This window comes from Actinoplanes auranticolor (assembly GCF_018332655.1).
In the GTDB taxonomy this organism is placed as follows: domain Bacteria; phylum Actinomycetota; class Actinomycetes; order Mycobacteriales; family Micromonosporaceae; genus Actinoplanes; species Actinoplanes auranticolor.
In genome coordinates, this window is record NZ_BOQL01000024.1 from 1 (window position 1) to 53,958 (window position 53,958).

Annotated in this window: 59 protein-coding genes and 4 pseudogenes (1 of these 63 only partly in view); 36 read left to right on the plus strand and 27 right to left on the minus strand. The window is 72.6% G+C overall.

Features of this window, described 5'->3' with window-relative positions; genetic code table 11:
• From Aau02nite_RS14355 to Aau02nite_RS14365, 3 genes are all read right to left on the minus strand, one after another.
• The coding region (locus tag Aau02nite_RS14355) for a hypothetical protein (RefSeq protein WP_212988911.1) at positions 1-414 on the minus strand (414 nt) is incomplete at its 3' end.
• Between the two features lie 206 nt (positions 415-620).
• Positions 621-938: a hypothetical protein gene (locus Aau02nite_RS46420; RefSeq protein WP_246595140.1), complete on the minus strand. Its 318-nt coding sequence runs from the start codon at positions 936-938 to the stop codon at positions 621-623.
• A 429-nt stretch (positions 939-1,367) separates the two neighbouring features.
• A complete protein-coding gene (locus Aau02nite_RS14365) occupies positions 1,368-1,823 on the minus strand; it encodes an anthrone oxygenase family protein (protein ID WP_212988912.1) in 456 nt (151 codons plus the stop codon).
• Positions 1,824-1,830: 7 nt separating this feature from the next.
• On the opposite strand from Aau02nite_RS14365, the gene Aau02nite_RS14370 reads away from it, so the two are divergent.
• Entirely contained in the window at positions 1,831-2,055 is a 225-nt protein-coding gene (locus Aau02nite_RS14370) for a winged helix-turn-helix transcriptional regulator (protein ID WP_212988913.1), read from the plus strand.
• Here the strand turns inward: Aau02nite_RS14370 and Aau02nite_RS14375 are convergent.
• Together Aau02nite_RS14375 and Aau02nite_RS14380 are read right to left on the minus strand one after the other, a co-directional pair.
• Positions 2,052-3,089 (minus strand): hypothetical protein, encoded by a 1,038-nt coding sequence (locus Aau02nite_RS14375; protein ID WP_212988914.1) that lies wholly within the window; start codon positions 3,087-3,089, stop codon positions 2,052-2,054. The two genes, Aau02nite_RS14370 and Aau02nite_RS14375, sit on opposite strands and share 4 nt — an antisense overlap.
• Entirely contained in the window at positions 3,086-3,577 is a 492-nt protein-coding gene (locus Aau02nite_RS14380) for a SigE family RNA polymerase sigma factor (protein WP_212988915.1), read from the minus strand. Before Aau02nite_RS14380 ends, Aau02nite_RS14375 begins: the two co-directional genes overlap by 4 nt.
• Positions 3,578-3,927: 350 nt before the next feature.
• On the opposite strand from Aau02nite_RS14380, the gene Aau02nite_RS14385 reads away from it, so the two are divergent.
• On the plus strand, positions 3,928-5,190 hold the full coding sequence (locus tag Aau02nite_RS14385) for a serine hydrolase domain-containing protein (RefSeq protein ID WP_212988916.1): 1,263 nt from the start codon (positions 3,928-3,930) through the stop codon (positions 5,188-5,190).
• Between the two features lie 209 nt (positions 5,191-5,399).
• Positions 5,400-5,729, plus strand: coding sequence for an ester cyclase (locus Aau02nite_RS14390; RefSeq protein ID WP_212988917.1), 330 nt, complete (start codon positions 5,400-5,402; stop codon positions 5,727-5,729).
• A gap of 48 nt (positions 5,730-5,777) precedes the next feature.
• On the opposite strand, the gene Aau02nite_RS14395 is transcribed toward Aau02nite_RS14390, so the two are convergent.
• Together Aau02nite_RS14395 and Aau02nite_RS14400 are read right to left on the minus strand one after the other, a co-directional pair.
• Positions 5,778-6,317 carry a DUF4232 domain-containing protein gene (locus Aau02nite_RS14395; RefSeq protein ID WP_212988918.1) on the minus strand — a complete coding sequence of 180 codons (540 nt, stop codon included), beginning with the start codon at positions 6,315-6,317 and terminating at the stop codon, positions 5,778-5,780.
• 129 nt (positions 6,318-6,446) lie between these two features.
• Positions 6,447-8,612, minus strand: a complete 2,166-nt coding sequence (locus Aau02nite_RS14400; RefSeq protein ID WP_212988919.1) for an MMPL family transporter — start codon at positions 8,610-8,612, stop codon at positions 6,447-6,449.
• Between the two features lie 182 nt (positions 8,613-8,794).
• Here Aau02nite_RS14400 and Aau02nite_RS14405 point away from each other — a divergent pair, with 182 nt between their 5' ends.
• The 3 genes from Aau02nite_RS14405 (at position 8,795) to Aau02nite_RS14415 (ending at position 12,325) form a co-directional block, all read left to right on the plus strand.
• The gene (locus Aau02nite_RS14405; protein WP_212988920.1) at positions 8,795-10,018 is read left to right on the plus strand and encodes a sensor histidine kinase; all 1,224 of its coding nucleotides are present in this window, start codon (positions 8,795-8,797) and stop codon (positions 10,016-10,018) included.
• A 1-nt stretch (position 10,019) separates the two neighbouring features.
• Entirely contained in the window at positions 10,020-10,700 is a 681-nt protein-coding gene (locus Aau02nite_RS14410; protein ID WP_212988921.1) for a response regulator, read from the plus strand.
• 164 nt (positions 10,701-10,864) lie between these two features.
• Entirely contained in the window at positions 10,865-12,325 is a 1,461-nt protein-coding gene (locus Aau02nite_RS14415; protein WP_246595141.1) for an aldehyde dehydrogenase family protein, read from the plus strand.
• Here Aau02nite_RS14415 and Aau02nite_RS14420 read toward each other — a convergent pair.
• From Aau02nite_RS14420 to Aau02nite_RS14435, 4 genes are read right to left on the minus strand one after another with little or no spacing between them, the layout of a single operon-like run.
• Positions 12,270-13,061 (minus strand): ABC transporter ATP-binding protein, encoded by a 792-nt coding sequence (locus Aau02nite_RS14420; RefSeq protein ID WP_212988923.1) that lies wholly within the window; start codon positions 13,059-13,061, stop codon positions 12,270-12,272. The two genes, Aau02nite_RS14415 and Aau02nite_RS14420, sit on opposite strands and share 56 nt — an antisense overlap.
• Positions 13,062-13,075: 14 nt before the next feature.
• Complete coding sequence (locus Aau02nite_RS14425; protein ID WP_212988924.1) at positions 13,076-13,843, minus strand: ABC transporter permease; 768 nt, start codon at positions 13,841-13,843, stop codon at positions 13,076-13,078.
• A complete protein-coding gene (locus Aau02nite_RS14430) occupies positions 13,840-14,646 on the minus strand; it encodes an ABC transporter permease (protein ID WP_212988925.1) in 807 nt (268 codons plus the stop codon). Before Aau02nite_RS14430 ends, Aau02nite_RS14425 begins: the two co-directional genes overlap by 4 nt.
• On the minus strand, positions 14,643-15,608 hold the full coding sequence (locus Aau02nite_RS14435) for an ABC transporter substrate-binding protein (protein ID WP_212988926.1): 966 nt from the start codon (positions 15,606-15,608) through the stop codon (positions 14,643-14,645). The genes Aau02nite_RS14430 and Aau02nite_RS14435 overlap by 4 nt, the downstream gene beginning before the upstream one ends.
• 115 nt (positions 15,609-15,723) lie before the next feature.
• Here Aau02nite_RS14435 and Aau02nite_RS14440 point away from each other — a divergent pair, with 115 nt between their 5' ends.
• The 9 genes from Aau02nite_RS14440 to Aau02nite_RS14480 are packed head-to-tail and all read left to right on the plus strand — an operon-like array spanning position 15,724 to position 22,942.
• Positions 15,724-16,866 carry a 4-hydroxybenzoate 3-monooxygenase gene (locus Aau02nite_RS14440; RefSeq protein WP_212988927.1) on the plus strand — a complete coding sequence of 381 codons (1,143 nt, stop codon included), beginning with the start codon at positions 15,724-15,726 and terminating at the stop codon, positions 16,864-16,866.
• A complete protein-coding gene (locus Aau02nite_RS14445; RefSeq protein WP_212988928.1) occupies positions 16,863-17,666 on the plus strand; it encodes a CoA transferase subunit A in 804 nt (267 codons plus the stop codon). Before Aau02nite_RS14440 ends, Aau02nite_RS14445 begins: the two co-directional genes overlap by 4 nt.
• Positions 17,663-18,421 (plus strand): CoA-transferase subunit beta, encoded by a 759-nt coding sequence (locus Aau02nite_RS14450; RefSeq protein WP_246595142.1) that lies wholly within the window; start codon positions 17,663-17,665, stop codon positions 18,419-18,421. Before Aau02nite_RS14445 ends, Aau02nite_RS14450 begins: the two co-directional genes overlap by 4 nt.
• On the plus strand, positions 18,418-19,089 hold the full coding sequence (gene pcaH, locus Aau02nite_RS14455) for a protocatechuate 3,4-dioxygenase subunit beta (protein WP_212988929.1): 672 nt from the start codon (positions 18,418-18,420) through the stop codon (positions 19,087-19,089). The genes Aau02nite_RS14450 and pcaH overlap by 4 nt, the downstream gene beginning before the upstream one ends.
• A complete protein-coding gene (gene pcaG / locus Aau02nite_RS14460) occupies positions 19,086-19,601 on the plus strand; it encodes a protocatechuate 3,4-dioxygenase subunit alpha (RefSeq protein ID WP_212988930.1) in 516 nt (171 codons plus the stop codon). The genes pcaH and pcaG overlap by 4 nt, the downstream gene beginning before the upstream one ends.
• Positions 19,576-21,006, plus strand: coding sequence for a lyase family protein (locus tag Aau02nite_RS14465; protein WP_212988931.1), 1,431 nt, complete (start codon positions 19,576-19,578; stop codon positions 21,004-21,006). Before pcaG ends, Aau02nite_RS14465 begins: the two co-directional genes overlap by 26 nt.
• The gene (gene pcaD / locus Aau02nite_RS14470) at positions 21,003-21,767 is read left to right on the plus strand and encodes a 3-oxoadipate enol-lactonase (protein WP_212988932.1); all 765 of its coding nucleotides are present in this window, start codon (positions 21,003-21,005) and stop codon (positions 21,765-21,767) included. The genes Aau02nite_RS14465 and pcaD overlap by 4 nt, the downstream gene beginning before the upstream one ends.
• The gene (gene pcaC / locus Aau02nite_RS14475) at positions 21,760-22,140 is read left to right on the plus strand and encodes a 4-carboxymuconolactone decarboxylase (RefSeq protein WP_212988933.1); all 381 of its coding nucleotides are present in this window, start codon (positions 21,760-21,762) and stop codon (positions 22,138-22,140) included. The genes pcaD and pcaC overlap by 8 nt, the downstream gene beginning before the upstream one ends.
• Positions 22,141-22,156: 16 nt before the next feature.
• Positions 22,157-22,942: an IclR family transcriptional regulator domain-containing protein gene (locus Aau02nite_RS14480; protein WP_212988934.1), complete on the plus strand. Its 786-nt coding sequence runs from the start codon at positions 22,157-22,159 to the stop codon at positions 22,940-22,942.
• On the opposite strand, the gene Aau02nite_RS14485 is transcribed toward Aau02nite_RS14480, so the two are convergent.
• The 3 genes from Aau02nite_RS14485 to Aau02nite_RS14495 all read right to left on the minus strand — a co-directional run bounded on the left by Aau02nite_RS14485 (position 22,923) and on the right by Aau02nite_RS14495 (position 25,131).
• The gene (locus Aau02nite_RS14485) at positions 22,923-23,978 is read right to left on the minus strand and encodes a GGDEF domain-containing protein (RefSeq protein ID WP_212988935.1); all 1,056 of its coding nucleotides are present in this window, start codon (positions 23,976-23,978) and stop codon (positions 22,923-22,925) included. The genes Aau02nite_RS14480 and Aau02nite_RS14485 overlap by 20 nt on opposite strands.
• Positions 23,979-24,024: 46 nt before the next feature.
• Positions 24,025-24,510, minus strand: a complete 486-nt coding sequence (locus Aau02nite_RS14490) for a nucleoside 2-deoxyribosyltransferase domain-containing protein (protein WP_212988936.1) — start codon at positions 24,508-24,510, stop codon at positions 24,025-24,027.
• Between the two features lie 315 nt (positions 24,511-24,825).
• A complete protein-coding gene (locus Aau02nite_RS14495) occupies positions 24,826-25,131 on the minus strand; it encodes an STAS domain-containing protein (RefSeq protein ID WP_212988937.1) in 306 nt (101 codons plus the stop codon).
• 156 nt (positions 25,132-25,287) lie between these two features.
• Between Aau02nite_RS14495 and Aau02nite_RS47350 the strand changes: the two genes are divergently transcribed.
• Both Aau02nite_RS47350 and Aau02nite_RS14500 read left to right on the plus strand, forming a co-directional pair.
• Positions 25,288-25,413 (plus strand): hypothetical protein, encoded by a 126-nt coding sequence (locus Aau02nite_RS47350; protein ID WP_281420986.1) that lies wholly within the window; start codon positions 25,288-25,290, stop codon positions 25,411-25,413.
• 11 nt (positions 25,414-25,424) lie between these two features.
• A complete protein-coding gene (locus Aau02nite_RS14500; protein ID WP_212988938.1) occupies positions 25,425-25,805 on the plus strand; it encodes a hypothetical protein in 381 nt (126 codons plus the stop codon).
• On the opposite strand, the gene pdxR is transcribed toward Aau02nite_RS14500, so the two are convergent.
• The gene (pdxR, locus tag Aau02nite_RS14505) at positions 25,790-27,196 is read right to left on the minus strand and encodes a MocR-like pyridoxine biosynthesis transcription factor PdxR (RefSeq protein WP_246595143.1); all 1,407 of its coding nucleotides are present in this window, start codon (positions 27,194-27,196) and stop codon (positions 25,790-25,792) included. The two genes, Aau02nite_RS14500 and pdxR, sit on opposite strands and share 16 nt — an antisense overlap.
• A gap of 59 nt (positions 27,197-27,255) precedes the next feature.
• Between pdxR and Aau02nite_RS14510 the strand changes: the two genes are divergently transcribed.
• Genes Aau02nite_RS14510 through Aau02nite_RS14520 form a run of 3 tightly spaced genes read left to right on the plus strand, consistent with a single transcriptional unit; the run spans position 27,256 to position 30,198 of the window.
• Positions 27,256-28,206: a DMT family transporter gene (locus Aau02nite_RS14510; RefSeq protein WP_438841132.1), complete on the plus strand. Its 951-nt coding sequence runs from the start codon at positions 27,256-27,258 to the stop codon at positions 28,204-28,206.
• On the plus strand, positions 28,203-28,880 hold the full coding sequence (locus tag Aau02nite_RS14515) for a B3/B4 domain-containing protein (protein ID WP_212988941.1): 678 nt from the start codon (positions 28,203-28,205) through the stop codon (positions 28,878-28,880). The genes Aau02nite_RS14510 and Aau02nite_RS14515 overlap by 4 nt, the downstream gene beginning before the upstream one ends.
• 37 nt (positions 28,881-28,917) lie before the next feature.
• On the plus strand, positions 28,918-30,198 hold the full coding sequence (locus Aau02nite_RS14520; RefSeq protein WP_212988942.1) for a PA0049 family protein: 1,281 nt from the start codon (positions 28,918-28,920) through the stop codon (positions 30,196-30,198).
• Between the two features lie 53 nt (positions 30,199-30,251).
• Here the strand turns inward: Aau02nite_RS14520 and Aau02nite_RS14525 are convergent, their stop codons facing one another.
• Positions 30,252-31,289, minus strand: coding sequence for a flagellar biosynthetic protein FliQ (locus tag Aau02nite_RS14525; protein WP_212988943.1), 1,038 nt, complete (start codon positions 31,287-31,289; stop codon positions 30,252-30,254).
• On the opposite strand from Aau02nite_RS14525, the gene Aau02nite_RS14530 reads away from it, so the two are divergent.
• Complete coding sequence (locus Aau02nite_RS14530) at positions 31,288-32,226, plus strand: SemiSWEET transporter (protein WP_212988944.1); 939 nt, start codon at positions 31,288-31,290, stop codon at positions 32,224-32,226. The genes Aau02nite_RS14525 and Aau02nite_RS14530 overlap by 2 nt on opposite strands.
• Positions 32,227-32,320: 94 nt before the next feature.
• Here Aau02nite_RS14530 and Aau02nite_RS14535 read toward each other — a convergent pair whose 3' ends face one another.
• Positions 32,321-35,065, minus strand: coding sequence for a hypothetical protein (locus tag Aau02nite_RS14535; RefSeq protein WP_212988945.1), 2,745 nt, complete (start codon positions 35,063-35,065; stop codon positions 32,321-32,323).
• Between the two features lie 187 nt (positions 35,066-35,252).
• Here Aau02nite_RS14535 and Aau02nite_RS46425 point away from each other — a divergent pair, with 187 nt between their 5' ends.
• The 5 genes and pseudogenes from Aau02nite_RS46425 to Aau02nite_RS46440 all read left to right on the plus strand — a co-directional run bounded on the left by Aau02nite_RS46425 (position 35,253) and on the right by Aau02nite_RS46440 (position 37,130).
• Positions 35,253-35,411: a hypothetical protein gene (locus tag Aau02nite_RS46425; RefSeq protein ID WP_246595144.1), complete on the plus strand. Its 159-nt coding sequence runs from the start codon at positions 35,253-35,255 to the stop codon at positions 35,409-35,411.
• 203 nt (positions 35,412-35,614) lie between these two features.
• Positions 35,615-35,779: a hypothetical protein gene (locus Aau02nite_RS46430; RefSeq protein ID WP_246595145.1), complete on the plus strand. Its 165-nt coding sequence runs from the start codon at positions 35,615-35,617 to the stop codon at positions 35,777-35,779.
• 14 nt (positions 35,780-35,793) lie between these two features.
• Positions 35,794-36,030, plus strand: a pseudogene (locus Aau02nite_RS47355) (GGDEF domain-containing protein); the annotation flags it as partial.
• Positions 36,031-36,148: 118 nt separating this feature from the next.
• Positions 36,149-36,238, plus strand: a pseudogene (locus Aau02nite_RS47360) (hypothetical protein); the annotation flags it as partial.
• 232 nt (positions 36,239-36,470) lie between these two features.
• Positions 36,471-37,130 carry an EAL domain-containing protein gene (locus tag Aau02nite_RS46440; RefSeq protein WP_246595146.1) on the plus strand — a complete coding sequence of 220 codons (660 nt, stop codon included), beginning with the start codon at positions 36,471-36,473 and terminating at the stop codon, positions 37,128-37,130.
• On the opposite strand, the gene Aau02nite_RS14545 is transcribed toward Aau02nite_RS46440, so the two are convergent.
• On the minus strand, positions 37,111-37,341 hold the full coding sequence (locus Aau02nite_RS14545; protein WP_212989066.1) for a DUF305 domain-containing protein: 231 nt from the start codon (positions 37,339-37,341) through the stop codon (positions 37,111-37,113). The two genes, Aau02nite_RS46440 and Aau02nite_RS14545, sit on opposite strands and share 20 nt — an antisense overlap.
• A 151-nt stretch (positions 37,342-37,492) precedes the next feature.
• A pseudogene (locus Aau02nite_RS46445) lies at positions 37,493-37,633 on the minus strand (IS5/IS1182 family transposase); the annotation flags it as partial.
• Between the two features lie 205 nt (positions 37,634-37,838).
• Between Aau02nite_RS46445 and Aau02nite_RS14550 the strand changes: the two are divergent.
• The 3 genes and pseudogenes from Aau02nite_RS14550 to Aau02nite_RS14560 form a co-directional block, all read left to right on the plus strand.
• A complete protein-coding gene (locus Aau02nite_RS14550) occupies positions 37,839-38,564 on the plus strand; it encodes a DUF4142 domain-containing protein (protein WP_212988946.1) in 726 nt (241 codons plus the stop codon).
• Between the two features lie 19 nt (positions 38,565-38,583).
• Entirely contained in the window at positions 38,584-38,898 is a 315-nt protein-coding gene (locus Aau02nite_RS47850; protein ID WP_369076751.1) for a response regulator, read from the plus strand.
• A pseudogene (locus tag Aau02nite_RS14560) lies at positions 38,886-39,612 on the plus strand (IS5 family transposase); the annotation flags it as partial. The gene Aau02nite_RS47850 and the pseudogene Aau02nite_RS14560, both read left to right, overlap by 13 nt.
• 182 nt (positions 39,613-39,794) lie before the next feature.
• Here the strand turns inward: Aau02nite_RS14560 and Aau02nite_RS14565 are convergent.
• From Aau02nite_RS14565 to Aau02nite_RS14580, 4 genes are all read right to left on the minus strand, one after another.
• A complete protein-coding gene (locus tag Aau02nite_RS14565) occupies positions 39,795-40,076 on the minus strand; it encodes a hypothetical protein (protein ID WP_212989077.1) in 282 nt (93 codons plus the stop codon).
• 577 nt (positions 40,077-40,653) lie between these two features.
• The gene (locus Aau02nite_RS14570; protein ID WP_212988948.1) at positions 40,654-41,184 is read right to left on the minus strand and encodes a hypothetical protein; all 531 of its coding nucleotides are present in this window, start codon (positions 41,182-41,184) and stop codon (positions 40,654-40,656) included.
• 64 nt (positions 41,185-41,248) lie between these two features.
• Positions 41,249-41,812, minus strand: a complete 564-nt coding sequence (locus Aau02nite_RS14575) for a NucA/NucB deoxyribonuclease domain-containing protein (protein ID WP_212988949.1) — start codon at positions 41,810-41,812, stop codon at positions 41,249-41,251.
• 426 nt (positions 41,813-42,238) lie between these two features.
• Complete coding sequence (locus tag Aau02nite_RS14580; RefSeq protein ID WP_212988950.1) at positions 42,239-42,904, minus strand: DUF6518 family protein; 666 nt, start codon at positions 42,902-42,904, stop codon at positions 42,239-42,241.
• A 127-nt stretch (positions 42,905-43,031) separates the two neighbouring features.
• Between Aau02nite_RS14580 and alr the strand changes: the two genes are divergently transcribed.
• Genes alr through Aau02nite_RS14605 form a run of 5 tightly spaced genes read left to right on the plus strand, consistent with a single transcriptional unit; the run spans position 43,032 to position 48,004 of the window.
• Positions 43,032-44,156, plus strand: coding sequence for an alanine racemase (alr, locus tag Aau02nite_RS14585; protein ID WP_212988951.1), 1,125 nt, complete (start codon positions 43,032-43,034; stop codon positions 44,154-44,156).
• Entirely contained in the window at positions 44,150-45,103 is a 954-nt protein-coding gene (locus Aau02nite_RS14590; RefSeq protein WP_212988952.1) for a D-alanine--D-alanine ligase family protein, read from the plus strand. The genes alr and Aau02nite_RS14590 overlap by 7 nt, the downstream gene beginning before the upstream one ends.
• Positions 45,100-46,083 carry an acyltransferase family protein gene (locus Aau02nite_RS14595; protein WP_212988953.1) on the plus strand — a complete coding sequence of 328 codons (984 nt, stop codon included), beginning with the start codon at positions 45,100-45,102 and terminating at the stop codon, positions 46,081-46,083. Before Aau02nite_RS14590 ends, Aau02nite_RS14595 begins: the two co-directional genes overlap by 4 nt.
• Positions 46,080-47,333, plus strand: coding sequence for a sensor histidine kinase (locus Aau02nite_RS14600; protein WP_212988954.1), 1,254 nt, complete (start codon positions 46,080-46,082; stop codon positions 47,331-47,333). The genes Aau02nite_RS14595 and Aau02nite_RS14600 overlap by 4 nt, the downstream gene beginning before the upstream one ends.
• Positions 47,330-48,004: a response regulator gene (locus tag Aau02nite_RS14605; RefSeq protein WP_246595148.1), complete on the plus strand. Its 675-nt coding sequence runs from the start codon at positions 47,330-47,332 to the stop codon at positions 48,002-48,004. The genes Aau02nite_RS14600 and Aau02nite_RS14605 overlap by 4 nt, the downstream gene beginning before the upstream one ends.
• 466 nt (positions 48,005-48,470) lie before the next feature.
• Here the strand turns inward: Aau02nite_RS14605 and Aau02nite_RS14610 are convergent, their stop codons facing one another.
• Positions 48,471-48,941, minus strand: coding sequence for an alpha/beta fold hydrolase (locus Aau02nite_RS14610; protein WP_212988955.1), 471 nt, complete (start codon positions 48,939-48,941; stop codon positions 48,471-48,473).
• Positions 48,942-49,020: 79 nt separating this feature from the next.
• On the opposite strand from Aau02nite_RS14610, the gene Aau02nite_RS14615 reads away from it, so the two are divergent.
• Positions 49,021-49,302, plus strand: a complete 282-nt coding sequence (locus tag Aau02nite_RS14615; protein ID WP_212988956.1) for a hypothetical protein — start codon at positions 49,021-49,023, stop codon at positions 49,300-49,302.
• A gap of 80 nt (positions 49,303-49,382) precedes the next feature.
• On the plus strand, positions 49,383-50,420 hold the full coding sequence (locus Aau02nite_RS14620) for an LLM class flavin-dependent oxidoreductase (RefSeq protein ID WP_212988957.1): 1,038 nt from the start codon (positions 49,383-49,385) through the stop codon (positions 50,418-50,420).
• 28 nt (positions 50,421-50,448) lie between these two features.
• Here the strand turns inward: Aau02nite_RS14620 and Aau02nite_RS14625 are convergent, their stop codons facing one another.
• The 3 genes in view from Aau02nite_RS14625 to Aau02nite_RS14635 are tightly spaced (at most 29 nt apart) and all read right to left on the minus strand, a layout consistent with a single transcriptional unit that may run on beyond the window.
• On the minus strand, positions 50,449-51,240 hold the full coding sequence (locus Aau02nite_RS14625; RefSeq protein ID WP_212989068.1) for an SAM-dependent methyltransferase: 792 nt from the start codon (positions 51,238-51,240) through the stop codon (positions 50,449-50,451).
• Between the two features lie 29 nt (positions 51,241-51,269).
• Positions 51,270-53,342 (minus strand): bifunctional diguanylate cyclase/phosphodiesterase, encoded by a 2,073-nt coding sequence (locus Aau02nite_RS14630; RefSeq protein ID WP_212988958.1) that lies wholly within the window; start codon positions 53,340-53,342, stop codon positions 51,270-51,272.
• Positions 53,339-53,958 carry the 3' portion of an RNA polymerase sigma factor gene (locus Aau02nite_RS14635; RefSeq protein WP_212988959.1) on the minus strand. The gene runs 106 nt beyond the window's last position, so only the last 620 of its 726 coding nucleotides appear in the window; the start codon falls outside the window, past its right edge; it ends in the stop codon at positions 53,339-53,341. Before Aau02nite_RS14635 ends, Aau02nite_RS14630 begins: the two co-directional genes overlap by 4 nt.

Here is a 53,958-nt window from a genome sequence, read left to right on the forward strand (position 1 = left end):
CGTCGTCGGCTCGGCCGTCGGGGCTGCGGTCGGCGCCGTCGTCGGCTCGCTCGTCGTCGGCTCGGGCGTCGGAGCCGTCGTCGGGTCGGTGGGCGCGGGCGTGGGGCCGCCGGTCGCGGGTGGTTGCTGGCCACTGCCGAGCAGACCACCGAGCGGGCCGCCCGGCGTCCACGGCCAGAGCAGGTGGCCATGGAAGATGACGATGAGGGTACCGCTGAGGCTGCCGGAGGACTGGCCCGGACAGGACGCGACCGGCGTGTCGGTCCGGGTCAGCGCGCAGGCCGTGGTGCCGCGCAGGTCAGCCCGCCCGGCGTCGTCCTGCGCGAGCACTGCCGAAGCCGGGCCCAGTGCCAACGCCGCGCCGGTCGCGACGCCCATTCCCGCCAGGCTCAGGCGCCTGATTCCGCTCTTCATGACAATCCCTTCGAGAGGTTGGTTCGACCCGCCCAGCACAGCACCACGCTGATGCGAGGTCAGCCGTTCCCGGAAACCGCAGGCGAATTTCTGCCGGGCGCACCGACAGCTGTGGTTGGTGGGATGCAGTGGGGAGGTGGGACGAACTCTGCCCGCTGCCGGTGGTCGCCGTCGGTCATGCGGCGGGGGCCGACGAGCACGTCGGCTCAGCGCGCCGGGCCACGATCCTCGGTCATGGCGACGAGGCGGGCGGCCACCGCGTCCGGGTCGACGAGCTGGTGCAGGTGCCCGCCGCTGATCTGGTCGACCGCCCAGCCGCGCTCCCGCGCATCCCGGGCCTCGAGGTCGTAGGGCGGCCCGAAGAGCAGGTACCCGCACGGCCGGTCGTCCCACCCGGCGGGGCCGGGGATCCGTTGCTCGTAGTAGCTGATCGGAAGCCGGGGCTGCTCGGCCGAGACCGCCGTTCGGGTGTCCGCGTCGGGGAACAGGCGGGCCACGTCGTCTCGTCCCACCAGGTCGTCCACGGTGGGAGCCGGCCGTCGGTCCCCGTCCGGGCCCGCAGGAGGGCCAGCCGCTCGGGCGTCGCCGCGGGCGAGGGGCCGGTGCGGGCCGGCAGTCTGGCGTCGACGAACAGGCACCCGGCGACCGGGCGCCGGGCCGCCTGCGCGATGACCGGGACGAGAAGCCCGGCGTTGCTGTGCGCGACCACCACGACCGGCCGGTCCGCGGGCAGCCGGTCCACGGCGTCGTTGACCGCGGTCGTGACCCGCGGCCAGAACGGCGGATCGTCGGGATCGGTCACGTCGATCAGGGAGGGCACTGCGGTTGCCGCTCCGGAGGCTGCCAGCCGCGCTGCCACCGGGGTCCAGGTCAGCGGGCCCAGCAGCAGGCTGTGCACGAGGAGGAACGCGGGATCCACCGGTCCACCTTCTCAGCAAGCCGCCTGGGACGGCTCAGGAGCTCTGGATGACGCCGACCGCGACGAGGGCGAAGGCCGTGATGATGACTCCGACGCGGGCGTAGTGGTACCGGTCCCAACGGGCCTGTTGCTCGCGCCAGTTGTCCGGCGCCCGGTCGGGCGTCCAGGTCTTCGCGCGGTTGTTGATGGGCACCAGCACGGCGAGGGACATGACGATGCTCAGCACGAACAATGCCGCCCCGCCCACCAGGGCGCCGATGCCCGGGTCGTGGCGGTGGGTCACGGCCAGCGCGACAGTGAGGACGAGCGAAGCCACGTACCAGAACGGCATGGCGCGGCCGAGCACACGCCCGCCGTCCGCCCGTCCCGCCAGACCGGCGTCGCCCGGTAGCCGGTCGAGGATGGGATTGACGAAGACGGCGACGCAGAATTCCCCGCCCACCATGACGCCCACAACGGTGAGCGCAGCAACGGCCAGTGCCAGAGTCATGCCCCTCATGAGACTCTGGCGCAGCATTCCTGAGATCACCGAACGGATGCTCATCCGGCACCTGCAGGAACTGGTGGCCGACGGCATCATCGACCGGCACGACGCGCAGGAGGTACCGCCACGCGTCACCTACTCGATCTCCGGGTACGGCCGGACCCTCGTGCCCCTCGTCGCGCAACTGTACAGCTGGGGTGAGGCGCACCTGTCCCGAGACCGACGAAGTACGGCCTAAGGTACGACCGGGCCCCAGCCGTCCTGACTGGTGCAGCTGCCGATCGTGGCCTCCCCGACCAGCCGCTCGAGATCCGCGAAGCTGATCGGGCCGGTGGCCTGGACGGTGATTCCGCAGTCGCCGGCCGTGACCGCCAGGATGGCGCGTAGAGTGCCGCGACGGCCGAACGGAAGCTCCCGATACCACGCCTGGCGACCAGCGATGGTGTGAGTCGGCGGCGCCCCCTCGGTCCAGCGAGTGAGCCAGTCGGGCGACACGGGCTCCGCACTCAGGAAGATGCCGGTGTCCTCCGAAGATTCGCTGACGGGCGGCAACAGGTGGACGCTCCCGGTCTTTCTGTCGGCGCGGACGTCGACGGACGTCGGAATCAGCCCGTCCGGCACCCAGCCCAGCTGCAGCGGACCACTCGGCGGGGCGGGCCGGACGAACCGGATCGCCCGCGCGGTGGCGAGCAGGTCCGCCTGGCCGGACACGCTGCTGAACTTCAGCCCGAACCCGTCCCGCGTCTCCCAGAGCAGGCTGTGCACCGTTTCGGGCTTCGAGGACGTCACGCCTGCTGACTGCCGGACCAGGTACCACCCGTCCCGATCACCCACGCTGACCCGCTTCGATCCCTCGATCGGGTCGCGCCCGAAAGTCCCGGGGTTGGAGACGTGCAGGTAGAACTTCATCCCGTCGTCGCGGACGGCCATCAGATCCTGGGTGAGGGTATCGGCGGTGTACGCCGAGACCGTCAGTCCCTTGCCCGGAGCGAAAGCCACGGTCAGGTCCGATCCCCGGCGCGGGCCGGCCGGGACAGGCGATACGGACGATGCGGACGGTGCGACCGGTGGCGCGGACTCGTGCCGTACGGCGAACGGCACGACCAGGGCCGACACCAGGACCGCGGCGGCGGTACCGGCTGCGGCGGTCACCCGGCGCCGCCGGCGGATCCGGGCCGCTCCGGCCCGGGCGCCCTCGATCAGCCCGCGCTCGTCCGGCGCCCGGCCGGCCTGGTCCTCCAGGGTCCGGCGCAGATCGTCAACGGTGTTCACAGCTGTGCCTCCTGCTGGTTCCGGATCGTCTCGGTGGTGATCTCGACGCGCAGAGTGGCCAGGGCCCGGCTGGCGTACGCCCGGACCGTCGACGCCCGGCAGCGCATCACGTCGGCGATCTCGTTGTCGGTCAGCCCCTCGTAGTAACGGAGCACCAGCACCACCCGCTGCTGGCGAGGAAGCTCGGCCAGCAGGCTCCACAGGTCGTCCCCGGGGTTGGCCCGGTGCTCGACGGCCCGATCGTGGGCGCCGGTGAGCGGCACGGTCGCCACCCGCCGCCGGCGCCGCCAGGACAGAAACTCGTTGGTGAGCATGCGGCGCACGTACGCGTACGGCTCGTCCACCCGCTCGATGCGGTTCCACTTGACCAGGGCCCGGGTCAGCACCTCCTGGACGAGGTCCCGGGCCTGTTCCGGATCGTGGCTGAGCAGCACGGCGTACCGCAGCAGGGCGGGTGACCGCGCCGCCACGAACTCCTCGAATTGCATCCGGCCTCCTGTGCGAAACGGTCTCTGTCCCTCTGACGCGGGCACGACCGGATCCGCTGTGCCGCTCGCCGATGAAGCGGGCCGGTGTGTGACGGGACGGCCCGGACGGGGCTCTTACCGAGCTGCTGGATCGGCCCCTTTCGGAAATGGCTGGCGTGCGACGCGCGTCACCGGCGCCGTCAACGACATGCGGCTGAGCGCAGAATCAGATCATGCGCGGAATTCGCTGTATTGCGGGCGTATGGAAATCCGCATACGTCACCGCAACGGTCACTCGTCTTCAGTGGAGGCATGGGACACAGCGCTTCATTGTCAGCGCCGGGTCGGTCGACCGGGAAAGGACTGTGATCATGAATTCCGATTCGGTACGGGGGATCAGCCGGCGGCGACTTGTCACATCCGGCGGACTGGCCGCCGCCGGTGTGGTGGCGGCCGGAGCGCCGTTGCTGGGCGCCGGGACCGCCCACGCCCACTCGGCCGGCTCAGGTGGGCGCCACCGGATTCCGCCGGATACCCGGCCCGGTGGAGCCTTCGACCGGTACGTGGCCGAGCTCGCCGCCAAGGGCAAGTTCTCCGGTGTGGTGCTGCTGGCGTACCGGGGCCGGACGGTGCTGTCGCGCAGTCACGGCATGGCCGACAGGGAGAGGGGCATCCGCAACCACGAAGGCATCGCGTTCAACCTCTCGTCGGCGAGCCAGCCTTTCCTGGCGGTGGCCGTCCTGCAGTTGGTGCAGCAGGGCGGGGTGACGCTGTCCGACACGGTGGGCCGATACCTGAAGGACCTTTCCTCGGAGATCGCCGGGAAGGTGACCATCCACCACCTGCTCACCAGCACCTCCGGGCTGGACGCCCCGATGCCGGACTGGCAACGCGTCTTCCACAGCCGCGCGGAGGTGCACGAGTACCACAAGCAGTGGGTCCGGGAGGCGACGCTGGTGGGGGTTCCCGGTGCGGAGTCCAATGGCCACCGCCCCGGCGGCGGTGTCGGTCTGGCCATGGCCGCGCAGATCGTCGAGGCCGTGTCCGGCATGACGTTCTGGGACTACGTGCACAAGCACGTCTTCCGGCGCTGCGGTATGACACGGTCGGCGTTCTACACCAGGGAGCAGTGGCTCACCGGCAAGCACATCGCGCACCCGTACATGCGTCAGGCTGACGGCAGCCTCGTGGACGCCGTCCGCCACCTGGACCAGGGCAGCGTGGACCCGCACACAAAGGGCAGGAATCCGGGCCGCGGCTTCATCGGTCACGCCTCGGGTGGTGGCTTCGCCACCGCGCCGGACCTGGTCCGGTTCGCCGAAGCGCTGCGCGACGGCACGGTGCTGGACCGGCCCTACGCCGACCTGTTCGCCGGGGCCAAGCTCCCCGGTCCGGAGCCCATGTCGTTCCACGGATACACGATGCCGATCAGCATCAGCAACGGCCAATGGGTGATCGGGCGCGGCGGCGCGGACGCCGGCATCGGTGCCAACTGGAGTATCCACCCGGACACCGGCTGGGTGGGTGTCGTCCTGAGCAACGACGACAACCTGCAGATCCAGGACCTCCTGCTGCGGCAGGAGGCCGCCATCACCGGCGCGCCGGTCAATCCGCCATCGGGTGGCGGCGGCTGACCCGCGCTCCGGCGCGGCGGCCGGACCCGCCCTTCGCCAGGTGTACGCGATGGCGGCCGAACGGCACCTGCGTATGCAGCGTCCCGACGGGCTGATCAATCTGTTCACCAAGCCAGACGCCGGCCTGCGCACTGTCGCCGAGCCCGACCTGGCGCTGGCCGCCATGGCTACGGGCACGACTGGGAGGACGGGCGTCTGGTCTGGATGCTGTGCAGCAGGGCGACCTCGACGCGTGCGCCGAACTGCTCACCGAGAACTTCATCATCAACCTGCCCGGACTGCCCGAACCCTTGCACGGCCGCGAGATCTGGAAGGCGGGCGTGCAGGCCATGCTCGACGGGTTCCCCGACCTTCGCATCACGATCGAGGACATCTCCGGCGCCGGTGACAGGGTTGCGGTGCGCATGCTCTTCACCGGCACCCACACCGGGTCGTTCCAGGATGTACCAGCCACTCACCGGCAGTGGCGTTCTCCAGCATCGACATCTACCGCGTCGAAGGTGACAAGCTCGCCGAGGAGTGGGTGTCACCCGACATGATGGGCCTCATGCGGCAGATCTCCGAGCCCGCCCACCCCTGAGCCGGCCTCAGCCAGCCGCGGTGAACGCGGCCACCGAACCCGCGGCGCAGGCCTCGTGCGGCGCGCCGACGAACGTCGTACTCCTGTCCTCCGGGGCCGCGACCTGGAAGCCGGGCACCCGTACCGTCGTCTCGCAGGTCGCCGGAAGGACCGCGGCCCGGACGTGGTCGCCCGGCGCGAGCAGCATGGCCGGCGCTGCCGCGCCGGCGGGGGTCAACGCACCGGCCGCGGTCTTGACCCCGGGGTGGCCCCGCAGCGAGCAGGCGTGTCCGGTGATGTTCTCGAAGACCAGGGAACCGGCATCGCCGGTGATGCGCAGCTCGCCGGTGCGGCACCGCGAGGGCGGCTCGCCCGTCGCGGGATCCACGTAGTCCGCACCCGCGTCGGGCAGCACCAGCGTGTACGCCGTGGCGGAGACCGCCGCGAGGTCCAGCATCCCGGAGTTGCCCGCCGTGAAGGTGCCGGCCGTGGCCCCGGAGGGCGCCGCCGCGAGCGTGAGCCCCAGCGCACCGGCCGCCAGCAGTGTTCCCCGACCGATGTTGCGCATCCGTTGCTCCCCCGAAGTCGTGCTTGCGTGTCCTGGTAGACGCTAGGGGGAACGACGATGACCTTGCTCCCCCTTCCGTGCCACAAGGGGCGCGGGTCTCGGCGACGTTGTCGGCGCCGCTCTCCTCGGTCAGTGGTCACTCCGGGCCAGCTGCTCGGCCAGCCGGTCACCTTCGACGTCGACGTTCGGCAGGATCCGGTCCAGCCACCGCGGCAGCCACCACGCGGACCGGCCGAGCAGCGACAGGACAGCCGGGACGATGGTCATCCGGACCAGCAGGGCATCGACGGCGACGCCGAACGCGAGGGCGAACCCGAGCGACTTGATGATGATGTCCTCGGCGAAGACGAAGCCCGCGAAGACGCTCATCATGATCAGCGCCGCGGCGGTGACGACCCGGGCGCCGTGTCTCAGGCCGGACACGACGGCTTCGTCCGGGGCTGCGCCGTGCACGAACTGCTCCCGGGCCCGGATGATCAGGAACACCTCGTAGTCCATGGCCAGGCCGAACAGGATGCCGATCAGGAAGATCGGGATGAAGCTGACGATCGGGCCGGTCGACGCGATTCCGACCAGGCCGGCCAGGTTGCCCTGCTGGAAGATGAAGACCAGGGCGCCGAACGAGGCGGCCACCGACAACAGGAACCCCACGGTCGCCTTGATCGGCACCAGGATGCTGCGGAACACCACCATCAGCAGGATGAACGCGAGACCGACCACAACGGACAGGTAGGGCAGTAGCGCGTCGTTGATCTTCTCCGATACGTCGATGTCGACCGCGGTCCGGCCGGTGACGGCCAGGGTCGCACCGCCGGTGGCCGCGCTGAAGTCCGCCTGCCGGGCCCGCAGGTCGTGCACGAGCTTCTTGGTCTCCTCGCTGGTCGGACCGCTGCGGGGAATGACGTTGAGGGTGGCGGTGTCGCCGGCCTGGTTCGGCTCGGCCGCGGTGACGAGCACGACGCCCTCGAGACCCGAGATGAGCTGCCGGGCCCGCTCCCCCGCGGGGGTGACCGTGCCGGCGGCGGCGTCGACCACGATCAGCAAGGGGCCGTTGATGCCCGCCCCGAAGCCCTCGGAGAGCTGGTCGTACGCCTTGCGCTGGGTGGATGCCGGGGACGCGGTGCTGTCGTCGGGCAGTGCCAGCTTCAGGTCGAGCGCAGGGATCGCGACAACGCCGACGGCGACGACCGACAGGATCAGGGCGGAGATGCGGTGCTTGATGACCCCGCGGGCCCAGCGCTCGCCGTACGGGGTCCTGGCGGGCCGGTTGTCCTCGGTCTTGCGCTGGGCCCGGGGCAGGACTTTGCGGCCGGCGAAGCCCAGCAGGGCGGGCAGCAGCGACAGGTTGATCACAACGGCGATGGCCACAGTGCCGGCGGCGGCGACGCCCATGGCGGCCAGGAACGGGATCCCGACCACCGCGAGCGCGGCCAGGGCGATGATGACGGTCAGGCCGGCGAAGACCACGGCGGACCCGGCGGCGCCCGCGGCGCGCCCGGCGGCCTCCTCGCCGTCACGGCCGGCGGCGAGTTCGTAGCGGTAGCGCGACAGGATGAACAGCGCGTAGTCGATACCGACGGCCAGGCCCAGCATGGTGGCGAGGTCGGCGGTGTTCGAGGTCAGGTCGAGGAAGCCGGTGGTGACCTGGATGCCGAGCATGCCGACGGCGACCCCGATGACGGCGGTGAGCACGGGCAGGCCCGCGGCGACGAGTGAGCCGAAGGTGATGAGCAGGACGACGGCGGCCACGAGGATGCCGAGCCCTTCGGTGGCGTTGCCCGCTTCGGCCTGCTCGGTGACGTCTCCGGAGTATTCGACGCCGAGGCCGGCCTGCCGTGCCGTGTCGCCGGCGGCGACCAGCGCCGCGCGGGAGGCGGCGTTCACCTCGGTCTCGTCCACCGCATAGTCGACATCGGCGTAGGCGGTCTTCCCGTCCGGGGCGACCGTTCCGGCCCGGTACGGGTCGGCGACCGTCGTGACCTGCGGTACCTTGCGCAGCGCGGCGACCGTGGCCTGCACCGCGGCCTGCTGGTCCCGGCCGGTCAGCGTGGCCGCGCCGGGGACGGTGAACACCACCTTGGCCGAGGCGGTGTCCGCCCCCTCACCGAACTTCTCCGCCACCACATCCAACGCCTGCAGCGACTCGGTGCCGGGGATCGACAACTCATCACTGGTCGGCCCGGACAGCTGGGCTGCCCCCACGCCGAACAGGCCGAGCAGGAGCACCCACACGACCAGCGTCAGCCGACGGCGCCGGAACGAGAATCGCCCCAGCCGGTACAGAATGGTCGCCACGAATGTCCTCCGTCGGTGGTCGGGCCCCGGTTCGGGAGCGGTTCCACGATCGCGGCCGGCGCCGGGTCACGTCGTCCCGCCAGCGCAGGCGACCAGGTACTGCGGACGCAGTAACCGCGCGGCGTGGCGATACCGCGGGAACAGGTCGATAGGAACCGGCTCACCGCACTACCGTCGTGATCATGTACGCGGCAATCAGCCAGTGGCGGCCCCGGTACCTCGACCGCTACCGCGGCCCGCTGGGCGATGTGGTGCTGGCGACAGCCGGGGTCGCGATGGTGCTGTACGTGGGCCCGACTCCGGTGCACGGTGGTACGGCGCTGCTGGCGGCGGTGTGCGCTGTGCTGATCCTGGCCCGCCGGCGCTATCCCGTGCCGGTCCTGCTGACCGCCGGCGCTGTCTTCATGCTCACCACCGCGCTGAGCCGGCCACCGGACGGGATGTTCATCGTGGCCGGCGTCCTGACGTACTCGGCCGCGCTGGCCAGCCCGCTGCGCCGGCCCTGGCTCTACGCCTGGCTCATGTGGGGTTCGCTCATGGTCACCGGTTCGGTGGTGTACCTCGCCGACTGGTGGAGCACGGACCAGTTCACCACGTTCGCGCTGATCTTCGGTGGCGCCGCGGCGGGCGACTCGATCCGGATGCGCCGGGCGTACATCGCGGAGGTGACCGAGCGGGCCCGGCAGGCGGAGATGAACCGCGACGAGGAGACCCGCCGCCGGGTGATGGACGAACGGCTGCGTATCGCCCGGGAGTTGCACGACGTCGTCGCCCACCACATCACGGTGATCAGCGTGCACGCCGGCGCGGCCAACCACGTGCTGCGCAACGAACCCGACAAGGTGTGGCCCGTGCTCGGGCACATCCGTACCGCCGCCGACACCGTGCTGGAGGAGATCAAGTCGGTGATCAGTGTGCTCCGTGACCCGGACGAGGTCCGCAGCACCGAACCGGCGCCCGGCGTGGACCGCCTGCAGGAACTGCTGGCCGGGCTGCGGGCCATGGGATTCGCCGTACGGCACCGGCAGCGCGGCGAGCCCCGGCCGCTGCCGGCGGTGGTGAACCTGGCCGCGTACCGCATCGTGCAGGAAGCTCTGACCAATGCCCACCGCTACGGCGACGGCGACGCCACCCTGGATCTGGAGTACACCATCGACACTGTGAGCATCGAGGTCACCAACCGGGTGGCCGGGTCCGGCGGCCGCCGGCCCGGCTCCGGCTTCGGTCTGCTCGGCATGCAGGAACGGGCCGCGGCCGCACACGGCACGATCGCCGCCGGACCGGTCGACGGCGGCCGGTTCCGCGTTCATGCCGAGCTGCCCACCGATGATCGGGCGGTCAACCGCCTCAACCCCCACGGCCAGCAACTGCCGGTCCATCCGCCCGTCGCCCTGAGGGACGTGTGACGTGAGCATCCGCGTGCTGCTGGCCGACGACCAGGCGCTCATCCGCGCCGGTTTCCGCATGATCATCGATGCCGAGCCGGGACTGGAGGTCGTCGGCGAGGCCGCCGACGGCCGCGAAGCCGTCGACCTGTGCCACCGGGGCCGGGTCGACGTCGTGCTGATGGACATCCGCATGCCGTTCCTGGACGGCATCGAGGCGACCCGCCGCATCGGCGCCGACGAGCGCCTCGCCGACGTACGGGTACTGGTGCTCACCACGTTCGACGACGACGACAACGTGCTCTACGCCCTGCAGGCCGGGGCGAGCGGCTTCCTCGGCAAGAACGTGGCGCCCGGCGATCTGGTCAACGCCATCCGGGTGGTCGCCGGCGGCGAGGCGCTGCTGTCACCGCGGGCCACCAGCGGGCTGATCAGCCGGCTGATCCACCACCTCCAGCCACCGATGCGGGAGCTGCCGGAGCTCGCGCTGGTCACCGACCGGGAGAGGGAGATCCTGCTCCTGGTCGCGCACGGGCTGTCCAACGACGACATCGCCGAGCGGCTCCACCTGTCTCCGCTGACGGTCAAGACCCACATCAACCGCACGATGATCAAGCTGAACGCCCGCGACCGGGCCCAGCTGGTGGTCATCGCCTACCAGCACCACATGGTCAGGCCGGACGACACTCTGCCGGAAAGCTGAGAGCGCGTTTCCCGCCGCCGGTCACCGAGTGGTGGGCGCCGACATCGACGCGGCCGACTTCGACGTCGCCGACCTGTAGACAGCCGGTCCCGGCCGCACTAGCGTTTCGGGCACGTTTCGGGGCGAACATGTGTTCGCATGCCGAACACTGCCGGAGGTGGCCCGTGACCCAGACCAGAAGCCTGCTCATCGGTGGCGACGAGGTCGCCGCGGCGGACGGGCGTACCACCGAGGACCTCAATCCGCACACCGGTGGCGTCGTCGCCCGGGTCGCCGCCGCGGGGCCGGCCGACGTCACCCGGGCCGTCGACGCCGCCGAGGCCGCCTTCGCGGGCTGGTCCACGACCGCGCCCACCGAGCGGCGCCGGATCCTCACCCGGGCCGGTGACCTGCTCGAGGAGCGCGCCACCGAGGCCGCCGCGCTGATGGCCACCGAGACCGGCGGCGCCCTGGGCTGGTCGTTGTTCAACGTCGGGCTGGCCGCGAGCATGTTCCGTGAGGCCGGCGCGCTGACCACCCTGCCGGTGGGCGAGGTGCTGGCCGGGGCCGACCCGGGCGCGTTGTCGCTGGCCATCCGCCAGCCGGCCGGCGTGGTCGCCGCGTTCGCGCCGTGGAACGCGCCGCTGATCCTGGGTGCCCGGGCGGTCGCCGCGCCGCTGGCCGTCGGGAACACCGTGGTGGTCAAGGCCAGTGAGGACGCGCCGCTGGCCTGTGCGCTGTTCCTGGCCGACATCCTGCGCGACGCCGGGCTGCCGCCGGGCGCGCTCAACGTGCTCACCAACGACCGGGCCGACGCGGCGGTCGTCGCCGAGACGCTGATCGGTGACCGGCGGGTGCGCCGGGTCAACTTCACCGGTTCCACCGGCGTGGGCCGGCGCATCGGCGAGCTCGCCGCCCGCCATCTCACCCCGGCGGTGCTCGAGCTGGGCGGGAAGAACTCGGTGCTGGTGCTGGACGACGCCGACCTGGAGTACGCGGTGAACGCCGTCGCCTTCGGGGCGTACCTGAACTCCGGGCAGATCTGCATGTCCGCGGACCGGGTGATCGTGCACCGGTCGCTGGCCGACGAGTTCGTAGCCCGGCTCGCCGAGAAGGCCGAGGGGCTGCCCGCCGGGGATCCCACCGACCCGCACACGGTGATCGGGCCGCTGATCAACGCCGGCGCGGCCGAGCGGGTCGCCGGCCTGGTCGACCAGGCGGTCGCCGGCGGCGCCCGGGTGCTCAGCGGCGGCGGTACGCCGGACGGCGCGCACTACCCGGCGACGGTCCTCGCGGGCGTGACCCCGGACATGCGCATCCACACCGAGGAGATCTTCGGGCCGGTGGCGACCGTGCTGACCGTGGCCGACGAGGACCAGGCGGTCGCGGTGGCCAACGACAGCCCGTACGGGCTCACCGCCGGGGTGCTGACCCGGGACGTGACCCGGGGTTTCGCCGTCGCCCGGCGGCTGCGCACCGGCATCGCGCACGTCAACGACCAGTCCGTGGACGACGACCCGACCGCGCCGTTCGGCGGGATGGGCGACTCCGGCTACGGGCGCTTCGGGGGCCGGGCCGGCGTCGAAGCGTTCACCGATCTGCGCTGGATAACTCTCCAGCAGCGCCCGAAGCAGTACCCGTTTTAGCCGCCTGGATCTGGGAGTAGACGCGGGTCCGCAGGGTGACGAAGCGCGGATCCGCCCGGGTGTGCAGCTGGTCGCGTTCGGCGGGCAGGTCGACGGTGAGCTCGTCCTGCACGACCGTCGGCGACGCGGACAGCATCAGCACCCGTTGACCGAGGTAGACCGCCTCGTCGATGTCGTGCGTGACGAACAGGATCGTCATGCCGAGCCGCTGCCACAGCGAGCGGACCAGATCCTCCAGATCGGCCCGGGTCTGCGCGTCGACCGCCGCGAACGGCTCGTCCATCAGCAGGATCGACGGCTCGTAGGCCACGGCCCGGGCGATCGCGACGCGCTGCTGCATGCCACCGGACAACTGCCACGGGTACGCGGACTCGGTGCCGTCCAGCCCGACCGCGGTCAGGGCCTCGGCGACCAGTTCCCTGCGGCGGGCCTTGGGGACCTTCTTCTGCCGCAGCGGCAGGTCGACGTTGTCGCGCACCGTCATCCACGGGAACAGGCTGCGGCCGTACTCCTGGAAGACGATCGCCAGGCCGCTCCGGTCGCCCACCGTGACCTCGCCGGAGGTCGGGCCGAGCAGCCCCGCGATGCAGCGCAGCAGCGTGGTCTTGCCGCACCCGGACGGGCCGACCAGGCAGACCAGCTCCCCCGCGGCGACGGTGAACGTCAGGTCGCGCAGCGCCTCGACCTCCCGGCTGCCGGACCGGTAGACCTTGCGCAGGCCCTTGACCTCGAGCATCGTCGTCTCCTTCGTCACGAGCGCCGCTGGGCGTCACGCAGGCCGTGGTACCAGGCCAGCGCGTGGCGCTCGGCCAGGCGGAACAGCTCGGACAGGCCGAAGCCGAGCAGTCCGAGCAGGATGATGCCGCTCCACATCTCCGGGATCGCGAAGCTGCGCTGGAACTGCACGATGGTGAAGCCCAGCCCGTTGCTGGCGGCGAACATCTCGCTGATCACCATGAGGATGATCGCGATGGACAGGGCCTGCCGCAGACCCGCGATGATCTGCGGGGACGCCGAGGGCAGCAGCAGGTGGCGCAGCCGGGCCGCGCCGGTGAGCCCGTACGCGCGGGCGGTGTCGGCCAGCACGCCGTCGGTGGCGCGCACGCCCTCGACGGTGTTGAGCAGGACCGGCCAGACGCAACCGGACACGATCACGATGACCTTCATGCCGTTGCCGATGCCCGCGAACAGCATGATGACCGGCACCAGCACCGGCGGCGGGACGGCCCGGAAGAACTCCAGGACCGGCTCGGCCGCCGCGCGCAGCCGCGGGTTCGCCCCGATCGCGACGCCGGCCGCGATGCCGATCAGCGCCGCGAGCAGGTAACCGGCGCCGAGGCGGGCCAGGCTGGGCAGCACGTCGGCGCGCAGCCGCTCGGGGGTCCAGGTGTCCACGAACGCGGCCAGGATCTGCCGCAGCGGGGGTGCGTAGAAGTTCTCGCTGTTCGCGCTGGCGGCGTACCAGGTCACGAAGAGCACGACCGGCAGGCCGAGCACCAGCAGCAGCCGCTTGATCATGAGGGCGCCTCCCCGCGGACGGACTGGTGCCAGGCGAGGAAGTGGCGTTCGGCATAGCGGGCGGCCAGGTTGATGGCCACGCCGAGCAGGCCGGTGACGACGATGAGGGCGTACATGGTGGTGATCGCGTTCGAGGTCTGGGCGACCGCGATGACCGCGCCGAGGCCGGGCGCGCCGATCACCAGCTCGGCGGTGACCGCCAGCACCAGCGCGACCGAGGCGGCGAGGCGGACGCCGGTGAAGACGTATGGCAGCGCGGTCGGCCACAGCACGTACCGGATCCGGGCCCAGGGGCCGAAACGGAAGCTGCGGGCGGTCTCGTCGGCGACCGGGTCGACGTCGGCGACGCCGTACAGGACCTGGACCAGCACCTGCCAGAAGGCCGCGTAGACCACCAGTAGCAGGGTCGAGCCCAGGTCCGAGCCGTAAAGCAGGACCGCGAGCGGGATGAGCGCGACCGACGGGATGGGCCGCAGGAACTCCACCGTCGAGGCGGTGACCGCGCGCAGCACCGGCACCGCGCCGATCAGCACGCCCGCGCCCACCCCGGCCACCACCGCGATCGCCAGGCCGATCGCCCACGCGGTGAGGGTGTCACCGACGGCCACCCAGAACGCGCCGGTGGCTGCCTCGTCGGCCAGGGCGGCCAGGATCCGGCTGGTGGGCGGCAGGTAGCTGTCCGAGACGATCCCGGTGCGGGGCAGCAGCTCGACCAGCACGAGCAGGCCGGCCAGGCCGGAGAGGCCGAGCAGGGCCCGGCCACCCGGCGCCGTCCGCGGCGCCGCCGCCCCGACCGCCGTCACGGGAGAATCTTGGCCAGGTCGGGCGTGGCCGAGCCGAAGATGCCGTCCTGGGCGCCGAGCTTGCTGAGCGTCTCGACCGACGGCTTGTTGATCTCGGTGGGCCACTTGGGCAGGGTCAGCGCCTCGCGGACCTTCGGGTCGATCTTGGTGTACGAGCCGAGGATCTCGCGGACCTCGTCCGGGTGCGCGTCGGCGTAGGCCAGCGACTCGTTCATCGCCTCGGTGAACCGCTTGACCAGGTCCGGGTCGTCGGCGATGAGCTTGCTGGAGGCGAAGTAGGCCGCCACGGTCAGGTCCGGCGCCGCGTCGACGTAGTTCCAGGCGACCACCCGGCCCCCGGCGGCGGTCACGGCCGACAGCGACGGCTCGACCACCCAGGCCGCGTCGACCTGGCCGTTCTCCACGGCGGCCGGCATGTTGGCGAACGGCATCTCGACGAAGGTGATCCCGCTGGGGTCGCCGCCGGCCTTGCGGACCGACTCGCGCACGGTGGTGTCGCCGATGTTCTTCAGCGTGTTGACCGCGATCTTCTTGCCGGCCAGGTCGGCGGGCTCGGTGATGGGGCTGTCCTTGCGCACCGTGACGCCGCCGAAGTCCTTGCCCGCCGTACCCGTGGAGGCCACGCCGTTGGTCACGACCTTGACCGGCACGTTCTTGGTCTGGGCGATGAGCAGCGAGGTGATGTTGCTGAAGCCGAACTGGAACTGGCCGCTGACCACGCCGGGCACGATCGCCGCGCCGCCCTGGCCGCTCTCCATGGTCAGGTCGATCTTGCGGTTGGCGAAGAAGCCCTGTTTCTGACCCAGATAGATGGGCGCGACGTCGACGATCGGGATGATCCCGACCTTGACCTTCGCGACCCCGCCGTCCGTGGTGCCGCCCCCGGAGTCCCCGGACGATCCGCAGCCCGCCCCGGCCGCGACGAGGGCGAGCACGGTCATCCCCGTGATGAACCGACGCATTTCCGCAGACCTCCTGGAGGTTGTCTTTGTGCGCAGAACGCACGTACGTTCTTATGGAGAACGTAAGGTGTGCTCTGCCTCACGTCAACGACGACCATCGATTCGGAGGTCGCCCATGCGCACGCAGGTCGGCATAGTCGGGGCCGGACCGGCCGGGCTCGTCCTGGCCCGGCTGCTGCAGCGGGCCGGGATCGACGCGGTGCTCCTGGAACGCCGCTCGCGATCCTATGTGGAGAGCCGGGTCCGCGCGGGGGTGCTCGAACACGGCACCGCCCAGCTGCTCGACGAGCTGGGCGTCGGGCAGCGGATGCGCCGGGAGGGCATGGTGCACCGCGGCATCGAGCTGCGCTTCGGCGGCGAGAGCCACCGGATCGACCTGGCCGCGCTCACCGGGAAGACGATCACGGTCTACGGCCAGCAGGAGGTGGTCAAGGATCTGATCGCCGCCCGGCTGGCCGACGACCTCCCGCTGCACTTCGAGGCCGAGGTGACCGCCGTCGACGGCACCGTCCTGGAGTACGAACAGAACGGCGTCCGGCAGCGCCTGGAGTGCGACTTCGTGGCCGGCTGCGACGGCTCGCACGGGGTGGCCCGCCTCGCCGTGCCCGACGGCGCCCTGCGCACGGCCGAGCGCGAGCACCCGTACGCGTGGCTCGGCATCCTGGCCCGCTCCCCCGCCGCCGCCGAGGAGCTGGTCTACGCCTACCACGAACGCGGTTTCGCCCTGCACAGCATGCGGACCCCGGACGTCATCCGGCTCTACCTGCAGGTGCCCCGGGACACCGACCTGGCCGCCTGGCCCGACACCCGGATCTGGGACGAACTGCGCACCCGGCTCGACCTGCCGCTCGAAGAGGGCGAGATCCTCGAACGCGGCATCACCGGGATGCGCAGCTTCGCCGTCGAGCCGATGCGCCACAACCGGCTCTTCCTGGCCGGCGACGCGGCCCACATCGTCCCGCCGACCGGCGCCAAGGGCATGAACCTGGCCATCGCCGACGTCCGGGTGCTGGCCGAGGCGCTCACCGCGCACTACCGGGAACGCACGGACGAGCTGCTGGACAGCTATTCGCGGACCTGCCTGAAGCGCGTGTGGCAGGTGCAGCGCTTCTCCAACTGGATGACCACGATGCTGCACCGCCACGAGGGCGACGACGAGTTCGGCCACCGCGTCCAGCTCGCCGAGCTGGAGTACGTGACCACTTCCACCGCGGCGGCGACCACGCTCGCCGAGAACTACGTCGGGCTCCCCCGGTGAGCGCCCGGATCGTCCCGCTCGCCGACGCGATCGCCGAGCTGGTGCACGACGGCGACACCGTCGCGCTGGAGGGCTTCACCCACCTGATCCCGGTGGCCGCCGGCCACGAGATCATCCGGCAGGGCCGGCGCGGGCTGACCCTGGTCCGGATGACCCCGGACATCGTCTACGACCAGCTCATCGGGGCCGGCTGCGCGGCCAAGCTGGTCTTCTCCTGGGCCGGCAACCCCGGCGTCGGGTCGCTGCACCGCTTCCGCGACGCCGTCCAGCACGGCTGGCCGGCACCGCTGGAGATCGAGGAGCACAGCCACGCGGGCATGGCCAACCGGTACGTCGCCGGCGCGTCCGGCCTGCCGTTCGCCGTGCTGCGCGGCTACCTCGGCACCGACCTGCCCGCCCACACGGCGACCATCGCCCCGATCACCTGCCCGTTCACCGGCGAGACGCTGACCGCGGTGCCGGCGCTGAACCCGGACGTCGGCATCGTGCACGCCCAGCGCGCCGACCGGGCCGGCAACGTGCAGTTCTGGGGCATCACCGGGGTGCACAAGGAGGTCGTGCTGGCCTCGGCCCGCTCCCTGGTGACGGTCGAGGAGATCGTGGACGAGCTGACGCCGGTGCCCGGCGCGGTCGTGCTGCCCGGCTGGGCGGTCACCCGGGTCGCGCCCGTGCCCGGCGGCGCCCATCCCTCGTACGCGATGGGCTACAGCGACCGTGACAACGACTACTACCAGGCCTGGGACAGGATCAGCCGGGACCGGGACACGTTCGGCGAGTGGCTGACGGGAGTACGGGCGTGAGCTGGACCGCGGACGAGATGATGACCGTGGCGGCGGCCCGGGCGCTGCGCGGCGACACCCGGTGCTTCGTCGGCATCGGTCTGCCCAGCACCGCTGCCAACCTGGCCCGCCGTACCCATGCCCCGGAGCTGGTCCTGGTCTACGAGTCCGGCACCATCGGCGCCAAGCCGGACCGGCTGCCGCTGTCCATCGGCGACGGCGTGCTCGCCGCCACCGCCGACGCGGTGGTCAGCGTCCCGGAGATGTTCAACTACTGGTTGCAGCCCGGCCGGATCGGCGTCGGCTTCCTCGGTGCCGCCCAGATCGACCGGCACGGCAACATCAACACCACGGTGATCGGCCCGGACTACGCCGACCCGGGGGTACGGCTGCCCGGCGCGGGCGGCGCCCCGGAGATCGCGGCGTCCTGCGGCGAGGTCATCGTGGTGGTCCGGCAGAGCCGGCGCACGTTCGTCGACCGGGTCGATTTCGTCACGTCGTTCGGTCACGGCAGCGGCCCCGGCGACCGGGCCCGGCTGGGCCTGCGCGGGCGCGGACCGGTGCTGGTCATCACCGACCTGGGAGTGCTGGAGCCGGACCCGGACACCCGGGAGCTGATCCTGACCCGGCTGCACCCCGGGGTCACCGCCGAGCAGGCCGTCGCGGCCACCGGCTGGCCGCTGCGCGCCGCCGCGGCGGTGACGACCACCGAGCCGCCGAGCGAGGACGAGCTGACCGCCCTGCGCGCACTGACCGGAGCGAAGGAGAACCCATGACCGTGCACCCGCCGCTGCTGTCCCCCGGCTACAAGTCGACGATTTTGCGGGCCCCGCACCAGGCGCCGATCCTGCTGCCGCCCACGCTGACCGAGCTGACCGGGCCGGTGCTGGGCGAGGGCCCGGTGGCCGCCGCGGACGCCGATCTGACCGTGGACGGCACCGGCGAGGCGCAGGGCCAGCGCATCGTGGTGCACGGACAGGTCCGGGACACCGACGGCCGGCCGGTGCCGGACACCCTGGTCGAGGTGTGGCAGGCCAACGCGGCCGGCCGCTACCTGCACAAGTGGGACCGGCACGACGCGCCGCTGGACCCGCACTTCACCGGCGTGGGCCGCACGATGACCGACGCGCAGGGCAACTACCGGTTCGTGACGGTGAAGCCGGGCGCGTACCCGTGGGGCAACCACCCGAACGCGTGGCGGCCCGCGCACATCCACTTCTCGCTGTTCGGCCGGGCGTTCACCCAGCGCCTGGTCACCCAGATGTACTTCCCGGACGACCCGCTGTTCGCCTACGACCCGATCTACCACTCGGTGCCGGAGTTCGCCCGCGACCGGCTGGTGGCGGGCTTCGACCTGGGCGCCACCGTCGAGTCGTGGGCGCTGGGCTTCCGCTTCGACATCGTGCTCAGCGGGGCGGCCGCGACGCCGATGGAGACCCGATGAGCACGAGCGCGACGCCGTCGCAGACCGTCGGGCCGTACCTGTCGATCGGGCTCACCTGGGACGAGGGCCCGCACGTGGTCACGGCCGACGCGCCCGGGGCCGTGTGGTTGCGCGGCGAGATCCGCGACGGCAGCGGCGACGTGGTGAAGGATGCGCTGGTGGAGACGTGGCAGAGCGACCCCTCGGGCCGGTTCCACACGCCCGGCTTCCGCGGCCTGGGCCGCTGCGCCACCGACGACGACGGCCGGTACGCGATCCGTACCGTGAAGCCGGGTGTGGTCCAGGACCAGGCGCCGCACCTCGACATGTCGGTCTTCGCCCGCGGTCTGCTGCACCGGGTGGTCACCCGCGTGTACTTCGCCGACGAACCGGCCGCCAACGAGGCGGACCCGGTGCTGGTCCGCGTCCCGGCCGAGCGGCGCGGCACCCTGATCGCGGAGAGATCCCCGGACGGCTACCGCTTCGACATCACCCTGCAGGGGCCCGATGAGACCGTCTTCTTCTCCGTCTGACCGCGCGGCGCCCGGCCTGTTCGACGGGGTCCTGGCCGCCGGCGAGGTGCGCGCGGCCGTCGCCGACGCAGCTTGGGTGCGGGCGATGCTCGACGCCGAGGCCGCGCTGGCCCGCGCGGCCGCCCGGTGCGGGATCGCCACGGCCGAGGACGCCTCGGCCGTCACGGCCGCCTGCGCGAGCCTGGAGGTGGACCCGGGCGAGCTGGGCGCCGAGGCGACCGGCACGGGCAACCCGGTGGTACCGCTGATCGGACGGCTGCGCGCGGCGGTGCCGGAGCACGTGGCGCCGCTGGTGCACCGGGGTGCCACCAGCCAGGACATCGTGGACACGGCGGCGATGCTGGTCGCGCAGCGGGCGCTGGTGCCGCTGCTGGGCGACCTGGCCGCGGTGACCGAGCTGACCGCCGCGCTGGCCGACCGGCACCGGGGGACGGTGGTGGCCGGGCGCACGCTGCTGCAGCAGGCGCTGCCGACGACGTTCGGCCTGGTCGCGGCGGGGTGGCTGACCGGGCTCGACAGTGCCCGGCGGCGGCTGGTCGAGGTCCGCGACCACCGGCTCGCCGCCCAGCTCGGCGGCGCCGCCGGGACCCTGGCCGCGTTCCGGCCCGGCGATCCGCCGGCCGGCCGGACCGGAGAGGCCGCGCACCGCGGGGACGCCGGACAGCCCGCGCTCGCCGGAGAAGTCCGGGGCGGCGCGGACGCCGGTGATGTCGGGGTCTGCATGCTGGGCGCGTTCAGTGCCGAGGCCGGGCTGGCCGAGCCGGACCTGCCGTGGCACACCGAGCGCACCCGCGTCGCGGACCTGGCCGGGGCGCTCGGCACCGCGGCCGGGGCGATCGCCAAGGTCGCCCGCGACCTTGTCCTGTTCGCGCAGACCGAGGTGGGTGAGGTGGCCGAGGCCGGCGACGGCGGCGGCTCGTCGACGCTGCCGCACAAGCACAACCCGATCGCCGCGATCAGCGCCGCCGCCGCGGCCGCCCAGGCGCCCGGGCTGGTCGCCACCCTGCTCGCCGCCATGGCGCACGAGCATCAGCGGGCCGCCGGTGACTGGCACGCCGAGTGGCAGCCGCTGCGGGCCCTGCTCGCCTCGACCGGCTCAGCCGCCCACCAGCTGCGCCGGGCCCTGACCGGCCTGCGGGTGGACGCCGGCCGGATGCGCGCCAACCTCGACCTCACCCACGGCGCCCTGCTCGCCGAACGGGTCGCCGGGGCGCTGCGCCCGGCCCTGGGCACCGGGGCGCACGCGGTGGTCCGCGCGGCCGTCGCCCGCGGCGACCTGGGCACCGACCCCGCGATCACGGCCCACCTGGACCCGGCCCACCTGGCCGAGCTGCTCACGCCCGAGACCTACCTGGGCAGCACGGACGCCCTGATCGACCGCGCCCTGACAGCGGCCCGGCGATGAGCGCGGTCGCGGTGCATCACCGCGTCGACGGGCCGTCCGACGCTCCCCCGTTGCTCATGATCAACTCGCTGGGCGCGGATCTGAGCATGTGGGAGCCGCAACTGCCCGCGCTCGGCGCCCGCCGGGTGATCCGGTACGCCGCGCGCGGTCACGGTCGTTCGCCCGTACCCCCGGGCCGGTATGCCCTGGCCGATCTCGGGCGCGACGCGCTCGCCCTGCTGGACCGGCTCGGGGTCGCGCGGGCCCCTGTCGTCGGCCTGTCGCTGGGCGGGATGACCGCCATGTGGCTCGCCGCGCACGCCCCCGAGCGGGTCGACCGGCTGGTCCTGTTCTGCACCTCCGCCCGGCTCGGGCCGCCGGCCGCCTGGGCCGAGCGGGCCGCGACGGTCCGGGCCGGGGGCACCGCCGCCGTGGCCGACGCGGTCGTCGCCCGCTGGGTCACCCCGGGCTACGCGGCGGCCCACCCGGGCGAGGTGCGGCGGCTGCGGGACATGGTCGCGGCCACCCCGGCGATCGGGTACGCCGGCGCGTGCGCCGCGATCGAGCAGCTGGACCTGCGGCCGGACCTGCCCGGCATCACCGCCCCCACGCTGGTGGTCGCCGGGGCCGACGATCCGGCCACCCCGCCCGCCCACGGGGCCGCCATCGCCGCGGCGATCCCCGGCGCCCGGCTCGAGGTCGTCGCCGGGGCGGCCCATCTGGCCAGCTTCGAACAGGCTCCGGCCGCGAACCGACTGATCCTGGAGGCGCTCGATGGCTGACGACTACACCGACGGCATGGCCGTACGGCGGGAGGTGCTCGGTGACGCGCACGTCGACCGGGCCGTGGCGGCCACCACCGGCTTCACCGCGCCGTTCCAGGAGTACATCACCCGTTCCGCCTGGGGGCAGGTGTGGACCCGCGAGGGCCTGGACCGGCGTACCCGCTCGTGTGTGACGCTCGCGCTGCTCACCGCGCTGCAGTGCCACGACGAGCTGGCGATGCACGTGCGCGCCGCGCGCCGCAACGGGCTGAGCCCGGACGAGATAGCCGAGGTCCTGCTGCACACCGCCGTGTACGCGGGCGTGCCCGCCGCCAACGCCGCCTTCAAGATCGCCGAAGCCGTGCTGGCCGACGACGGGTCCGGGGCGTGACGCCGTGGTCCGGGCGATGAGTGACGACGCGCGTGAGCCGCATTTCGTGCAGTCCCTGGAACGCGGGCTCGCCGTCATCCGGGCGTTCGACGCCCACCACCGGGAGCTCACCCTCAGTGAGGTGGCCCGGATCTGCGACCTCACCCGGGCCGCCGCCCGGCGCTTCCTGCTCACCCTCACCGACCTGGGCTACGTGCGCACCGACGGGCGGCTGTTCTCGCTGACCCCGCGGGTGCTGGAGCTGGGCTACGCGTTTCTGTCCAGCCTGTCGCTGCCCGAGGTGGCCGAGCCGCACCTGGAACAGCTCTCCGCCGAGGTGCACGAGTCGTCGTCGGTGTCGGTGCTCGACGGCGACGACGTGGTGTACGTGGCGCGGGTGCCGACCCGGCGCATCATGACCGTGGCGATCAACGTGGGGACCCGGTTCCCGGCCTACGCCACCTCGATGGGCCGGGTGCTGGTCGCCCACCTGAGCGAGGAGCGGGTGGAGGCCTACCTGGCCCGCGTACGGCTGACGCGGCTCACCGGACGCACGGTCGGCTCGGTCGCGGAGCTGCGGGCCGAGCTGGGGCGGGTCCGCAAGCAGGGTTACGCCATCGTGGACCAGGAGCTGGAGGAGGGGCTGAGGTCGATGGCCGCCCCGGTGTTCGACCGGTCCGGTGCGGTGACCGCCGCCGTCAACGTCTCGGTGCACGCGAGCCGGACGTCCGTGGCCGCGATGCGGGCCGAGCTGCTGCCGCCGCTGCTGGCCACCGCCGAGCGGATCACGGCCGATCTGCGGGTCACGAGACCGGCGCGTTAGCCCGCCGCTTCTCCCGGTACATCTCCGCGTCCGCGGTCGCCACCAGCCGGGAGAAGTCCTCACCGGCCCGGCCGATCGCGTACCCGACGCTGGCGCCGATGCGGTACACGCCGGTGCGCCCGCAGATCGGTTCCCGGATCGCCTCGCGCAGCCGCTGGGCGGCCTCCGGCAGGGCCCGCGACAGGTCCTCGCCGGTCAGCACCGCGACGAACTCGTCGCCGCCGGTGCGGGCCAGCACATCGGCGGGGCGCAGGTGGTGCTGCAGGCGCTGGGCGACGATCCGCAGCACCTCGTCGCCGGCCTCGTGCCCGGCGGCGTCGTTGACCTTCTTGAAGCCGTCCAGGTCCACCACCAGCACCCCGACGTGCGGGGCGCCCCGCCCGGGCAGGGCTTCGATGCTGGTCTTGAGCAGGGACCGGTTGGCCAGGCCGGTGAGGCTGTCGTGGGTGGCCGCGTACTCCGCGGCGGCCTGGCTGCGCTCGAGCTGCGAGTGCAGCCGGGCGTGCTGGATGGCGATCGCGGCGTGCTCGGCGAAGAAGGCCAGGATCTCCTGCTGCTGGGCGTCCGGGCGGCGCCCGTCGTGCGGCAGGTCGACGCTGAGCACGCCGACCCATTCCCCGGACGGCGCCATCAGCGGCGCGAACAGGCAGTCCAGCGGGTGCCACAGCTCCGGGTCGTCGGTCGGCTCGATGTCGGGGACCCAGACGTAGAGCGATTCCGGTACGCCGTTGCGGTGGTCGACGAAGTAGAGCGAGCCCCAGCGTTCGGCCCGGCGGAACAGCTCCCGCCAGTTCTCCGCCGAGCCGCGCATGCCGAGCAGCTCCCGGCGCAGGTCGTCGCTGCCGGCCACGGCCACGGTGGTGTAGTCGCCGTTCTCCTCGGCCAGGTTGACGGCGGCCAGGCCGAAGCCGGAGGCCTCCACGACCCCGCTCGCGACGGCGTCCAGGGTCTGGGTGAGGTCGAGGCTCGCGTGCACGCGCTTGGTCACCGCGTGCAGGGCACGCAGGGCCTGCAGCTGCGGATCGGAGGCCGTCACCCGCGCTCCTTTCGCCACCGTGATCAACCGACCGTAGTGCATCCGCCTACGCCTCGTGGACTCCGCTCATCGGCACCCGGCCGGGCGAGCTGAGCTCTTCGGCCTCCCGCACCGTGGCGGCCAGCGTGTCATGCACCCGCAGGCCGGGGCGGGCCAGGGCGAGCTGCACCTCGACGTCGAGCCGGCGCGGATATCCCGGGTCGGCCCCGACCGCCAGCGGGACCCCGCGGGTGACGTGCACGCCCAGCTCGTACAAGGTGATGGGCTGGACGCTGCCGCCCGGGGCGAACCAGAACAGCACCACGTCGGCGCGGTGCAGGTGGGCGTGCTCCCAGGTGATCTGCTCGGTGGCCGCGTCCGGGTCGGCCAGGTCGAAGGTGGCGCGGCGGGGATCGACGACGGTCAGGCCGGGCGTGTCGCGCAACAGGGCCACGGCCTGGGACTGCCAGTCGGGGCAGTCCGTGATGCCGCCGGCGAGGAAGAGCACCGGGCCGGGCCCGTCGTACCGTTGCGGCGCCTGCACGTATCGCACGGTTGCCACCGTAGCCGTCACACAACCGTCATGCGGCCGCGGGCGGACCGCCATGTGCGTACCTGATCATGGGCCCGGATGACGCGGTCGCGTGGCCGCGCCGCTCGTGTGCCCCCGCGAGCGGCGGCGCCCGCGGCCGCGGCATCCCCTACCGGCGGTCAGCCGGGATATTCGGCGCCCAGCCACTCCAGCGCGGCCGCGCAGTCGTCGAAGATCGGGAAGAGCCCGTCGACGTGCATGGTGTGGCGTCCGTCCCGGCCCGTCCGTGCACGACCACGGCGTCCAGCCGCACGTCCAGCTCCACCTCGGACGCGGTCATCGGGCCTCCTCGACCTCGAGCACGTGGTCCACGCGGGCCGGCCCCGGCATCCGGCGGACCTGGGCCACCGGGGCGCGCAGCGTCAGCCGGGCATCGGCGCGGATCAGCTCCCGGTGCAGCTGCAGCAGCAGCACGATGGCAGCCGCGTCCATCCGCGGGCTGTGCCGCAGGTCGACGATCAGCCGGGCCGGGCGTCCGGCGGCTGCGTCCCGCAGGCGCGACTGCCACCTCTCGACCGTCGCACCGGCCAGCGCCTCGGTGACGACCACGGTCGTCTCCTGCCTCGCGTGCTCACCGCTCACCCCGCAAGGTTCGTCCTGGTGTGTGGCGGGTGCTCCGCAGCCGTATGACGGTTGCGTGACAGTCCGGTCCCGGCCGCGCCCGCCTTCGGCGGCACGCGGGCGTGCGGGGATGATGCAGAGCATGTCAGCGGAGGACGAGGGGTACGAGCTACCGCGATGAGACGCGCCGGGCTGCGGGTACGGGTGGTCGGCGGTCTCGCCGACACGGTGTCCTTCGTGGCCGACGGCGCGCTGGCCGACAACCCGCTGACCGTCGCCGACCACAGCAGTCTGCTCGGCTGAAGGCGGGGGCGATGGCGTACGAAATCGAGGTCGAGCGGGTCTTCCGGGCCCGGCAGGGCCTGCCGTCACCGGTCCGGCAGCGCCGCGGGCTGGCTCCGCTCGGTCCGGGCGCCGACGTCGAGGTGGTGCTGCGGGCGGCCGTCGCCTTCGACGACGCCCAGCTCACCGCGCGTGGCTGGTTCTTCGACACCGACGAGCTGGCGGAACGGCTCGACGGCTGGGCGCAGGTGCTCGGCGCCGACGTCTGGACGGCGCGTTTCGCCTTCCGGCCGACCTTCGAGCTGGTCGCCCGGTACGTGTTCGGTGAGCTGTCCCCGGTGGTCCCGCAGCTGGCCTGGGTCGAGCTCGAGGACCGGACCTTCGGCAGCCGGACCCGTTACCGGGCGCGCTGAGCGCCCAGGGTGCGGCCCATCCGGCGGGCGGCCTCCAGCAGCCGGTCCGGGGGCAGTGCGGCGTAGCCGAGCACCAGGCCCGGCGGCCCGTCGAGCTGCCGGTGCCAGGACAGTGGATGGACGCGGACGCCGTCCTGCTCCAGCCGGCGGGCCAGCTCGGTGTCGTCGGCCGGCCCGGGCAGGGTGATGAGCAGGTGCAGGCCCGCGGCGACGCCCTCCACCCGCGCCTGGGGCACGTGCTCGCGCAGCCCGTGCAGCAGGGCGTCGCGGCGGCGAACCTGACGGCGGCGAACCGTGCGCAGGTGGCGTTCGTAGTCGCCGCCGGCCAGCAGGTGGGCGAAGATCAGCTGGGGCAGCGCCGGATTGCCCAGATCGCTGGCGTGCTTGGCGGTCACCAGGTCGGCGTGCCGCGCCCGCGGGGCGATCAGCCAGCCCAGCCGCATGCCCGGGGCCAGCGACTTGGAGACGCTGCCGGTGTAGGCGACCCGGTCGGGCGCCGAGGCCTGCAGCGCGGCGACCGGGGCCCGGTCGTAGCGGTGCTCGGCGTCGTAGTCGTCCTCGATGATCAGGCCGGGCCAGGCGAGCAGCGCGCGCCGCCGGGCCGGGCTCAGCACCACGCCGGTCGGGAACTGGTGGGCCGGGGTGAGCAGCACGCTGTCCAGCCCGGTGGCGGCCAGCCGGTCGACGCGCAGTCCCTCGCCGTCGACCGGGACGGGCACCGGCTGCAGCCCCCAGTGGGCCAGCTCGTCGCGGGTCCCGCGCGACCCCGGGTCCTCCACCGCCACCTCGGTGACGCCCTGCGACCGTGCGGTCTGGGCGAGCAGGGCGAGCGCCTGGGCGACGCCGTTGACGACTATCAGGTCGTCCGCGCCGGTCTGCACGCCGCGGGTCCGGGCCAGCCAGCCGGCCAGCTCGGTCCGCAACCGCGGATTGCCGCGCGGGTCGCCGTAGCCCAGGTCGGCGTTGGTCGCGGTCGCGAGCACCGCCCGCTCGGCGCGCAGCCAGGCCGCCCGGGGAAAGGCCGACAGATCCGGTACGCCGGGAGAGAGGTCCAGGTCGACGCCGGCCGAGGGTGGCAGGGGCAGCCGCATCGCGGACGCCTCCCGGGGCCGGCTGGGCTCCCGGGGCTGCGCCGCGAGCCCGGTCACCACGGTGCCGGCCCCGGTCCGCCCGCTGAGCAGCCCCTCGTCGGTCAGCCGCTGGTACGCCTCCACGACCACACCCCGGGACAGCCCGAGATCAGCGGCGAGCGCCCGGGTCGCCGGCAGCCGGGCCCCCGCGGCCAGCCGGCCGTCCGCGATCGCGGCGCGCAGCGCGTCGACCAGCCAGGCGGTGACGCCCTTGGCCGGTGCCGCGCCGGGATGCAGCTCCAGGAAGTCGATTTGGTCCACTCCTCGCACCCGGGATTGGTCCTTCCTGCAGGACCATACCCGCGCCGAGCATGGATCGCGTGTCCCGTTTCCTTCCCCTCGCCGCCGGGTCCGCGGCCATGTCCTGTGTCGGCGGCAGCGTCGCCGTCTCCGCCGAGATCGCCGGCGCCCCGCTGTTCACCATCCAGGCCCTGCGGTACGCGCTGGCCTGCCTGCTGCTGCTCGGCTTCGCCGCGCTGATCCGGTCCCGTCCGGTGCGCCCGCGCGGCACCGAGTGGCTCTGGCTGGCCGGTATCGCCGCCACCGGCCTGGTCATCTTCAACCTCGCCCTGGTGCAGGGCGCGCAGCACGCCGAACCCGCGGTGGTGGGCGTGGCGGTCGCCTGCGTACCGGTGCTGCTCGCCGTGCTGGGCCCGCTGCTGGAGGGCCGCGGCCCGGCGCCGGCGGTCCTGGCCGGCGCGGTCGTGGTGACCCTCGGGGCCGCTCTGGTGCAGGGCCTGGGCCGCACGGACGGCACCGGGCTGCTCTGGGCGGTGGTGGCCTTCGGCTGCGAGGCGGCGTTCACGCTGCTCGCGGTGCCGGTCCTGGGCCGGCACGGTCCGGTCGGGGTGTCCGTGCACGCGACGTGGCTGGCCGCGGTGATGCTGGCGGTGCTGGGCGTGCTGCACGAAGGGCCCGCGGCGACGCTCCGGCTGACCGGTACCGACCTGCTCGCCGGGGCGTATCTGGCGGTCGCGGTGACGGCAGTGGCCTTCGTGCTCTGGTACGCCTGCGTTTCGCGGCTCGGCGCCGGACGGGCCGGGCTGCTCACCGGCATCGCGCCGATCGCCGCCGCCCTGGCCGGGATGGCGCTCGGTGGCCCGGCCCCGCGCCCGCTGGTCTGGGCGGGCATCGCCGTCGTGGCCCTGGGCCTCGCCATCGGGCTGCGCACCACCGCCCCGGCAACGCCGCCCCCGCCTCCCGACCCCGCCGCCGGCCGGGCTCTCGCGGGCGTCGGCGCGGGGCCGGACGTCACCGGGGAGATCGCATGAGGTTCCGGCATCACGACGACATCCGGCGGGACTTCCCGGGCCTCGCCGCCGGCGCCCTGCTCGTCACGGCCCCGCCCGTCCCCGCACACGCCGCCGAGGTGGTCGCGCGGCAGCTCGCCACCGCCCGGGAACGGCTCGCGGCCGGTCCCGAAGGTCAGTTCCCGGAGATCCAGGCGTGGCGGCGCGCCTTCACCGCCATGGGTCTCAGAGCCACCCGGTACCGCTGCGCTTCCGAGTCGCTGCTGCGCCGGCTGCGCCGCGACGGCGAGTTGCCCACCGTGCATCCGCTGGTCGACGTCTGCAACGCGGTCTCGGCGGCCTTCGCGATCCCGGTCGCCGCGCTCGACGTCGCGAGGATCGACGGTGACCTCGAGGTCCGCCGGGCCACCGGGACCGAGAACTACCTGACCTTCGCGGGCGACCGGGAGCATCCGGCGCCCGGCGAGGTGACATTCGCCGACACCGGCGGCAACGCCCACGCCCGGCGGTGGACCAACCGGCAGAGCGGGCTCTCCGCGGTCTCCCCCGGCACCACGACAGCGCTCATCGTCGCCGAGGCGCTGCACGAGGGGGCGGACGCCGACATCACCCGGCTCACGGCCGCGCTGGCCGGCGCCCTGGGGGCCGTACGGGTGTCCGTTCTCACCCGGGAAGCGCCCGGATTCACGATATAGTCACCCAGATCGATGCCCTCTGGTGAAGGCAGGTCCGATGCGTCTGGTCACCGTGATCGCTGTCAGCGCGGCCCTTCTGGCCGTTCCCCAGGCCGCCACGGCCGCGGGTCCCGCCGAGTGTTACGACCGCACCGCCCCGGTCACCTACGAGGAGAGCCGGATCGAGACCCCGGCGCTGCCCGGCGGGACGCGGGTGCCGTACGAGCTGGTCGAGGCGGGTGGCTTCACGCCGTACGCCCGGGCGGTGACCGGGGCGCTGTGCCGGATCCGGTCGGTCGCCGACGCGCAGCGGGTGCTGCGGCGCGAGGGGGACCGGCTGTGGCGCACAGCTGTGCTGCGCGCGCAGGGCAAGGTGCACCTGGGCACGATCGAGCGGTACGACGACCGCCCGCTGTACTGGACCCGGCTGATGGGCACACGTGATCTGCGGCAGTGGCAGCCCGCCTTCCCGCTCACCGAGGCGCAGCGCGGCGAGCTGCTGCGTACGTACGAATACGCGGCCCGCGGCATCTCCTCCACCGACTTCGGGCCCGGGGTGCGGCGGGTGCTGGTCAGCGGGTTCGACCCGTACCAGTTGAACGGGGAGATCCGCCGGTCCAACCCGTCCGGGGCGTCGGCGCTGCAGCTCGACGGCCTGCGGTTCACCGTCGCCGGGAGCCGGGTGCAGGTGCAGGCGGTGGCGCTGCCGGTGACGTGGAGCGGCTTCGACGCCGGCATCGTCGAGGACGCCTTCGGGCCGCACCTGACCGCCCGGTCCCGCCAGCGTGCCGACCTGATCATGACGATCAGCCAGGGCAACCGCGGCGTGATGAACATCGAGCAGTGGGCCGGCGCCTGGCGCGGCGGCTCCCCGGACAACAACGACGAGGGTGAGCCGGAGCCGGTGCCGCCGGCGCCCCGCTGGCCCCAGCCCGAGCCGCAGCCCGAGTTCATCGAGACGACCCTGCCGTGGGCGGCGATGGTCGCGGCGGGCACGGGCCCGTGGCCCACGGCGCTGAATCCCCGGCTCTGCGAGTGGCCGGCGGGCACCCGCCCGGACCCGGCCGCCGTCCGGTGCCACAACGACGGGTCGACGCCGGGGTCGCAGGCGCAGTCCGGCGGCGGCGGCAGTTACCTGTCCAACGAAAGCATGTACAGGTCCAACCGGCTGCGGCTGGCGCTGGGAGCGACCGACCTCCCGGGCGGGCACCTGCACATCTCGGCGCTGGTCTACCCGGCCGACCCGCTGGTGATCATCGATGAGGCGTTCTCCGCCGACCGGCGCGCGACCGTCGACCAGACCGTGGAGCTGGTGAAGGCGGCGTCCTCGGCGGCGTGACCCGGGCAGACGAAAAGGGCCGCCCGATGGGCGGCCCTTTCTGTGCGCTGCGGTCAGCCGACCAGCGTCGGGATCTTCTCGAACAGCTGCGTCGTGAAGGTGACCATCTCGTGCAGCATCCAGTTCCCCGAGAACAGGATCGCGGCGCCGACGCCGACCGCCTTGGGGACGAACGACAGCGTCGCCTCCTGGATCTGGGTCACCGACTGGAACAACGAGATCGCAAAACCGATCAGCAGCGCCGTCAACAGCACCGGCGCGCACATCTTCGCGGCGATGGTCATGGCCTGCAGCCCCAGCTCAACGATCTGCGTGTCCGTCATGCCATCCCCTTCGGGCTTCCGCAGAAGCCGGGGAGCGCAGAACGGGCGCACCACGGTTGCCGTTCGGTTCAGGGGGTCGGAAACCTCAAGTCGGTGAAAGCGGCCGTCGCGGACTGCCTGGCGACCAGCAGTAGCTGCTCGTCGATGAGGCCCGTGGCGTAGCGGGCCAGGCCGTGCTCCTGGGACAGGGTGGACGTCACTGACGCGCGGGTTGTCGGTGTTGAGCGTGACTGCCACTACCGCCGCCAGCAGGGTGTGGATCCGGTGGTCACGGTAGCCGGGCGCGGCTCCGGTCTGGGTGTTGCTGGTCAGGGCCACCTCCAGCGTCACGCCCGCGCGGGCCAGGCCGTCGTCGAAGGCGTCTTCGACGGCCTCCCGCCCGGCCCGCCGCCAGTCGTCGAGACTGCGGAAGACCCCGATCTGGTCGTCGACCTCGGCCAGGTACGGCAGCAGCCCGCCCAGCGGCCCGCCGGCGACGAGCAGGTCCCGGGGCCGGGGCTGCGCGGCCAGCGGATGGCCGTCGCGGCGGGCCACGTCCAGGAACGTGCACGACCGGATCGAGCCCTCCAGGTGCCGGTGCAGGTCGATCAGTGGGCGCGTCGCCATATCGTTCGGTCCCTCCGGAACTTGGGTGCGAAACGGTGGTTTCCCGCCGTGGCCCCTCTCACGGATGGATCTTGTCAGCCGGTCCGGCGGCAGCGCCGATGGGGCACAGGTGGCCGGGACGCTCCGGCCGTCTTCCTTCCCCGACGACCGGATTTGGATCATGCACTCCATCGCTCTGCTCGGCTGGTTCGGCGCCGCTCTGTCCATCGCTCTCCCCTGGCCCCAGGTCTGGCGGTCCGTCGCCCGCGGCCGCACCAAGGGACTGTCCGCGACCGCCTGCTGGCAGGGCACGGCGATGCCGGTCGGCTGGATCACCTACGGCCTGCTGACCGGGGAAACCGTGCAGGTCGTGACCAACACCGTGACCGGCGTGGCCGGCCTGGCGGTGCTGGTGACGGTGCTGCTGAAGCAGAGCGAGCTGCGTACCGGCCGCAAGCTGCTGGTCAGCGCGGCCGGCGCGGCCGGAGTGCTCACCGCGGCGGCGGGCAGCGCGGCCGCCGGCCGGCTGACCGACATCGGCGTCACCCGCGCCGCGGCGTTCCTGGGCGCGGTGCTGGCGTGCACCGCGATCCTGGGCGCGATCCCCCAGCCGCTGTCCCTGCTGCGCGACCGCAACCAGGACCTGGCCGGGCTGTCCCCGCTGCGCTGGTGGCTCGCGGCGGCCGCGTGCAGCTCATGGTGCACCTACGGCCTGGCGACCGGTCAGCCCGCGGTCTGGCTGTCGGCCCTGGTGGGCCTGGGCAGCGCCCTGATCGTCTGCTGGGTCCTGCTCACCGACCGCCGCACCCGCACCGCCGCCCCCGCCACCGTCGTCCCGGCCACCGCCGTCCCCCTGACGATCGTCCCCGCCGCCCGGACGACTCGCAGTACCACCCGCGTCGTCCGCCCGGCCCGGGCGGCCGTGTCGGCCCTCTGCCCCACCCGGGCCGCCGGGCCGGGTGCCGCGGCTCGCGTCGTCCGTCCGGCCTCCGCCGCGGCCCGCCCGGTCTACGGCGCCGCACGGGTGACGCGGCCCCGGCCGGCACGCGGCGTGGCCTCCGTGCCCTGTTCACCCGAGGCCGCGACCATGGTGATGATCCGGGAGCTCGCCCCGGTCTGAAACCGGACGGGGACCTGACCGGAACGCGGCATGACCGCCGTGATCGTGGCCATGGTTCGCCAATGTGCCCGGCCTGGAACACCAGGGTGAGCCGTCAGCGGGTGGCGCGTCCCCACAGCGCCGGCCAGTCGCCGCCGCCGAGCCAGGAGGACGGCACCAGAGCCCCGTGCCCGGCGATCCGGTCCCAGAAGTCCTCCGGCACCGCACCCAGCCCGACCGCGTCCGGCCACGCCGCCTGCCAGCTCTCGTCCTTCAGCGACGACTGCGGGTAGCCCGGCACCCGGATCCGCCGCCGCCCGGTCACCGCGGTGACCGGACCCGCCGTTCTCAGGCCGCCCCACGAGGTCACCGTCAGCACACCCGCGCGCAGCAGCTGCCGCGGCGGCCGTCCCGCCATGGCCCGGGCCAGCTCGGGCGCGTCCTCGCGCAGCAGCTCACCGATAGCAGCGCGCATCCGGATCGCCACCAGTTCCGCGTTGCGGGCGGGTGCGACCTGCGGCAGCCGGGCCACCCGGCGCAGAGTCCGCGGGATCGGCACATCCGCACCCAGCGGCGCTAGCCGGTCGCGTACCGCCGCGGGCAGGGCCGCCACGGCCTCGGACAGCGGCCGGTGCGCGCTCGCCTCCCAGAGGTCCGCGATCTCCACGCCGGTGAGCAGCCGCCGGCAGCCGCGGATCAGGGTCGCCGGGCTGCTGCGTCGCAGGGCCACCAGCGCCTCCGGCCCGGGCTCGGCGTCGATCAGGGCGGCGAGCAGCGGCGACGGCCGCAGGGCGGCCTCGGCCAGCTCACCCAGGCGCTCCCCCACCTCGGCCATCAGCCGGGCGGCCGGGGCCGGTCGCTGGGCTCGCCGCGGCGGTACGGGCAACAGCGGCTCAGCCCTCGCCGGCGCGAACTCCTCCTCGGGCACCGGTAGCGACGCGATCCACTCCCGGGTCCGCCGTACCAGGTCGTCGTCGGGGTCCTCGTTGAACCGGGCCTTCATCTCGCCGATCCGCCAGCCCTTGCCGGTGAGCCGGACCGCGACGTTGGCGACGATCCGCCCGCCGGGTGCGCACAGGGCCACCAGCACCTGCCGGCCCACCGCGGCACCGTCGGCGTACTCGGGGCCGGCGATGCAGTTGCCCATGTAGCCGGCCCACCGCGCGAGCTGCCGCCCGGTGCGGGCCACTTCGATCCGGAGGTCGGTGCCGGGCAGCAGGGTGCCGTCGGCGGCCTCGGCCGGTTCCGGGACGGCGAACCGGCCCGGCTGGGCCTCCGCGGCGGCGACCCCGGTGAGCAGGCCACCGACGACGTCGGCCCACGTGCGCGGGCGTGGTGGCACTGTCCCGCCGAGCTCGGCGAGCTGGGCGGTGCCGGCCGCGGCCGGGGCGACGGCGTCGAGGCGCGGCGCCAGCGGGTCGTCCGGCGGGTCGGCCTGCGGATCCGCGTACGGGCCGCTCGGGCTGAAAGTGAGCTCGGCGGCCGGGTTGCCGCGCAGCCGGGCCAGGGCGTCGGCGAGTTCGGCGTACCAGAAGAGATGGCCGACCGTCTCCGTGCCCGCCGACAAGCCGCCGTCCGGAGCCTGCTCCCAGCCGGCCAGGCGCGCCGGGGAGAAGTAGCCGACCTGCTCCCGCCACGGGCCCAGCTCACCAGCAGCCCAGGCCCGCCGGGCCGGGTGGGCTCTCTTGTCCTCGTCGTACCGGTCCTGCACGACATAGGTGAGGGCGTTCTCCAGGGCCAGCATGCCGTAGTCGCGGGCCAGGGCGAGCCGGTCGCGGACGTACCGGGTCTGTTTCGGGCTCAGCGGCCCGCCGGCCGGGATGCGCCGCAGGTCGCGCAGGTAACTGACCGGCCGCGACGGGTGCTCCACCAGGCCGGGCACCGGCCGGCCCGCGTCGACGGCCTCCCGCTTGGTGAGGGTCCCGATCGCGGCCACGATCTCGTCGCTGTGCCGGTGCAGCGCTTCCGGGTAGCCCTGGTCGACCGCGGTCGTGGCCAGGCGGGCCAGCACGGTCGCCGCCAGGGCGTCGCTGAGCACGCGGGCCGCGCGGGCCGACCAGACGTCCGGCGGCGGCTCCCAGAGTGCGGCCTGGACCAGGGTCGGCTCGGGCCCGAACCGGCGGCGCAACCGCAGCAGGATCTCGTCCCGCTCGAACTGCTGGGCGCGGGCCCGCAGGTCGTCGTGGCCCGCCGGAGTGCGCTGGCTGTCGCGCAGGCGGTCCCGGCGCAGCCGGTCCAGGCCGGCCGCGCAGACCTGCTCCCACAGGTCGGTCAGCAGCCGCAGCCGTCGCGCCCCGGACAGCGGGCCGAGGACGCGGCCCAGATGCGAGCCGACGACCGAGGGCAGGCCGGACGGGAACGGGTCGACCCCCGGCGGCGCCCGCAGCGCGAGCAGCCGGACGAGCTGCTCGGGCCCCAACAGGTCGGCGGCGGCCACGGCGTACCGCAGCACCGGCCACCGGCCGGCGGTGATCGCCTCGCGGGCGGCCGCACCCAGCGGCCTGGTCGCATCCGGGCCGAAGAGCGCGACCAGCAGCGCGGGCGGTGGGCCCACCCGGCCGGCGATATCCGGTACGGCCAGCGCGGCCAGCACCGCGTCCCGGCGGTCCCCGGCGCCACCGGCGATCCGCGCCGACCGGAAGCCGGCCCCCAGGTCGACGTCCGCGCCGGCGGCGACCACACCGCCCGCCGCGACCAGTTCCCGCAGCCGGGCCAGCACCTCGGTCACATCGGTCGTGGCAGCCGGGCCCACCGCGACCGGCGTGCCGGGCGCCGGCCGGGCAGGCTCGCGGACCGGGCCCGCCGCGACCACGCGGTGCCCCGGTTTCGGCCTGATACCGCCGGACAGGGTGACTCCCACCCGATCATGATGACCCGCGCGTCCAGCGGAATACGCCACCCGGCCCGGCCGACCGCCCCCGCCCGTGCGCGGGCCGTCGATCAGTGTGCCCACGTTGACGAGACAGGAGTTCGACATTGCGCGGTTGGCTGCCGACCGGCGGCGGCTTGCGCGACGGGGACCGGGCTCGTCGCCACCGGCTGCCGACATGCTGCTCACCTCGACCGTGCCCGGCCTGACCGTCTTCGGCACGCTCGTCAGCGACCACACCTACGACCACCAGAGCGCCATGGTGCACCCGTTCCTGTGGGCGCTGCTGCACGGGCTGGCGGTGCTGCTGGCCGCGACGTTCCAGGTCGTCGCGTGAGGGCTGGCCGAGGCCGAGGAGCGGCGCGCCGAGGACAACCTGGCCGAGAGCCGGGCGCAGCTCAGTGTCGCCTTCGACGAGACGCCGGTGCCGATGGCGATGCTCGCGCCGACGGACGGCTGCTGCGGACCAATTCGGCGTACCGGTCCTGGCTGGGCCTGCCGGCGGAGCTGCCGCCGGGCTTCGGGGTGGCCGATCTGCCGATGACGCCGGTGGACCCGGCCGAGGCGGGGATCTTCGAGGCGCTGACCCGGGCCACCGACGCGGTGACGTTCACGAGCGCGTACCGGCGGCACGACGACGGATCCGTCATGCACGTGGAGGTGCACAGCAACGGGTGCGCGACCGCAACGGCAAGCTGCGGCTGATCTTCGTGCACTGCATGGACGTCACCCGGCAGCAGGAGCACGAGGCCGCGCTGCGCCGTCAGGTCCGCCAGGACTCGCTGACCGGGCTGCTGTCCCGCGCCGCCTTCGAGGTCGACCTGCTCGCGCTGCTCACCGCCGACGCCGGCCCCGCCTCGGTGCTCTACCTCGACGTGGACCGCTTCAAGACGATCAACGACGGCTCCGGGCACTCGGCCGGCGACGACGTGCTGTGCGCCCTGGCCGACCGGGTGTCGCGGACCGTGCCGGCCGGGTCCCTGGTGGCCCGGTTGGGCGGTGACGAGTTCGTGGTGGGCACTGCCCGGCCCGGTGGAGACCGGCCTGCGGGTGGGCCGGGCCGTGCTGGCCGCAATGGCCGAGCCGCTCCCGGTGGCCGGCGCCCAGCTGCAGATCGCGGTGAGCATCGGCCTGGCCGTCGCGCAGGGGCCACGCCAGGCCGAGCAGGCCGTGCTGTCCGCCGACACCGCGATGTACGCGGCCAAGCGCGCCGGCGGCAACCGCATCGAGCTGTTCAACGACGACATGCGGGTGGCGGTGCAGCAGCGCATCACCGCCGAGTCCCGGCTGCGGCAGGCCCTGGACGGCCGGCGCGAGGCGACCCTGCCGGTCTGGTTCCAGCCCATCGTGTCCCCGGCACCGGGCGGATCGTCGGCGCCGAGGCCCTGGTCCGGATGTGGACCACCGAGGGCGAACTGCTCGCGCCCGGGCACTTCATCGCCGCCGCCGAGGAGACGGCCTGGTCGTCCCGCTCGGCGAGCACGTACTGGCCCAGGCCCTGCGCCACCTGCACCGCTGGCGCGACGAGCTGGGCTACGTGTCGGTCAACGTGAGCCCGCGGCAGCTGTCCGAGCCCGGCTTCGTGCCGATGCTGGCCGGCCTGCTCGCCGCGAGCGGCCTGGACGACCCGTCCCGGCTGGTCCTGGAGATCACCGAGACAGCCCTGCTGTCCAACTCCGTGGACCTGCAGGACCGGCTGCACGCGCTCAAGGCGCTGGGCGTACGGATCGCGCTGGACGACTTCGGCACCGGGTACAGCTCGTTGACCTGGCTGCAGTCCGTACCGGCCGACATCGTCAAGCTGGACCGCTCGTTCGTCGCCGGGCTGGCGACCGACCCGCGCAAGGCGTCGATCATCTCGGCTGTGCTGTGGCTGGCCCGCTCGCTGGGCATGTCCGTGGTCGCCGAGGGCGTGGAGGACATCGCGGACTGGGACGCGCTGCGTACGGCGGAGTGCCCGGCGATCCAGGGCTACTACTTCAGCCGGCCACTCACGCCGGACGACATGCACGCCATGCTGCTGCGCGGCCCGGCCCTCAGCCTGGAGGCGGTGTAGCCGGCGGGGCAGGCAGGGCGTCGTTCTCGGCGGCCTGCTCGTTGATGATGTGCGCGGCCGGCGTCTGCACGTGGGCGTTGCCACCGTCGCGCAGAGCCGAGCGGGTCATGGTGATCACGCCGATGTGGTGGGCGATCATCTGCTGAGGGAGAAGCCGGGACGCCTCGGCCGGCGCCGCGGGCCGGGCATCCGAGAACGGCCGACGGTGTATCGCCGAGGTTAGGCAGCGGTCAGCGGGCTGGTGCGCCGGACGTCCTCATCGAAAGCGGAACCAGGGAAGGCACCAAGAGCAGCAAGTCGCCAGGGAGCGTCGCCGCCCACTGAGCCTTTCCGAGTAACGGTCGTTGACGTTGGGTGACGGATCAGGTGGTGCGGCCGTGTTCGATGTGCAGGATGACCAGGGCTGCCGCGGTGATCCGGCCGATGGCCCAGGGGCAGAGGCTGACGTTGCGCAGGGCTTTGACGGTGGTCTTGAGCAGTGAGTTACCGCGTTCGCCGTTCGCCGTTCGCCGTTCGCCGTTCGCCGTTCGCCGTTCGCCGTTCGCCGTTCGCCGTTCGCCGTTCGCCGTTCGCCGTTCGCCGGCGACTTCTTACCGATTGGTGACGCATGGAGGTCACCCTCATCGGTGACAGGCGGGGCGCCGTACCTCATGACGCAACCGGTGCTCCGGCACGGAGCATCCACCGTCTCATCCCTAGGAGATCCTGATGAAAGAGATCCGTGCGTCTGTCGTCCCCCGGACGGCTGTTCTGTTGGCGGCGGCCCTGGTGGGCCTAGCGGGGGCGCCGACCGGCGCACTCGCTGCACCGGTGACGCCAACGCAGCTGAACGCCGCCGACATGACGTTGTTCAACGGGGTCCGCCTGGCCGGCCTGTGGGAGATACCTGCCGGCCAGATGGCGGTCGAGAAGGGCAACAGCGCCAAGGTGCGGCAGGTCGGCGCGATGATCGCCGAGGAGCATGTGGAGCTCGACCAGCTCGCCGTCGACGCCGCGAACAAGCTTGGAGTGGCCCTTCCGTCGACGCCGTCGGCCGATCAACAGGGTTGGCTCAAGGAAATGGAGGAGGCCGAGGGCGATCGTTTCGACCAGACGTTCGTGACCCGGCTGCGGGAGGCACACGGCAAGATCTTCCCGGTGATCGGGGCGGTCCGTGCCTCCACTCGTAACCCGGTTGTTCGTCAGCTGGCCGACGACGCGAGTGAGTTCGTGATGCACCACATGCAGATGCTGGAGAGCACCGGGCTGGTGCGGTACCAGGATCTTCCGCCGGCGGCGATACCCGCCGCTCAGGACACCTCGCGGCTGGCTCTCGCCGAGGCAAACGTCGGAAGCTCGGCACCGGTCAATCCAGTCATCATCTGGGCGGTGCTGCTCGCCGCACTAGGCGTCACCGCGGCGGTGTTGATCCGGTTACGTCGCACCGGCGTCTGAAAAACACCCGGCGCCGGTGGTGCGCAGCGGCCTGCGCGTCCCGCTCTCCGCCGAACCCGGTCTGGGCGTTGTCGGTGAGGCGGGTGACGGAGCTGCGGCGGTCGACCGGTGCGCCGCCGGCGATGTTGACGTGGTGCTCATGGACGTGTGGATGGTCGGCACTGACGGGATCGAAGCGACCCGCGGCATCACCGCCCAGTCCGAGATCGGTGCCAGGGTCCTGGTCGTCACGACTCCGACCACGTCAGGTCGGTATCGATTACTGAAGAGGTCTCCGGTAGTTGGTACAACGACCAAGAAGCACCATGCACCGGAGACCTCGTGGCCACCCTAACGGTGACGAGGCGGCACGACCTGACCGACGCGCAATGGGCGGCCCTTGCCCCGCTGCTGCCTGCGCCGCCGGTCCGGGGCCGACCGCCGAAATGGACCAGACGGCAGCTCATCGACGGGATCCGGTGGCGGATCCGGATCGGCGCCCCGTGGCGCGACGTGCCGGCCGAGTACGCGCCCTGGCCCACAATCTACGGACTGTTCCGTCGCTGGCAGCGTGACGGGACCTGGGACCGGATCCTGTCGGCGTTGCAGGCCCGTGGCGACTCCGAGGGCCGCATCGACTGGACGGTCAGCGTGGACTCGAGGACCAGCCGCGCTCATCAGCACGCCGCGGGTGCCCGCACCGACAGCCATCTGCAGAAGGAACGACCCGGCGGAGTCCACGACGAGCCGGCCGATCATGGGCTGGGCCGCTCGCGGGGCGGGCTGACGACCAAGACGCATCTGGCCTGTGAGCAGAGTCAAAAGTGTTGTCGCCGATCGTGACTGCCGCCATCGCGGTGACAGCCCGCAGTTCATCCCGGTCCTGCACCGTATCCGGGTGAGCCGGCTCGGTGTCGGCCGGGCCCGGTCACGTCCGGTGCTGGTGCTGGCCGATAAGGCCTACACCAGCCGCGCCAACCGTCGTTATCTGCGCTCATGCGGGATCAAAGCCGGCATCCCGAGCAAGAAAGATCAGGACGCCCACCGCAAAGCCAAGGGCTCCCGCGGTCGCCACCGTGCTGGGTCGCACGCAGGTTACGCAGTCGCAGTGCTGCGGCGTCCGCGGCCGGTGCGTAACGAGATCCGCTGGGCAGCTGAGCCGACTGCTACGCGAGGTGACGAGTGCTGGTCAGGGGACGTGCGTTGGTCGCGGCATGAGAGTGCGCGCCGGGGCCGCAGAGCCGTCAGCCATCACTGCTGTCTTGGAGCACCGCGTTCCCACCAGTCGTGTGGTGGCCGCTCCCGGATCATCGCCGCTGCGATCTCCGGCTGGAGGTGATTGCAGTACTTCCACAGCTCCTTCGCCGCTCGGGAGTACTGGAACAGAACTTGGTCGACGTCGAAGGCGTCAAGCTCGCCGGCGCGGTAACGATCGACGGCCTCACCAACGCGGGCAACGAGGTCCCCCAGCTCGGCTTGGTGATACTCCGCGACCACCGAGCGAGCTATTCGTCGCTCCGACTTGTCAGGCACGAGTACGAGCCTACGCAAAGGCGCAGACTCGCAGCTGTCCTGCCGGGCGGGTCCCGCGGATGCTGTGCGGACGAGGGCTGGGCGCAAGGAGCGGTCGCGCGGGACCCCGGCGCGCAATAAGCGGGTACGGAAGACGCCGGCGGTGGTGCTCGCGGCTTTTATCGATGCCGAGTGGTCGGACCGACTCTTCGCCAGTGCAAGTGTGGCGCTGGCCGGGCTCTCGCTGTTCTTCGCGGTGCTGGCCGGACGTGACGGCGTCGATGCCCTGCGGGCCCTGACGATCGGCACCACGGGCACGGTGACCATCGCCTCGTGTTCGGAGAGCACCTCAACCAAGGATCCGCAGTTCGGACCGACGGCTGGGACTGCACCGGCCCTTTTGACGGCGATGGGCTGCATCTGCGTCGGGTCAGGCTCTTCATGCACTCCGAGGGGCCGCCCGGGCCCGCGGTGAACGCCAGGGCGAGCGGACCCGGCGCCGACTGGGTGTGGCGAGACGGTGAGATCGAGTGGGTCTTCGCGTTGTTTCTGGCCGGCGCCCTGTCGGTCACCGCGTGGTGGCTGGGCCGTTTCGCCGTTACTGCAACCGCCGCCGTCGAGTCAGATGGATGAAATATTTCTCTGTTCCGTCCAGCGTCTTCCATGCTGCCGTGGTGGCGTCGGAGGTGCTGAAGAGCGTCTCGGCCTCAACACGGGCGGCGGCGTCTTGGAGGTCGGTGCGGCCGAGGTGAGCGAAGGCAACGGTGTAGGTGCCGGGGCCTTGTTCAAGCGCGATGTCGGTCAGCGGCTGGGCAATGTCGTTGTCTGCGGCGCTGATGCAGATGCGTCCGGTGGGCACGTCCAGGCTGACGGGTGGCTCCCATTGCCAGGGCAGGAGTGGGTGCTGTCCGGTATCGGTGGTCTGGATGCGGACGAGTGGTCGGCTGTACTGGTGGGCGCAGCGGATGAGCAGGACGGCGCCGGCGGCGCCGTAGAGGCGTCCGCCTCGGCTGCCGGGGATTCGTGCGGCGTCGGCTGCCTGCCGTTGTGCCTCAGCAGAGTCGGCGCAGATGTCACGGACGAGGAAGACGCCGTTGGCGGTCGGTGTGATGGCTTCGATGGTCGGCACGGCGGACTTCCTCGTGGTAGGGCAGGGCGTCTCGGCCGGCAGTGCCGGGACGCCCTGCGGTGGGTCAGCGGTTGATGGCGACGAAGAACGGGTCGTTGTCCAGGATCCTCTGCACGGTGCAGAAGCCGTTGAAGAGGTAATCGCGTCCTGAGTCCTGGTTGTCGACCTCGCCGATCAGACGCGATGAGCCTTGCCAGGTGAGCCAGCCGTTGGCGTTGCCGGTGGATGCGGAACTGCCGGTGTAGGCGCCTTCGCGGGTCGAGGCGAACGGGTACTCGTCGCAGTTGAGGTTGGGAGTGCTGCCTCCTGGGCCCCAGACGTCGGTGCAGACCTTGCCGGCCTCGGTGCGGTCGCGGCCCTTGAGGTTGTCATCGACGAGGCGGTGCAACGGTCGTTGGTCGGCCCCCAGCTCCGGCTTGTACTCGCCGGGCGGGCTCTTGCCGATGAACGACGGGAAGGTTCGCTCGACGTGGTGTAGGGCGTCGTCGATGTAGTGGACGAATTCCTTGACCCGTCGAGGTAGTTGTCCGCTCGTGCCAGAGCTACCAGGTGGGTGATCGCCATGCCCAGGGTGACGAGGGTGCTGGCGATCGCCATGGGAACGTCGCGCACCCGCGGGCCGGCTCACCCCGGCACGCGTCGTCGTGGGTTTCGGAAGCTACGCGCGAAGACCACCCGACCGGCCAGTGCACCGAAATCCACCACCGCCGGTCCCGGACTCCCGGCAGGATCCAAGAACCGTCGGCCCGCCACCCGCTACGACGTCGGCAAACGGGCCACCAAACGCGGCATCACACTCAACGAACGCACCAAGCGCACAGGTCAAAGAACAAGCAGAGGGCGAGGCGGGTTCAAGTGGTAAGGACTCTTGTCTGGGTAGCAGCACAAGATTGAGGAAGTCCCGCCGTTCACGCCAGCCGCGGGACTACGCTGACCCCTGATCGTGGTCATGGTGCGTTCACCGGTCGAGCCCAGGACCGTTATCGGGACGCGGCTTGCTCTCGTTCCGGTACGCCCACTCCGCCGGCGGCGGGCCGGTCGGCTCGCCGGCGGGTCAGTTGCCGAAGCCGGCGACGGTGAACCCGGCGAAGCCGATCGCGGCGAGCGCCGTCGCGGCGGCGAGCGCCTGGAGCCGCACCCGGTGGGTCGGTGCGACGAGCAGGATCAGGATGATGCCGAGGACGGCCTCGATCGCGGCGGTCTGCAGGCTGTCGGTCCGGTAGTGTGGTCCGCCGCCGGGGTTGTCGCTGCGGTTGACGAGCATGGCCGCCTCGGCGAGCAGTACCGCGCCGGGCATGGCAACGGCGACGACCCGCAGCCACGGTCGCGCGTCGCAGGTCAGCCCACCGGCTGCGCCGAAGAGGGCGCCGGCGATGACTCCGAGGAACAGCCACATCATCGCCGTCAGGGACCAGAAGTTCTGGGCGTCGTCGTTCATCAGGACGACCGCCGCGAGATAATACGCCTCGACGGCGACGACCAGCAGCACGATCCCGGCAAGAGCGGACCGCCACCAGCCGGCGCGGAGCCACCAGCCGATGCCGAACGCACCGAGCGCCCAGACGGCACTGGAGTTGGCCAGGTTCGCCCAGGGGTACGGCAGACTGCGCTGCAGCAGCAGGTCCACCACGCCGAGGAGAATCCCGCAGGCCACCACGGTCAGCACCACCGTGGTCAGGCCGCGGTGCCGTCGTAGTACCTCATGGTCGATTTGCGTCATACGGACATGCTGCCAACCCGCACCGCCCACGACATCAATCTTGAGACCATCCTCGCGATACCTGAGTACCGGTCATCGGCACCCTAGGAGGAGGCCGTCGCCCGTGTCACCAGTCGATCATCAAATCATGATCGATGTGTTGGAAACCGCGGTGCGGCACGCCGCGTCGCTGACGGTGGATCCGGCGGCGATCGCCGCCAACATCCGTACCGTGCGCAGCCGTACCCGAGCACAGGTCATGGCAGTGGTGAAGGCAGACGGCTTCGGCCACGGCGCGGTGGACGTGGCCCGCGCCGCATTGGACGGCGGTGCCACCTGGCTCGGCGTCACGAGTCTGGCCGAGGCGGTGCCGCTGCGCGAGGCGGGCTTGCGGGCACCGGTGTTGAGCTGGCTCAATCCCGTCGAGGTGGACGCCGCCGCCGTACGCCATGACGTCGACCTGGCCGTCGCGAGCGTCGCCCACCTGGATCGGATCATCGCCCACGGCGCGGGTGTGCGGGTACACCTGCATCTGGACACCGGGATGGCCCGCGACGGTGCACCGCCGGCGGACTGGGATGCGCTGTGCGCGTCGCTGCGGCGCGCCGAGACCGCAGGCCACGTCCGCGTCGTCGGGGTGATGGGTCACCTGGCGTGTGCCGACGACCCGGCGGACGCGGCCAACCACGCGGGCAGAGCGGCATTCCTGCGTGGCTGCGCACTCGCGAAACGCCACGGCCTGCGCCCGTCGCTGCGGCATCTCGCCGCCACGGCCGCCGCACTGACGGATCCGGCCAGTCACTTCGACCTGGTCCGGGTCGGTGCCGGGCTCGTCGGCATCGACCCGTCCGGCCGGACGTCGCTACGGCCCGCGATGACCTTGACGGCACCTGTCGTGGCGGTGCGCGAGGTGGCGGCCGGCACACCGGTGGGGTACGACCACACCTGGCGGGCGCCCCGGCCGACCACGCTGGCCCTGGTGCCGATCGGCTACGCCGACGGGCGTCCCCGAGCCGCTGTTCCGGGCGGGCAGGTACTCATCCGCGGTGAACGCCGGCCGATCGTCGGCCGGATGTCGATGGACCAGATCGTCGTCGACGTGGGCGACGCCGCTGTGGTGCCCGGAGAGGTCGTCACCGTGTTCGGGCCGGGGGATGCCGGCGAGCCGACCGTCGCGGACTGGGCGCGCTGGGCGGGCACCATCGAGCACGAAATCGTGACGGCCGTCGGTAGCCCGGTCCGCCGCATGGCACGCGAGCTGGCGTCGTGGTGACGCCGATCCGGGTCGCGGTCATCGGTGGCGGCCGCAACGGGGAGCACGACGTCTCCCTGGGGTCGGCGGCCGCGGTCGCCAACGCCCTCGACCCCGGTCGCTACGACGTCGTACGGCTCACCATCGAGCGCGACGGCCGGTGGCGGAAGGGTACGGGTCCGGTCGTGAACCTGGCCGCGGCGGTCGAGGTGCTGGCCGGCTGCGACGTGGCGGTGCCCATGGTCCACGGCCCGCGCGGCGAGGACGGCAGTCTCGCGGCGTTGCTGGAGTTCGCCGGCGTGCCCTACGCGGGTTCCGGGGTGCAGGCCGGTGCGCTCGCCATGAACAAGTGGGCCACGAAGGTGATCGCCGAGGCTGAGGGCATCTCGACAGCCCCTGGAGTGGTGCTGACCGCGGCCACCGCCGAACGCTACCGACTGACCGGCCCGGTCGTGGTCAAGCCGGTGGCCGCCGGGTCCAGTCAGGGCGTCACCCTGGTGTCCGAGCCGGCCGGTCTGGCCCTGGCGGTGCGGTCAGCGCTGTCGTTCGACGATCGGATCCTGGTGGAGGACATGATCACCGGCCGGGAGATCGACGTGGCGGTACTCGGCCGCGCGGACGGGACCCGGGTGGTGTCACCGGCGCTTGAGATCGCGGTCGACGGCTTCTTCGACTACACCGCGAAGTACGACGGATCCGCGCGGTTCCTCGTACCCGCGCCGCTGACGACTGACGAGCAGGCGGCGCTGGAGGATGCGGCGCTGGTGATGTACGACGCGCTGGGCTGCGGCGGTGTCGCCCGGATCGACTTCTTCCTGACGGCGGCCGGGCCGGTGCTCAACGAGGTCAACACCGCGCCGGGATTCACCGAGCACTCGCAGGTGCCGAGAATGTTCGCCGCGGCCGGGACGGCGTACCCGATGTTGCTCGATTTGCTCATCGGTGACGCGCTGGCCGGGCGGTCGTGAGGAGCGACGGCCTGGATCTGTTACGCGGTATCGCGGTCGCCCTGGTCATCCTGCGGCACACCTGGCCGGGCGTGTTCGCCGGTGCGGGGGTGACCGGAGTGGTGATGTTCTTCGCGCTCAGCGGCTACCTCATCACCGATGTGCTGGAGCGCGACCTGGCCCGTCACGGCAGGGTGCGGTTGCGGCGCTTCTACCTGCGCCGGGCTTGGCGGCTGGTGCCTGCGCTGGTCGTGCTGGTGACGGCTGTCGCCGCGGTCATCGTCGTGTTCGATCCGTTCGGCGACCGGACGCTGCTGCCCCGTACGGTGCTGGCCGCGCTGACGTTCACCGGCGATCTCCCGTTCGGTCACGGCAGCGACGCCACCTTCCACCTCTGGACCCTCGCCGTCGAGGAGCAGTTCTACCTGCTGTGGCCCGTCCTGGTCGCTGTGGCATGGCGGCGGGGCCGCCTGACCCGGCTGCTGGTGGCCGCCACCGCCGTCGCGCTGCTGGCGTGCGCGCTGACCGTGGCCTGGCTGCACACCGCACCGGACGCCGCCTACTCGTTGCCGACGACCTGGGCGGTGTGCTTCGTCCTCGGTTCGGCGGTACGGGTCCACCAGGCCCGGCTCTGCGTACCCGGATGGGCCCCAGCGCTGGCTCTTGCCACCCTTGCCGTGCTCAGCATGCTTCCATTGCGGGGTCACGTTCTCACCTACGTGCTGGGAGGCCCGGTCATCGCCACGCTCACAGGGGTCCTGGTGCTGCACTGGAGCCGGTGGACCAGCGTGCACCACACGGCGCTGCGCCCGCTGGTGTGGCTGGGCACCGTCTCCTACGGCGCGTACCTATGGAACTATCCGCTCACGCTGCTGCTGCGGCCGCTGGGCGGGCCGGTCGCCGCCGTCCTCGCGATCGGCGGCACGGTCGTGGCCGCTGCCCTCAGTTGGCACTTCGTCGAGCGGCCCGTCCTGCGCATGCGGCGGCGGATCCCGGCATGATGCCCCGGTGGCTGCGGGAGTTGACAGCGGGCCCCGGCATGATGCGCGGGTGGCTGCCGGATCTGACGGTGGGCCTGGTCGTGTTCCTACTGGCGGTGGCCGAGCTGGTGGGGAGCCGGCCCCACCCGGCGGGAGTGGCTTCCGGCGGTCTCGCCGTGGCGGCAGGCACCGCGGCCGCGATCGGCGCGATCCGCCGGGCGCCGGGGCCGGCCGTCCTGCTGGTGTGGGCAACGGTAAGCCTTCAGCTGTGGGCCGTGCTGCACGACAGCGTCACCGCTCCGGTCCTGCTCACCCAGGTGGCGGTGCTCGTCATCATCTTCGGTGCCGCGCGGTGGGGTGGCTCCACGACGCTGGTGTTCAGCGGACTGTCACTGCCTGTCGGCGCGTACATCGCCGTGCGGTTCCTCGACAACGCCATCGTCGACGCGCTCTTCGGGGTGACCGACCTGGACCGGCTGGCCGACGGGCTCAGCCTTCTCGGCGAGGACTGGCGGCTCAGCGCCACCGGCGTGCTCACCCTGGTGCTCTTCGTGCCGTGGCTGCTGGGCCTCGTCGTGCGGATCTCGCAGGATGCCCGTACCCGGGCCGCGTCGGCGCACACCGAGATCGTCCGGGCCGAGGCGGGCCGTGCGCAGGCCCAGCAGATCGCCGAACTCCGTGAGCAACAGGCCCGCCTCGCCCGCGACGTGCATGACGTGGTGGGGCACTCCCTAACCGTGATCCTCGCCCAGGCGGAGTCGGCGCAGTACCTGCCCGACGACCCGGCCGCGCTCAAGGCCACCTTCGCCACGGTCGCCACGTCCGCGCGCCGATCCCTGCACGACATCCGTGAGGTGCTCACCGCCACCCGCGACGTACCAGCCGCCGGGGAACTGGACCGGCTGATCGACGACCTCGCCTCCGGCGGACTGGACATCATCTCGACCCAGGCCGGTACGCCGTTGCCGCTGGCACCGCAGCAGACCATCGCCGCCGTCCGCGCCCTGCAGGAGATGCTGACCAACGCCATCAGGCACGGCCGTCGGGGCGGCGCGATCGTCGTCCACCGGCACTGGCCGCACCGGCCCGGCGAAACCGACCTCAGCATCGAGGTCCGCAACGGCGCGGACACGGATACTCCGTTCAGCCCCGGGCGCGGACTCACCGGCATGCGTGAACGCCTGCAGGCCGTCGGCGGGCGATTGGAGGCCGAAAGACGCGGCGACGTCTTCGCCGTCACCGCCCGGATCCCGGTGGGACGACAGCCGTGACACCGCCCATCCGCGTCCTGCTGGCAGACGACCAGGAACTCTTCCGCGCCGGCATCAAGGTCATCATCGATGCGCAGGACGGCATGACCGTCGTCGGTGAGGCCGCCGACGGCGCCGAGGCCGTGCGCCGGACCGACGAACTGCACCCGGACGTCGTTCTCATGGACGTGCGCATGCCGACCGTCGACGGTGTCGAAGCAACCCGGCAGATCCTGTCGCCGCAGCGGACCGAGAAACGGCAGCATGTCGTGCGCGTCCTCATGCTCACCACCTTCGACCTCGACGACCGGGCGGCGGCCGCCATCCGGTGCGGCGCCAGTGGATTCCTGCTCAAGGACGCGACACCGGCCATGCTCCGCGACGCGATCCGCAGCGTGCACATCGGCAACGCCGTGCTCGCCCCCGCGGAACTGTCGACGTTGATAGAAGCGCAGTTCCCGACATCTTCACCGGTCCCCGACCCCTACCTCAGCCTGACCGAGAAGGAACGCGCGATATTTGTTGCCGTGGCGAAAGGCCTGTCCAACGTCGAGATTGCCGCACACGTGTTCGCCAGCGAGTCCACAGTCAAAACCCACGTCGGGGCGATTCTGCGCAAGCTGTCCCTGCGTGACCGCGTACAGATCGTGGTGTTCGCGCATGAACACGGCTTGGTCCACAAGGGCAGCTGAGGGGAGTGTGCTGATGTCATCTGGTGAAGAACTGCTGGTGGAGACGACCCACCCGGCAGGGTCGCTCTCCGCGCTCTGCCGGGCGCGGCGGGCAAGCCGCTGCGGGCAGGTCCACGGGTCGTGCTGTGACGGCAGTTGCTCACCCGGGGCGAGGTCACCGAACACGATCCGCGAGCGCGGCACGACCTGCTGGTACGGCGCCAACGCGGAATCGGTGCTGCCGTCGCTCATGGCCGTCCATCGTACCGAGCGCCCGAGCCTCAGCCGTCGGAGGTCGCGGCCAGCTCGGGCCGGCTGACATGGTTATCTCCCGCTTCGTCGCGGTCCTCGCCACCAAGCTCCCCGGATGGACTCCGGCTGGCGACTCTGACTGCCCGCACCGTGCCGGTGGTCGACCAGCACGACGTTCTCTCACCCGACCGGATAGGTGACGACGCTGACCCTGTTCCCGCATCCTGGGCACGGGTCACAGTCGGATCAGATCGGGGACCTCCTCGGGCAGGCCGGGTGACGTCATGACATGGCCCATCCCGGGTACGACGTGCAGCATTGCGCCCGGGATCGCGGCCGCCAGGGCCTCGCCGTGACCGAGTGGATCAAGCGGATCCTGGTCGCCGTGCACGACCGAGGTCGGCGCGGTGATCGGCCACAGCGGGGCGAGCAGGTCGGATTCGGGTCGCCACGCGGCCCGCTCATGGTTGGCGGCGGCCGCCGGGTCGGTGGCCCGCGACAACGCCAGCTCCAGCATCGCCCAGGCGGCCGGCTCGTCGAACGGGCGCGCCGGCCCGTTGTAGATCCGGAACAACGCCACATCGGACTCCACCCCGGGCGGCAGTCCGGCGGCCTGATGCGCGAGATACGCCGGTGACGGCGGCGGCAGCCGATCCAGGTCGGTCGGCTCCCCGGCCAGCGCCCGGACCGGGGAGCTGGAGATCATCGTCAAGGACCGGACCCGGCCCGGGTACGTGCACCCCCAGCCACTGCGCGATCATGTCGCCCAGCGAGACCCCCGCCACATGAGCGGACTGCAGGCCATAGCCGTCCAGCACGGCCAGGCAGTCGCGGCCCAGGTCGGCGATCGTGTACGGGTGAGCGTCGAAGTCCACGACGCTGGACCGACCGGTGCCCAAATGATCGAACCGGATCACCTGGACCCCTCGCTCGACCAGCCGGCCAACCAGCGCATCGGGGCAACTGACACCCAAGAGAACCCCGGCTGCAGAGATCATTACCGCGTCCGAGACGCACTGCCCGGCTATCCGGAATCCCTATACCGGCAGGTCAACCGCTATGGTTAGCCGCCCGCATAGGGAGCGGGTCCGGGACCTATCGGCCAGGGTTGCGCGGTGCCCCGGCGACGGTGAGGCATGATCGACACATGCTGCCCGTGGAGTTCGGACTGGACACGTTCGGCGACGTCACCGTCGGCCCGGACGGTGAGCCGCTGTCGTATGCGCAGGTCATCCGCAATGTCGTCGAGCAGGCGGTGCTGGCCGACGAGGTGGGGGTGGACGCGTTCGGGCTCGGCGAGCACCACCGCGACGACTTTGCGGTCTCGGCACCGGAGATCGTGCTGGCGGCCATCGCCAGCCGGACCCGGCGGATCCGGCTCGGCACCGCGGTGACGGTGCTCAGCTCCGACGACCCGGTCCGCGTCTACGAACGGTTCGCCACCCTCGACGCGGTGTCCAACGGGCGGGCCGAGATCACCCTGGGCCGCGGTTCGTTCACCGAGTCGTTCCCGCTGTTCGGCTACGACCTGGACGACTACGACCGGCTCTTCGCCGAGAAGGCCGACCTGATGGCCGAGCTGCTCCGCGAGGACGCGGTGACCTGGCACGGCACCGTCCGTCCGCCGCTGGAAGGCCAGCAGGTGTACCCGAAGACCGCCTCGGGACGGATCACCACGTGGGTCGGCGTGGGCGGCAGCCCGGAGTCGGTGGTCCGCGCCGCCCGCTACGGCTTCCCGCTGGTGCTGGCGATCATCGGCGGTGACCCGGCCCGCTTCGCGCCCTACGTGGAGCTGTACCACCGGGCCCTGGACCAGTACGAGCGCGAGCCGCTGCCGATCGCGGTGCACGCGCCCGGCTTCATCGCCGCCACCGACGAGGAGGCCGTCGAGACCCTGTGGCCGCACGCCCGGGCGTCGATCACCCGGATCGGCGCCGAACGGGGCTGGCCGCCACTGACCCGGGAACGCTTCGAGGCCGACATCGCCGAGGGCGCCTGGCACGTCGGCTCGCCGGACACCGTGGCCCGCAAGATCGCCCGCACGGTGAGCGTGCTCGACGTGCAGCGCTTCGACCTGAAGTACTCGGCCGGCACGCTGCCGCACGAGGCGATGATGACGGCGGTCCACCTCTACGGCACCGAGGTCATCCCCCGGGTGCGCGAGCTGCTGGAGAACGAGGACTGAGGCCGGGCGGCCGGAGTGCGGGCCGGGGTCAGGATTTGCGGCCGATCGCGGCGACCACCGCCATGTCGCCTGGATCGCCGTCGCCCTGCGGGCCGGCCGGCCACTCGTGCACCCAGACCAGTCCGGGCGGCACCAGCTCCGTGTCGCCGAAGAAGCGTTTGATCTGCGACCGGGTGCGGCCGGTGGCCGTCGACACGTCCGTCCGCCGGTAGAGGTCGGCGACGCCGTCCCCGGCCGCGTCGGCCGCGGTCTCCGAGACGCCGTGCGAGATCGCCACGTACGACCCCGGCGGCAGGCTCGCCAGCAGCCGCTCGACCGCCGGGTAGGCGTCGTCGTCCGGCACGAAGTGCAGCATCGCGACCAGCAGCAGCCCGATCGGCTCCTGCTGGTCGAGCAGCCGGCGCACGCCGGCATGGGCCAGAATCGCCTCGGGGAAACGCATGTCGGCCTGCACCGCGGTGGCGAACCGGTTGTCCCGCAGGATCTCGCCGGCGTGCGCGACCGCGACCGGGTCGATGTCGATGTAGACCACCCGGGCGTCCTCGACCCGGCGCTGGGCGATCTCGTGCACGTTGCCGACCGTCGGGATGCCGCTGCCGATGTCGAGGAACTGCCGCACCCCCGCGTCCAGCATGAACTGCACGGCCCGGTTGAGGAACGCGCGGTTGGCCCGGGCCATCTCGCCCGCCGCGGGGATCATCGCCAGCAGCCGTTTGGCCGCCTCACGGTCGGCCGCGAAGTTGTGGTTGCCGCCGAGCAGGGCGTCGTAGATCCGGGCGCTGCTGGGCCGGCTGGAATAGTCCGCGTCCGCGTTCCCCATGCCGAGGAAGCCTACTCCACTGTGGTCGGTCATGAGGCCACCCTTCGGTCGACGACGGCGGCCAGCGGGGCCGGCCCGCGCAGCAGTGCGGGCACCTGGTGCGGGGTCGTCGGCGGGCCGTACCGCAGCCCCTGGGCGCCGTCGACGCCCGTCCCGGCCAGCCGGGCCTGGACGCCCTCGTCGTCCACGCCGTGCACGGTCAGGGTGAGCCCGAGCGCGTGCGCGACCCGCGCCATCCCGGTCAGCAGGTCGCGGTCGGCGTCGGGCCCGGTGGCCGGGGACCGCAGCAGACCCGCCGGCGTCCGCAGGCCGTACAGCGGAAGCTCCCGCAGGTACGGCAGGCTGCTGTGCCCGGTGCCGAAGTCGTCCAGCTCGAGCCGGACGCCGAGCGCCGCCAGCGCGGTCAGCACGGTGTGGCTGTGCTCGCCGGCCGGCACGGCGTCCAGTCCGGACAGGTGCAGGTGCAGCCGCCGCGGCGGCAGGCCGCTGTCCGCGAGCGCCTCCCGCACCAGGTCGGCGATGTCGGGATAGCCGATCTGGTGCACCGGCAGCTCCAGGCCGATGAACGGGCCCTTGCGGCCGCCGTCCCAGGTCATCGCCTGCCGGCAGGCCTGCCGCAGGAAGGACCCGGCGAGCCGGGTGGTGGTGTCGCGGTCGCCGGTGAGCTGGCCGATCCGGGTGAGGTCGAGGGTGCCCAGGTGCGGGTGCCGCCAGGCCATCCGGGCGTGCAGCCCGGCGACCAGGCCGGTGCCCAGCCGTACCACCGGCTGGTAGGACGGCGGGCCGGTGACCAGACCGGAGACGCCGGTGGCGGTGCGGGACCGGCCGGGACCGGCGGGCAGCGGGTCGTACGCGGCCCAGCCGGTGGTGCCGGCCCGGGCCTGGCGCAGCGCGATCTCGGCGTCGAGCAGGACCCGGGTGACGTCGAGACCCGCGGTCGGCACGTCGACGACCCCGACCGCGGCGTGCAGCGGGGCGGTCAGCCCGGTCCCGGGCAGCGAGGCCGGCTCGGCCAGCTCCCGGGTGAGCCGCTCGGCCAGCTCGGCGAGATGGGCCAGGCCCCCGCTGTCCTGCACCAGCAGCGCGAAGGTGTGCGCGCTGTGCCGGGCCAGCAGGTAGTCCGGGTGCCGGGCGACCCGCTGCAGCCGGCGGGCCACCTCGGTGAGCACGTGGTCGGCGGCGTCGGCACCGAACTGCTCGCCCACCGCGACCAGGCCGCCCAGGTCGATGAGGCAGAGCCCGACGTGCCGGGCCGGGTCGTCGCCGTTCGCGGACTGCCGCAGGCGCTGCCCGAGACAGGCCTTGTTGGCCAGCCCGGTCACCGGGTCGTAGTAGGCGAGCCGGTGGTAGCGGGCCTCGCTGTGCTGCAGGGCGGACTGGAACTCGCGGGCGGCCCGCTGGGTGGCGCGGTGCAGCGACTCCTGCTGGGCCAGAGTGCGGGCCTGGACAGCGGCGGCGAATCCGGCGGCGAACGCGCCCGCGACCTGGCGGGCCGGGCGGGGCACGGAGTCGCCGTCGCTGAGGTGGTCGAGCAACAGCGTCATGCTGGCCGGCAACGCCTCGGGCCGGCTGACACCCAGGGCGACGACCTCCACCCCCACCTGGTAGGCCGCTTCGAGATCCGGCGGGCTCGCCTGGGTGGCGACGCGCAGGCAGTTCGCGTACGCCTCGAGTGTGCGGGTCGCGGCGTCCTCGGCGATCGGCAGGTAGACCCCCGCGGCCGCCGCGGCGGCGAACCACATGTCGCCCAGGCTCTGGCCGCGGGCGCCGGGGACCGGCTGCCGCGCCGGCTCCAGCGGGCCGGCGGCGGCCGGCAGCGGCGCGAGGGTACGGCGGGCGCTGAGCACCGTGCGGGCGGCCTGATCGAGGGCGGCATCCGTGTACTGCACCGCGGTCTCCAGGGCGGCGGCGACGATGCCGTCGGCGCGGTGGCGGGCGTCCTCGATCAGCCGGTCCGCGGGCGCGTCGGCCGGGGCCGGCTCGTCCTCCTCGGGCACCGGGTCGTAGCCGCACTCGGCGAGGATCTGGTTGAGCGCGGCGATCATCATCGCGTGGGTCAGCCCGCCCTCGTCCGGCGGGAACGGATCGTCGTGCGGCGTCATGACCGGCCTCCCTCGGGCTCGGGCCGGGGCCCGCTCCCGGAATCTGGCTGCGACCCGCCCGGCCCGGCCGCGGCGGACCGGCCCTCGCCGGGTGAACCCTCGCCGGACCGAGGCTCAGCCGGCTGCGGCTCGGCGACGGGTTCGGATGTGTGGCCGCGCTGCGCCGGCACCGCCTGCCACATCGCCACCGCCTGCTTGCGGCCCAGCTTCAGTGCCGTCCGGACCGCCTCCGGCGTCTTGCCCACCTGCCGGGCGATCTCCGTCGGGGTCAGGCCCTCGGCCGAGAGCTCCAGCGCCTCCCGCCGGGCCGGCGGCAGCTGGGCCAGCACGCCCGCGAACCACTCCTGCAGCTCGTAGGCCACCAGTTCGGGGTCGGCGCGGCCGGTGCCTAGCTCGCCGAGGTCGGCGACCAGCACCTCAAGGTCGCCGCGCCCGGCGCTGCGCCGCTGTTTCAGCCAGTGCGACCGGGCCGCGGTCCGCACCCAGGCGACCGGGTGGGTCAGCTCCGGCCAGCGGCGCAGCGCCTCCCGGATCGCCTCGGCAACGGCGTCCTGGGCCTCCCAGCGGTCGGCGCCCTCGCGCATCAGGCTGCGTACGAGGCCCGCCCAGTAGCGCC

Coding starts and splice junctions, on each gene's coding strand:
- Aau02nite_RS14365 (WP_212988912.1), bottom strand. CDS start 1,823: ATGACTCTGGCACTGGCCGTTGCTGCGCTCACCGTTGTGGGCGTCATG.
- Aau02nite_RS14370 (WP_212988913.1), top strand. CDS start 1,831: ATGAGACTCTGGCGCAGCATTCCTGAGATCACCGAACGGATGCTCATC.
- Aau02nite_RS14380 (WP_212988915.1), bottom strand. CDS start 3,577: ATGCAATTCGAGGAGTTCGTGGCGGCGCGGTCACCCGCCCTGCTGCGG.
- Aau02nite_RS14385 (WP_212988916.1), top strand. CDS start 3,928: ATGAATTCCGATTCGGTACGGGGGATCAGCCGGCGGCGACTTGTCACA.
- Aau02nite_RS14395 (WP_212988918.1), bottom strand. CDS start 6,317: ATGCGCAACATCGGTCGGGGAACACTGCTGGCGGCCGGTGCGCTGGGG.
- Aau02nite_RS14405 (WP_212988920.1), top strand. CDS start 8,795: ATGTACGCGGCAATCAGCCAGTGGCGGCCCCGGTACCTCGACCGCTAC.
- Aau02nite_RS14420 (WP_212988923.1), bottom strand. CDS start 13,061: ATGCTCGAGGTCAAGGGCCTGCGCAAGGTCTACCGGTCCGGCAGCCGG.
- Aau02nite_RS14425 (WP_212988924.1), bottom strand. CDS start 13,843: ATGATCAAGCGGCTGCTGCTGGTGCTCGGCCTGCCGGTCGTGCTCTTC.
- Aau02nite_RS14435 (WP_212988926.1), bottom strand. CDS start 15,608: ATGCGTCGGTTCATCACGGGGATGACCGTGCTCGCCCTCGTCGCGGCC.
- Aau02nite_RS14440 (WP_212988927.1), top strand. CDS start 15,724: ATGCGCACGCAGGTCGGCATAGTCGGGGCCGGACCGGCCGGGCTCGTC.
- pcaH (WP_212988929.1), top strand. CDS start 18,418: ATGACCGTGCACCCGCCGCTGCTGTCCCCCGGCTACAAGTCGACGATT.
- pcaG (WP_212988930.1), top strand. CDS start 19,086: ATGAGCACGAGCGCGACGCCGTCGCAGACCGTCGGGCCGTACCTGTCG.
- Aau02nite_RS14465 (WP_212988931.1), top strand. CDS start 19,576: ATGAGACCGTCTTCTTCTCCGTCTGACCGCGCGGCGCCCGGCCTGTTC.
- pcaD (WP_212988932.1), top strand. CDS start 21,003: ATGAGCGCGGTCGCGGTGCATCACCGCGTCGACGGGCCGTCCGACGCT.
- pcaC (WP_212988933.1), top strand. CDS start 21,760: ATGGCTGACGACTACACCGACGGCATGGCCGTACGGCGGGAGGTGCTC.
- Aau02nite_RS14480 (WP_212988934.1), top strand. CDS start 22,157: ATGAGTGACGACGCGCGTGAGCCGCATTTCGTGCAGTCCCTGGAACGC.
- Aau02nite_RS47350 (WP_281420986.1), top strand. CDS start 25,288: ATGAGACGCGCCGGGCTGCGGGTACGGGTGGTCGGCGGTCTCGCCGAC.
- Aau02nite_RS14500 (WP_212988938.1), top strand. CDS start 25,425: ATGGCGTACGAAATCGAGGTCGAGCGGGTCTTCCGGGCCCGGCAGGGC.
- Aau02nite_RS14515 (WP_212988941.1), top strand. CDS start 28,203: ATGAGGTTCCGGCATCACGACGACATCCGGCGGGACTTCCCGGGCCTC.
- Aau02nite_RS14520 (WP_212988942.1), top strand. CDS start 28,918: ATGCGTCTGGTCACCGTGATCGCTGTCAGCGCGGCCCTTCTGGCCGTT.
- Aau02nite_RS14530 (WP_212988944.1), top strand. CDS start 31,288: ATGCACTCCATCGCTCTGCTCGGCTGGTTCGGCGCCGCTCTGTCCATC.
- Aau02nite_RS14525 (WP_212988943.1), bottom strand. CDS start 31,289: ATGATCCAAATCCGGTCGTCGGGGAAGGAAGACGGCCGGAGCGTCCCG.
- Aau02nite_RS46425 (WP_246595144.1), top strand. CDS start 35,253: ATGCTGCTCACCTCGACCGTGCCCGGCCTGACCGTCTTCGGCACGCTC.
- Aau02nite_RS46430 (WP_246595145.1), top strand. CDS start 35,615: ATGACGCCGGTGGACCCGGCCGAGGCGGGGATCTTCGAGGCGCTGACC.
- Aau02nite_RS14550 (WP_212988946.1), top strand. CDS start 37,839: ATGAAAGAGATCCGTGCGTCTGTCGTCCCCCGGACGGCTGTTCTGTTG.
- Aau02nite_RS14580 (WP_212988950.1), bottom strand. CDS start 42,904: ATGACGCAAATCGACCATGAGGTACTACGACGGCACCGCGGCCTGACC.
- alr (WP_212988951.1), top strand. CDS start 43,032: ATGATCGATGTGTTGGAAACCGCGGTGCGGCACGCCGCGTCGCTGACG.
- Aau02nite_RS14600 (WP_212988954.1), top strand. CDS start 46,080: ATGATGCCCCGGTGGCTGCGGGAGTTGACAGCGGGCCCCGGCATGATG.
- Aau02nite_RS14610 (WP_212988955.1), bottom strand. CDS start 48,941: ATGATCTCCAGCTCCCCGGTCCGGGCGCTGGCCGGGGAGCCGACCGAC.
- Aau02nite_RS14615 (WP_212988956.1), top strand. CDS start 49,021: ATGAGCGGACTGCAGGCCATAGCCGTCCAGCACGGCCAGGCAGTCGCG.
- Aau02nite_RS14620 (WP_212988957.1), top strand. CDS start 49,383: ATGCTGCCCGTGGAGTTCGGACTGGACACGTTCGGCGACGTCACCGTC.
- Aau02nite_RS14625 (WP_212989068.1), bottom strand. CDS start 51,240: ATGGGGAACGCGGACGCGGACTATTCCAGCCGGCCCAGCAGCGCCCGG.
- Aau02nite_RS14630 (WP_212988958.1), bottom strand. CDS start 53,342: ATGACGCCGCACGACGATCCGTTCCCGCCGGACGAGGGCGGGCTGACC.